Source organism: Chryseobacterium sp. 14P4.3.2 (assembly GCF_057799275.1).
Map to the genome: position 1 here is coordinate 1 of NZ_JBYOKO010000021.1, position 57671 is coordinate 57671.

Genomic DNA, 57671 nt, shown 5'->3' on the forward strand with positions numbered 1-57671 from the left:
TGTATGGAGGTTGTTGTGGATTATGTACAGAGCCAAAACTTTACACGTTTGTGTTGACTCTATGATTTAATATCCTGTAAACCAGTTGAATATTTTCTCCAGGGTGTGGTTTTTAACATCATTTTTTGTCAGCTGATGAGACCATTCAGCTCTTTTTGAGGTATTTCCTCCTTGACCTTTACTACCATATTCAGCATAATAAGCGGTTTTTTCTTTATCAGGAAACATTTTGTCTCCTTTCCAGGGATTCCAGCCTTCAGGGACGATGTGTTTTCCCATTTCTGTATTGATGAAAATTGTTTTTGCATAAGGTCTCCATGGTCTTCCCAGATACACTTTGGTGACGCCTTCTTTAGCGATCAGCTTACAGTCTAAAAATACAAAGCCATATTTTCTGTCGGCTTCCGTTGCAGCAGCAGTGATATAAGAATCTGCCAGGCTTTTAATGATACAGTTTTTGAAAACAGCCGTTGCCTGTCCAAAAATAAAGTCTGTAGTTCCTTCTATATAACAATTTTCAAAATATTGTCTGCTGTGATTAGTTGCACAATATATAGTGTCCTGACACCCCAAAATATTGGAATTTGTCATGGTAAAACGGTCTCCTTCTACATGAAGGGAAACTGCCTGAGCTTCATTGCATGAGCTGTTTTGTATGGTCAGATTACTGATTTTAATATCATCACCCATCACCAGAACGGTATATGAGTTGAATGTTGTCATTTTCTCATTGAATGTATTAAGTTTTCCCGAGAAATCATTGTTTGTAATGATCGTGTTGTCTTTATTTTCACCTTCCAATGTGATTTTGTGCTTTGAAGAGGGGATGACTACTTTTTCATGGTAAGTCCCTGATTTAATTATAATCAAAGCTTCTGCAGGTCCCAGATCTCTTACCGAATTGATGGCTTTCTGAATACAATTGAAATCACCACTTCCATCCTGAGCAACCGTAATTTTAATATAGGGATCGCTTTCAGCCAGCAGAAACTGAGCTGTTGAAATGAATAGAAGTAAAAGAAATTTTTTCATGCTGTTTATTCTTAATCGTCTTGTAAATTACTTTAAAATTTTGTTTAAAAATTCAACTGTATAATCCAATGTTTCTGTAAACCATGGCTCGGCCGACCAGAAAGAGTGCGGAGAGTCTTTTATTTCGTGAAACTCCGTGGGGATATTGTACGTTTTCAGTTTTTTCATCATGTCATTTCTACCGGCATGATACTTTGGTTGAGAACTGTTAATGAACAGGGTAGGAGGTGTATTTTTATCAATATATTCCAAAGGGGAAGCTTCTGTCCAGTTTTTTAAATTTGTATCTCTGTCACCACCCAGCCAATAGGACGCGTAAGTGCTTTCTTCAGCTTCAGGATGTGTAAAAGAGACAATTCCGTCTACATTAATGATAGCCTTTATTTTATTTCCGGCTTTAACTCCCACCAATGTTGCCATCTGTGCTCCGGCAGACTCTCCTAAAACTACTATTTTCTTTTTATCTAAAGAGTATTTTGCATGGTTTTTCTTCAGCCACTGAATACCGTTTTCAATATCTTCAATTCCCGCAGGGTATTTTGCTGCATCTGCTAAACGGTAGCCTATAGCAATGGCGACAAATCCTTTGGAAGCCAGTTCCATCGCCATATATTTCTCATTTTCTTTGCTTCCGGAAATCCATCCGCCACCGTGAACCATTGCAATTCCCGGATATTTTTTTGATGAATCAAGAGGGTAATAAACATCTGCTTTTAAGGAAAGTCCATTGATGTTGGAATATTCTACATTCTTATCAATTTTTATATTCTGTGGAACGGGGCGGTCAATAGGGGTAATGAACGGGTATTTTTTCTTTAATTTTTCAAAGGTGGCTTCGTTGGTGTAAGGAGAAGCATTCGGTCTGCTAGTTTGCCCGAATGCCATCATCCCTACAAAGAAAATAGAAATATAAGTATGTCTTTTATTAAAAATCATTCGCTTGAGGAATTGCTTTTTTGTTCTGAAAGTTGTAAAATGGTAAAGATGCAGGGTTTTATTTTACTGCATTTTTAGATATATCAGTGGCTACAGAAAAAGCATTTTTATCTGCAGTGGCTTCTTTGGGTAAGAGCACAGTTCCTGTTTTACTTCCTGAAATTTTGATGTAAGGCTTGTTAGAGGATTCAAATTTTACAGTTGAAAGATTGATATTCTTACTGTTGTAAACTGTGGCTCCTGTTCCTTCGGTGTATTTCAGGGTTACATTTTTCAATTGGATGCCGTCAGCATCTACGATGGTCAAAGCTTTTTTAGTATCAAATTTTGAATCTTCAATGATAATGTTTTTCAAATTCATTTCTGCTAAACCAACTAAGGTAATCGCTTCGTAAGAATTGACTGCATTGATGTTTTTAAAGTAAATATTTCTGAAAATCGGGGTTTCTTCTGTGACTGGGTAAATTTTTTCAGGTGTTTTGTTTCCTTCCTGTTTCTGTCCGTCCTCTAAAACCGGAGAAGCGCCCTCATAAAACATATTGAAACCGATAGTCTGCGTTGGGATATTAATCATATCAATATTTTTAATATAAATATTTTCAACAATTCCTCCTCTTCCACGGGTAGTTTTAAAACGAAGTCCGATATCCGTCCCGATAAATGTACAGTCGGAAACATGAATATTTCTTGCACCACCGGACATTTCACTTCCTACCACAAATCCTCCATGGCCGTGATAGACAATATTATTTTTAATGATCACATTTTCTGTTGGCATTGCTCTTTTTCTTCCGTCTTCATTTTTTCCTGATTTGATGCAGATTGCATCGTCTCCCACATCGAATGTATTCTCGTAGATCAGTACATTTTTACAGGATTCAAGATCCACACCGTCACCGTTTTGGGAAAACCAAGGATTTCTTACGGTAAGATTTCTTAAAATCACATTGGAACACATCAACGGATGAAGATTCCATGCCGGAGAATTCTGGAAAGTAGGACCATCCAGCAATACTTTGTCGCAACTTACCAGGCTTACCATCACCGGACGCAGGAAATCCTTTACAGTGGTCAGTTCATTTTTGGATATTTTGTCCGGAACATTGAAGTTTGAGCTGCTTTCAAATCCTTTTTTATAACTTTCTGATGGATACCAGTTTTTGCCGTCAGAAGATAATATTCCACCAGATTTGATGATTTCTTTCCATTCGGTTTCTGCTACTTTACTTTTCTTGATAGCTCTCCAGGCATCACCGCTTCCATCAATGACCCCTTTTCCCGTGATGGCAATATTAGAAGCATTTTTAGCTGAAATAGGGGACTGGCAGCGAACGGTATTTACTCCTTCAAAACTTACGTCTACCAGGGGATAGTCATCTTTATCTTTACTGAAAATAAGGAATGCACCTTCTTCTACATGGAGATTGATGTTGCTTTTCAGTTCGATGGGGCCGGTTAGCCACATTCCTCTGGGAACAACCAGTTTTCCGCCACCTTTTTTGCTTAGATCATCAATCGCTTTTTTAAAAGCCAGCGTATTTTTCACATTTCCCCCCGCAACCCCTCCAAATTGTGTGATGGATACGGTGTTGGCAGGAAAAGAAGTTTCGGCAACCTGAGGCATGGTAAACTCAATGTTTTTATAAATATCCAGATTCTGGGCAAATAGTTGTCCGGAAAACATCATTGCTGCGGCTAAGCCGATAATGGTAAGAGACTTCTTCATATTATTTTTTTTGAGTTTTAATTAAATTTTTAAATTCTTTATAAACCAGTGATGCAACTACTTTTGCCCCTTCAGGCTGAAAATGAGTATTGTCTTTCTGTCCTTTTGGATAAGCTTCGTAAAGATTTTCAGGAAGATTCATAAAGTAGTTGTTGGTAGTGCAATCCTGTCCTTTTGAGGTGAAATATTCCATCGATAGTTTATTGAGATCAATGTATGGGACATTCATTTCTTTGGCAATATCAATTGGAGCCTGCCAGTATTCTCCATGTGCATTGTTCAGTTTTCCTTCTTTCCAGGGGTAGTTTCTTGCTACAGGTGTTACTATAACGGGATTTCCTCCTTTTTCTCTTGTCTGGGTAACAAATAGCCTTAGAAATTCTTTATATCCCTGAATGTTTACATAACGTTCAGGATGCTTTTCGGAACTGTCATTATGCCCGAATTGCATGATCACATAATCTTTGGGCTGAAGGTGCTCATAAACGTACCGCCATCTTCCTTCCTGAAAAAATGTACGGGTACTTCTTCCGCCATGGGCCCTGTCAATAACTGCTACGGAATCTGTTGTGATAGCAGGTTTCAGAGAAGCTAGGCTATCTTTCACAAAAAAAGGCTGAAAAACCTGCCCCCAACCTGTAATAGGGTATCTTACTTTCATATAGTTTTTTCCGGGATCGTAATCTCCGGTGTAGTCGGCCATGGTAGAATCTCCGATGAGGTAGATGTGGGTTACTTTTTTATTCGGTTTTACTGTGGCTTTTTGGGCTTTGTCTTGTGACTGGCACGCTGATAACAGGGCTATACTGAATAAAATTGAAGCGGTTTTGTATATTGTTTTCTTCATGATTTTTTTGTTGGTTATCGCAAAAGCGTAAGTGCTTTTTATTCTTTGTCCTGTTTTAAGGCTCAAGAAAATCAAAGATTTTCAGCAGTTTTAGTGGTTTTCAATTTTATTGCAGATGAAATTTTTGCACCTTATAATTGTGCGTATTTTAACGGCTTAGGGGGTTAGCGTTTTCCAGCTTAATTTATTTCTTTGTAATCCTGAACCAGTCAAAATCGGCATAGCCTCCTCGTGGTGCTTTTTCTGTGCTTATGCTGTATAATCCTACCTTTGCTCCGATCCATTTTCCGGGTTTGGCCTGAAAAACGTCGCCTGCCTGTATGAAGTTTTTTCCGTTTTCACTGTAACTAAACTGGCATAACCCGTTGGGTTCATTTACATTGACTTTTAAATAGACTTCGTTGTTTTTTAATTTCGTTTCGAATACAATTTTTTCCTCACCTCCTTTATCCGCTTTTTCTGCTTTTCTCAGCTGTAAATAGTAACCATCCTGTTTGTTTGTAATAACTATGGATTGATGATCCAGCCCCATAATCAGCAATCCTGCGGTTTTTCCTTCTTTGGCATCTTCGGGAGTTAGCTTAACTTTCGTTGATGCAGTGAAATTTGGAGCAGGAAACTTTTGGGTTAACAGATTCGGAACATTCCACAGATTTTTTTCACCTTCCGGAACTTTTACAGAAAATAATCTTAAAAATTGCTGTCCGGGAAGTTTGGACGACCATACGATGTTTTGATTGGCGCTCCATTGCCATTGTAATCCTAATTTTTCACCATCAAACTCATCAGTTTCCGGAGGGGCAGTAACGGGATAGGATTGGCCAACGTTAGGCTTTTTATACGTTAACACAGGCTCGCCAACTCCGTTTTTATTATGATCAATTCCCACGACAGGCCAGTCTTTTTCCCATTTCATAGGCTGTAGATGAACAATTCTTCCACCTGCATCTACATCCTGAAAATGATAGAACCAGTCTTCTCCGGAAGGAGTGTCTACCCAGGCACCCTGATGAGGCCCGTTGATATCCGTTGAGCCTTGCTCCAGTACAATCTTTTCTTCATAAGGACCATAGATATTTTTTGACCGTAATACCAGCTGCCATCCTGTTGCTACGCCTCCTGCCGGAGCAAAAATATAATAATAACCGTTTCTTTTATACATTTTAGGGCCTTCTATTGTAGGATGGGAATCGTGGCCATCAAAGACGTGAGTTCCTTTATCCAGGATTTTTGTTCCTTCAGGATTCATTCGGTTAAGAGTCAGAATACTTTTTATTCCTGCGCGGCTTCCGGCCCAGCCATGAATCAGAAAGGCGTTTCCGTCATCATCCCAAAACGGACAGGAGTCAATTAAGCCTTTTCCTTCCATTAGTAATACCGGTTTCTCCCAGGTTCCTAGCAGATCTTTGGTTTTTACCATATAAATTCCGAAATCCGGATCTCCCCAATAAATGTAAAATTCACCTTTGTGGAATCTGATGCTTGGTGCCCAAACTCCACCGCCTCTTTTTGGAGTGGAAAAATGGTCATCAGGAAGGATATCCTGAATAGCGTAATTGACCAGCTTCCAGTTGATCATATCTTTTGAATGAAGAATAGGCAGCCCCGGAGCTTCATTGAAACTTGAAGCGGTCATATAGTAATCATTGCCAACTCTGATAACATCTGGATCGGAATAATCTGCATACAAAATTGGATTTCTGTAGTTCTTCCCCTGATCAGCAGTCCATACTTCGGAAACATAGTTTTTTTCCTGTGCCTGCAGATAAGTGGAAGCTACTGAAAATGCCGTAATGGAAAGGATATTTAAAATACTTTTTGTCTTCATAGAATCTGATTGACGTTTTATTAAGGCCTTTCTTTATTTCTCAAATTCTAAACTGGCCAGAATAAAAGGACCTGTCCCTTTCGGATCGTTGGAACGGACTTCTTCATTCACGTAATATTCATAAGAGCCACTTCTATAGGGAGTTCCGCCTAAGCCTGCTACGGCACAGCATTTATTTAAACTTACCACCCCGTTTTCATCTACTGTAATCAGGTTTTTGATGATGCCTTTGTAGCCTTTATCTGCGTAAGTTTTGTATGATTTGGGTAAATATCCTTTGTTGACAGATTTGATCATGGTGTATACAAACATGGATGAACCTGTTGCTTCCAGATAATTTCCTTTTTCTCCTCCTTTGTCCAAAACCTGATACCAAAGTCCTGTTTTGTTATCCTGAACTTTGATAACAGCGTCGCAGTAAAATTTTAAATATGAAAGTAACCTGGCCCTTCCCGGATGGTTTTGTGGTAAATAATCCAATACATCTACCATCGCCATTCCGTACCAGCCCATCGCTCTTGACCAGAAATTGGGAGAAAGTCCTGTTTCTTTGTTGGCCCACTGTTGTTCTCTGCTTTCATCCCAGGCATGATATAAAAGTCCGGTTTTTTTGTCCAGCAAATGCTTTTGAATTAAGTCAAATTGATTGATAATATCATTAAATGCCTTTTCAGCGGCTTCTCCTTTTGAAAAATATTGGGTGTAGTGGGCGTAGAAAGGTTCGGCCATATACAAACCATCCAGCCACATCTGATTGGGATAGATTTTCTTGTGCCAGAATCCACCTTCTGAGGTTCTTGGCTGGCCGTTGATCTGGGAGCGCAGGGTTTGTAACGCTTTTAAATATTTATCTTTTTTCTCCTGCTGATAAAGGTAAAGAAGTACATTTCCGCAATTCAGCATATCAATATTATACTTGGAAAGGTCGTAGGAAATGATGTTTCCGTCTTCTTTCACCATCGTTTCACCGAAGGTTGTGATATAGTTGTAATAGTCTTTGTTTCCGGTTTTTTCATACAGTTTTTCTGCACCTTCCAGAACGATAGCGGTAGGGTAGCTCCATTTCGGAGCTTTGTTATAATCCAGCATCCAGGCTTGCGGGAAACGTTTCATCTCGGAAAGAAGCATTCTTTGCGACCAAGGAAGCTGGGCCGAAATTTTACCTTTTACTTCGGACTCTACATTTAGTGAGGCGGTTTGTAAAGTTTTTTGTGCACAGGATAAAAAGAATCCCGAACATACTGCAGCCAATGCATATACTTTGATAGTGTTATTGATAAAGTTCATGATTTTAAACTTTAAAGTTGGTTGTTTTTATCCAGAATATCCAGTTTTTTATCCAGATCCTGATAGAAAGATTCCTCGGTTGTTAAACCATTGGGTTCCTGAGACCAGGCTCCTAAAAAGTAATAGGATACATTCTTTGTCTTTTTGAAAACGATGGTGTGAGTGGATTTCGTTTTGGCATATTTATCGAAATTTTCAAGGGGGTAGAAGACTGCCATTCCCAGGTTGTCTTCTTTTTGGGCAAGGGTCTGCTGTCCATAAGTTGCAATATAGCCCCATTTTTTATTTTTGCTGATTCCCTGTTTTACCGGAATATCTTTAACAGCAACAATTCCGGTGCACAAACCTGAAAGGGTATTGCTCAGATTCAGGTCTACTTTTACAAAACGGTCTTTTGGAAAAATGGTCAGTTTTGACTGTAAATCTATTGCATCGCCCCAGGTTTTCCAACCTTTATAATCGATGACAGCATAAGACTGATCTTTTTCATTGATTACTTTCGCAGTGGTATTTTTTACGATTTTAAAGGTTTCCACATAATCATTCTGTTCATCATATCTGCCGTAAGAGCCGATTCCTATGCTGCGCCCGGATTTTAAAATATCCTGCCCCCACGGTGCATCATGATGATAGGATTCAAAGCCGTCTTGTCCTACTTCCGGCAATACCAAAGCTGTCACTTTTTTTCCGAAAATATCCGTTGCATTTCTCCAGTCCAGATAGAGCCTGTAGCCAATCTGGTTGTTTTCCAGACCGATTCCCTCATACCTGATGTAAGAAGAATGGTCGGTGTGAGAATCGGGGAGAGTAAGTTCCTGAACGTTTTGGAAAGTTCCGCCAACGTATTGATTTCCTTCCCATTTTCCGCCTTTTTTAATGGAAAGTTCTGTGTAGGAAAAGGGAGCTTTAGGATTTCTCTTAATGGTTTCAATCACAGAGGTCTGTGCTGAAAGGGTAGAACTGATAAAAGCTCCTGCAATGACTATTTTAAACAAACTGAATTTCATACTATTTTTTATTATGGGGCGTGCCGATTTTTAATAATGAGTTTTCATGGTTATTAGCTTTGTTCATCGGTTATTTTTTTACAATATCATTCAGATAGACTTTAATATTGTTTTCGTTTTTATCCAATTTCCGTCTATGGCAACTGTAGCTGTTCTTTGGCTGTGTGGATCAGGTTTTCATTATGGTAAGCTCTTTTTTACATTCCAGTTGTCTTTTCCTTTAAGGATGTTGACTGTTGTATATTTTTTTCTTTCTTCTTTGCTTAACTGATGTGACCATGGAACTCTTTGGCTGTTATCAGCACCAGCTCCTCTTGAATTGCTTTCTGCATAGAATGTTGTCTTTTCTGCATCAGGCTTATTCCAATTGTGCCATCCTTCGGGTTTTATTGTTGAATTGATTTCACAATCAATATAAATGGTCTTTGCAAAGGGTCTCCAGGGTCTTCCCAGATATACCGAATGGTCTTTGGCATTACCTGTAATTTTTGAATTGATAAAAATAAATCCAAATTCATGGTCCTTTGGAGTAGAAGCTGCCGTAATATAGCTTGCCGTTTCTTTCGAATAAATAATACAGTTTTCAAAAACAGCGGTTCCTGCCCCGAAGATATAATCGGTAGTTCCTTCTATATAACAGTTTCTAAAATAATTCCTTGAAGGTTTCGTTTTGTCCTGCATATCCTGAACTCCTTTTAGGTATAAAGTGTCCTGATTACCTAGAAATCTGCAGTTTTCAAAGGCGATCCGGTCACCGGAGGTAAGAACGGCAACAGCCTGGCCTACTTTTCCGGAACTGTTTTCAAAAGAGATGTTCTTCGCTGTAAAATCATTGGAGTAGATAAAAACTGTAGATGAGCCCGTTGTTCCGATTTCTTTTCCCTCTGCATTCTTTTTAGAAGCAAAATCATCATAGGTGATCATGGTTTTCTCAGGATTTTCTCCTTCCAGAAAAACAGCACCTTTTGTTTCGGGAATAATGATCTTTTCTTTATAAATTCCGGCTTTTATAAAAATTTTCGTCCTTACGGAAGAACCATTTTCAATAGCATCAACCGCTTGCTGAATCGTTGTGAAATTACCTTTTCCGTCTTTCGAAACTATGATGGTCCTATCATTGGTTTTGAAAGAAAGGAGGCTGAACAGAGCGACCAGAACGATGAGAAACAGATGATTATTTTTTAAGAATAAGGAGGTTTTCATAGAATGACTTTTTGGGTAAAATACAGACTGATCCGCTACAGAGACAGTCTGTATTTTCATATGAATGTTAAACTATCTAATATCCGTAATCCTGAGTAAGGTTATAATTTGAATTGATCACATCCAGTGCAATAGGAAGAAGCTCCTTTTTGTTAGGCTGGAAATAGTAAGCATAACTTTTCACAGGATCTCCACTGATGTAAGGCTGTGTCATGGCCAGTCTCCAGCTGATTTTGGTGTATCCTGAAGGAGTGGCTACACTTTGGTTGGGGCTGTAGAATACATCCGCCTTGCTGATTCCGTTGACATACAGATCCATATCCAGAACATTTTGCTGGGCTGTTCTTGAAGGAACGTAATTTACAACTGTTGAAGCTGGTTTTTTATAGAAAATATACTCGGGAACATTGGCATAAGCTCCGGTTCCGTTCATAAAATCGGTTAGCTTTTGTCTGGTTTCATTAATTTTTGTTTCCAGAAGATTCCAGCGGATCAGGTCATATTTTCTTAATCCTTCCCCTCCGAATTCCAGCAGTCTTTCCTGTACTACATAATTAAAGAAGGCATTTTTTGAAGTGGGAATAGTTCCAACCTGACCTAAGTTTCCTGCATAAGCTCTCTGTCTTACCGCCATTACAGCGTCAATAGCTTCCTGTGAAGGAGAACTGTGCAGTTCATTATCTGCTTCAGCAAACATTAATAAAATATCGGCATATCTTAGTAAAGGCCAGTCGATCCCTAAATTCTGCGAAGTTCCCGTAATGGCGGTCCATGATTTTCTGAACTTTCCGTCATTCCAGTTGATTGAAGTCTGAAGATCCTCCTGCTTTGTGGTACTTACCCTGAAAATAGCCACATTTACATCTCTTCTCAGATCATATTTGCTGAATTCATAGAAATAAGTAGGAATAGCACTGATTCCTCCGGCTGATTTCCAGTCTGTATCGTCATGTCTTAATCCGTTATAATATCCTATTTTAGAATCTGTTCTGGAATTTCCTCCGAACGCACCTACCGCGAAAATAACCTCGTTCGTTGTATCCTGGCTGTTGGTATGCAGTGATCTGAAAAGCCCTTCATAACTAGGATTCAGTTTGTGCTGTCCGGAATTGATGATGTCTTTACATTCATCGTAAGCGATCTGGTAATATTTCTGAGGGTTAGATCCCTGTGCCATCATTTGCGGACTTCTGCGAAGAGAATATCCTGCTCTTGCCAATGCAATTCTTGCTCTTAACCCTTTTACTGCTGCTTTTGACAGTCTTTGAGCAGTTGTTCCTCCCTCGGATTTCCATGGAACTAAGGTTGATGCCTGGGCCAGGTCTTCCAATAATTGATCATAGATGACATCACGGTCTGTTTTAGGAAGATATACAGAAGGCAGGTCGGCAGAAGGAACATCCTGAAAAGGAATATCCCCCCAGTTTTTGATTAAATCATAATAAAAAAGGGCTCTAAGGGTTAAAGCTTCACCCAGATATCGGTCCATCAGCTTTTTATCAGCCGCTGATCCGGTTTGATAAACAGGTGAGATTGGGATGTTCTTGATAATAAGATTGGCTCTTTCAATCCCTGTATAAGTATCAAGGAAAGGCCTCAGTAATTCCGTGTTGGTAGGTACTGCTCCGAAGCAGCTGATTCCTCTTCTGTCATTGGCATTATAATCTCCGGATGTTCTGAAATCGTCTCCCGACTGTGAAAGAATAAGATTCATTCTCTGTCCGTAGGTATTGTCACCCATGGCGCTGTTGTAAACTCCCACGAGTGCAGCAAAAGTATCCGGTGCTGAGTCAAACTGTTGTTTCTCTGTGGTATTGGAAAGATTTTCCACCTCTAAATAATCACTGCAGGAATTTAGCGTGACCACGCAGGCAAGAGATAAGAAAAGGCTTGAAAATTTATTTTTGTTCATAACGTTTGTTTTTAGAAAGTGATGTCTATTCCTGATAAAATAAATCTGCTTCTCGGATAGGCGGAATAATCAACTCCCGGTGTAAGTGGGTTTCTTCTGGTATTGGCTTCCGGATCAAATCCCGAATATCCTGTAATGGTAAATACATTATTAACGGTAGCGTACAATCTCAGGTTTTTAACGCCCATTGCTTCTAAAGATCCTTTTGGTAAGGTGAATCCAATAGTTAGGTTGTTCAGTCTTAAGAAAGAACCGTCTTCAATAGCATAGGAATGCAGGAAGTAAGCTCCGGAAGGCGGAGTCCACATCGTAGTATTGGCATTAAGTGCTGCAAGGGCAGTTGGGTCTGTTACTTTTTGTCCCGCATCATTAAACCATCTCCAGCGGTCTGCCACTTCCGCAAGCATATTATTGTCTTTATACAGATATTGAGTAGAATATTCTACTTTATTGGCATTATATACCTTATTTCCTACGGAGAAATTAAAAAGAAGGCTCATATCCCAGTTCTTATAACGGAAGGTTTGGGTAAATCCACCATAGAATTTAGGCTGTGCATTTCCAAGATCAGTCATATCTTTGCTGTCGATCACACCGTCACCGTTAAGATCTTTAAGCTTTAAATCTCCCGGCTGTACGGCTTTTGCTCCATTAGCTACTGCGGCAGAACTTGCTATTCCGGCCTTTAAAGTATAAGCTTGGGTGGTAACATCATAATTGAAATCGCTCACTTCGTATCTTCCGGCTGTCTCGTAGCCCCAAAAAGTGCCCACCGGTTTTCCCACCTGTACAAGGAAGTCAAATAAGTTATTTTGCCATCCGGAAGGGTAGTAGTAATAGTTCGAACTTGCCGATGCATTACTTCCTAAGCTTTTGATCGTGTTTTTGTTGGAGGAGATATTCGCATCCATCTTCCATGAGAAGTTTTCTTTGCTGATGATAGTGGTCCCTAAAGAGAATTCTATTCCTTTATTTTCACTGCTTCCGGAGTTCTGGTATTGATATTCATAACCTGAAGTCTGAGGGATTTTAGCCAATAATAAAAGGTCTTTCGTATGGGTTTTATAGACATCAAGAGTACCATAAACCCTTCCTTTGAAAAAGCCGAAATCTAAACCTGCATTATAAGAACTTGCTGTTTCCCAGGTTACATTAGGATTAGCCATAATATTCCCTGTAGTAGCACCAGGGGTTACACTGGTCCCGAACGCATATCCGTAATCCGAAGAAGAAGTAAAGAAGGTATCGTATAAAAATGCCCCAATTCTGTTATTTCCGGATTTTCCGTATCCTAAACGAAGCTTAAGCTCATTCACATAATTGTTTTCTTTCAGGAAATTTTCTTCCTTGATCTTCCATGCTAATGAGGCTGCCGGAAAATATCCCCACTGATTGGTTCCTGGTTTAAAAACACTGGAACCATCCGCTCTCATAGATACCGTTGCAATATATTTGTTCTTATAAATATAATTGGCTCTTCCAAAAAACGAAGCCAGACGGTCCACTTCTCTTGCCGTTTTAGGCGCATCCTGAATCATTCCTGATGGAGGAGAAGCCAGCTGTACGTTAGCAAATGCTTCCTGAGCCGAAGCTGATTTCGGGAACCATTTGATATTGAAAGAAGTAGATTCTCCATCCGTTCTTACCGTTTCCTGGCCTGCCAATAAATCTAATTTATGATTTCCCAAAGTTTTTCTGTAGTTCAGGGTATTCGTATTTGTGATTCTTCTTGTTTGGGAATTACTTAAAAATACCACAGGCTGATCATTGTTCTGTCTGGCCAGACTGGTAACAGGACCTGAAAACTGGTTAACGATCTGATCCCTTTGCACGTATCCGATGACACTTCGGAAAGTGAAATCTTTGCTGATCTTATAATCAATCGTTCCGTTAAGCAATAAGTCGTTTCTTCCGCTTTCTTTGATCTCATCATTAGCGAGCAAGACAGGGTTTACAAGATTCGTCTGATCGGCAAATAAAGGATCAAAATCATCCACATCCACAGAAGAACCCCCTTCAAAAGGCTGATATCTTATCGCATTTCTCAAACGGTTGGTGGTCTGCGAACCTGAAGCAGAAGTTCCTGCTCCGTAAATCATCTGACGGCTGTAACGGGCATTTACTCCAATGCTTAGTTTTTTAGACACATCATAATCATACCGGAAATTTGCCATATTCCTTTTAAATCCTGAACCTATCATCACGCCATCCTCTTCTACATTATTTAACGTTAGCGCAAAAGCAGAATTTTCAGATCCTCCGGACATAGAGACATTATGGGTGAAGTTAAAAGCTTCTCTTCCAAAAAGTTTATCCTGCCAGTTAACCTTTTTAACCGATTTATATTTGTCCAGCTGATCAAAAGTACCATAACGGGTGTTAAACGTTTCAATATCTTTTACATCGCCGTTCTTATAGTATTGTTCATATTGATAAAGCACATATTGATAAGGATCCAGTACATCAATTTTGTTCTGAATGCTTCTTACCCCTACAAAACCATTGTAATTGATCGTTGCTTTTCCCTTTTTACGTCCGCCTTTCGTGGTGATCAGCACTACACCGTTCGCGCCCCTCGAGCCGAAAATAGAAGTAGAAGAAGCATCTTTCAGCACTTCAATGGATTCTATTTCCTTTGGAGAAAGTATGCTCAGGGCATTATCCATTTGTATACCGTCTACAATATAGAGGGGGGCATTACTTTGCGTGATGGAGTTTCCTCCGCGTATCACAATATCCACATCTGCGCCGGGAGATCCTTCGCTGAGAGAAACCTGTACTCCGGCAAGCCTTCCCTGGATGGCTTCAGCAGCATTTGTAGAGGGCATATCTCTCAGAGCTTCCCCTTTCACAGAAGAAACAGCATTCGTAACATCTTTTTTAGAAACCTTTGTATAGCCTACCAGAACCACATCATCCAGCTTGGTTTCTTTATCTTTTTTTGTTTCTTTTTCTTGAGCCATGGCAAGGACAGGAAGCAGAAAAACAGTTAAATATAACCACTTTATTGATTGTACTCTTTTATCCATTTTTGTATCCTTATAGTTTTAATTCTTGGTTGAAAGTTTTTTCAATCGTTTTTTGTTGAGGACTGTCAAGTATTCTGCTGATTTTAGTGGCTGCTATGTTTTCAATATTTTTTACGCTTTAGTGCAATCGATTGCGTAATTTTTTGTAAAACATTATTCTGGCTCCTAAACTAATATTATTTTTCAATACACAAAGAAAAAAATATTATTTTTTTATTAATTTACCTGTTTTAATCGGTTTTATTAACAAAATAAATGTTGATAATTATATTGTAAATACTTGTTTTATAGTATTTTGTGTATTTGTTTGCAAGCCTTAAAAAGGTTTTTAAATTAAGAAATTTTTTAATGATTAAGAATTTAAAAACTTAAAAATTACTTAAAATCATCGCAGATTTTACCTCTTAAAAACCCCGAAATTTTGATGTTGGGAGAAATTTTAAATGCTTTTTCTGATTTTTGTCAGCTTTTAAGACGGTCTTTGAATGGTGTATTTTTTCATTTTTAATAATATCCATTAATGGGTATTATTTATTGTGTAAATTGGTTATATTTTTATCAATTCAATACTGATTATTAGATTCATTTTTTTGGCACGATTTTATATTTAAAGATAGGTTTCGTTCAGTTTTTGGTTAAAATAGAATCGCTTTTTTTACAGTTTTTCCAAATAAATCATTTAGTTTTTAAAATTTATTAGTCTGAAAATCAATTACTTTAAAATTTAAATTAATTTTTTGTTAACTAATTAGAGAATAATTATATATTTATCCCACAAGTATTTCTGCAAATTTTAGTGTGATTTTATGCAATCGATTACACTATGTTTAACAGGTTTGAGAAAACCGCAAAAAAGAAAAAGTAAAAAGCAGTATGGCACAATCAGAATTTCGTTACGCCCATCATCCCGAAGATGTGAAAAAGTATACTACAGAAGATCTTAGGAGGGAGTTTCTTATCGATGATTTATTCAATGAAGATCAGGTGAAATTAGTCTATTCTATGTATGACAGGCTTATAGTGGGTGGTATAATGCCTTCGTCCAGAGCTTTGAAGCTGGAGCCTACTGATGATTTGAAAGCTGAAAACTTTCTGGATAGGAGAGAGCTGGGAATTATCAATGTAGGAGGTGTTGGAAAAGTAAATGTAGATGGTAAAGTTTATGAACTTGGAAATAAAGAAGCTTTATACATTGGAAAAGGCGCAAAAGAGCTGATTTTTGAAAGATCCGGTGATGAACAGCCGTATTTCTATATCAATTCTGCCCCTGCACATCATACCTATCCTACGAAAAAGATCACAAAGAACGAAGCTGAAATTGTAGAGCTGGGTGACGAAAAATACGCCAATAAAAGGGTGATCAATAAACTGATTGTAAATTCTGTTCTTGAAACCTGCCAGCTTCAGATGGGAATGACAGAACTTCAGCCTGGAAGTGTCTGGAATACAATGCCTGCCCATACTCATACCCGAAGAATGGAAGCTTATTTCTATTTTGATCTGGAAGAAGGGCAGACAGTAAGCCACTTCATGGGGCAGCCTGATGAAACCCGCCACATTTTTATGACCAACAGACAGGCGGTGCTTTCTCCCGAATGGTCTATTCATTCCGGTGTAGGAACTTCCAATTATACTTTTATCTGGGGGATGGCCGGAGAAAATATGGACTACGGTGATATGGACGGCATCAAAACAAACGAACTAAAGTAATTTTTTCCAATGAATTTATTTGATTTATCCGGCAAAGTAGCCGTTGTTACAGGCGGTACCCATGGATTAGGAATGGCTATGGCTGAAGGTCTTGCTGCTGCAGGAGCTGAATTGGCAATCACCAGTACGACCCCGTCAAAACTAGACCAGGCTTTACAATATTATCATGAAAAAGGATATAATGCAACCGGTTATCTTTTTGATGTAACAGACGAGCTTGAAGCTGCTCAGAAAGTAGCTTTGATGGAAGCTACCCATGGAAAAATAGATATCCTTGTCAATAATGCAGGTATCATCAAACGTGTTCCCGCTATTGATATGGAGGTGGAAGACTTCAGAAAAGTAATCGATGTAGATCTTACCGGACCTTTTATCATGTCGAAATTAGTCGGCAAATATATGATCAAAAGAAAATCGGGAAAGATCATCAATATCTGCTCGATGATGAGTGAGCTGGGTCGTGATAATGTAGTAGCCTACGCTTCTGCAAAAGGCGGTCTTAAAATGCTTACCAAAAATCTGGCAACAGAATGGGCCAAACACAATATCCAGGTGAACGGAATCGGTCCCGGATATTTTGCAACCTCTCAGACAGAACCTATTCGCGTGGATGGGAACCCTTTCAATGATTTTATCATCAGCAGAACTCCGGAAGGAAGATGGGGAAACCCCGAAGACCTTGCTGGAACAGCTATTTTCCTGGCTTCTGAGGCCAGTCAGTTTATCAACGGACAAATTATTTACGTTGATGGCGGAATCCTGGCAACAATCGGAAGACCGGCTAATGAATAACAACAGAATTAGACTAGAATGAAACCTTTTATAACAGATCAATTTTTATTACAAAATAAATACGCTGAAGAACTCTACTTCAGATTCGCAGAAAAACAACCAATCATTGATTATCATAATCATCTGATTCCTAAAGATATTGCAGAAGACACTGTTTTTGAGAATATTTCAAAAGTGTGGATTGCAGGCGACCACTATAAATGGCGGGCCATGCGTACGATGGGAGTAAATGAAAAATTCATCACAGGAGATGCTTCAGACAAAGAAAAATTTGAAGCATGGGCAAAAACAGTTCCTTATACTTTGAGAAATCCTTTGTATCACTGGACTCATTTGGAATTAAAAAGATACTTCGGAATTGATGAACTTTTGTGTGGGGATAATGCATCTGAAATTTATGACAACATCACTGCTCAGCTTCAGACTCCTGAAAAATCAACAAGAGGTCTTCTGAAAATGATGAATGTAGAATCTCTGTGTACAACGGAAGACCCTACAGATGTGTTGAATTACCATCAGGACCTTGCAAAAAGTGACTTCAGCATCAAAGTAAGCACCGCTTTCCGTCCTGACAAAGCTATTTTAATTGAAAATCATAATTTCCCTGATTATATTTCTAAACTGGGCGAATCCGCGGGAATTGAAATCAATTCTTACCAGACGTTATGTGATGCTTTACTTAAAAGAATCGACTATTTCCATGAAAACGGATGCAGACTTTGTGACCACGGTCTGAACAATATTTCTTTCGAAGAGGCTACAGAAGCCGAAGTGAATGCTATTTTCAATGATAAACTGGCAGGAAAAGTAATTGCCGAAAAACAGGTGAATCAGTTCAAAACAGCTATTTTATTATTCCTGGGTGAAGCATATCATCAGTATGGGTGGGTTCAGCAGTTTCATCTGGGTGCATTGAGGAATAACAATGAAAGAATGCACCGAATTCTGGGTCCGGATACAGGCTGGGATTCTATCGGAAACTTTGTTCAGGCTGAAACGTTGTCTAAATTATTAAATACTTTAGATGGAAAAGACAGATTGACGAAAACCATTTTATACAATTTAAACCCTGCCGATAACGAAATTTTTGCCACCATGATCGGGAATTTCAACGACGGCAGCATCAAAGGAAAAGTACAGTTCGGCTCAGGATGGTGGTTTCTCGATCAAAAAGATGGAATGATCAAGCAGATGAATGCTCTTTCCAATATGGGATTAATAAGCTGCTTTGTAGGAATGCTTACCGACTCCAGAAGCTTTCTTTCTTATCCGAGACACGAATATTTCAGAAGAGTATTGTGTAACCTTTTCGGAGAAGAGATGAAAAACGGAGAACTTCCGGATGATATAGAGCTGATCGGGAAAACGATCTCAGACATCTGTTATCACAACGCTAAAAATTATTTTGATTTTTAAAATTCAAATACAATCATTGAATCTGTACATTTAATACATTATGACAGGTAAAATAGTCACATTCGGTGAAGTGATCATGCGTCTTTCCCCACCCGGAAACAGAACCATGAAACAAAGCCACGAAATGGAGTTCTTTTTCGGAGGAACAGAGCTTAATGTAGCGTCTTCATTAGCAGCAATGGGCTGCGAAGTGAAACATATCAGCTGTGTTTCCAATGATTTTGTGGGAGAATCTGCTGTTTCTTTCATCAAAGGCTTTGGAATTGACACGACTTTCATCAGTAAAAATGAACATCCGTTAGGGCTGTATTTTCTGGAAGTGGGTTCATCTGTCCGTGCCAGCAGAATAGCATATAACAGGCTTAACGGATCGTTTGCCAATATTCAGGCTGGCCATGTAGACTGGGAAAAGGTCCTTGAAGATTGCGAATATTTCCACTGGACTGGTATCAGCCCCGGAATTTCTGAAACGGCCTATGAAACATTAAAGCAAGGTCTGAAAACCGCTCAAAAAAAAGGAATTCAGATTACAACAGATCCGGCCTACCGTTCCAACCTTTGGAAATACGGCAGAAATGGGAACGAAGTTTTGAAAGAACTGGTCTCTTACTCTACGATTTTCATGGGTGGAGTGAATGAAATCAATGAAATTCTCGGAACTCAGTTTTCTTCAGATAAAGAAGGTTTCATTGAAGCCTGTAAAGAATTAAAACAACAGATCCCCTCCATTCATAAAATTTTCGATAAAATAAGAATAGGTGTTACAGCGAGTTCTCAGCAGACGCAGGGAAGAGCTTTAGTGGACGGGAATTATTTTGAAACTGAGCTTCTGGAGGTTAACCCTGTAGTCGACAGAATCGGGACCGGAGACGCTTTTGCAGCAGGTCTTATTTATGGTTTGATTCACTTTGATGAGCAAAAGGCATTGAAATTTGCCAATGCAGCCTGCGCTATTAAGCATACCATTCCCGGAGATATCAATTACTCTGGTGTTGAAGATATTATGGAAGTTATGAACGGAAATTCAGGAGGAAGAATAAAAAGATAATTATGGCAAGATTTACCCGTATAGAAGTAGCATTAAAAGCAAAGGAGACAGGAATTGTTCCTGTATTTTACCATGCAGATGCTGAAATAGGCAAGAATATCATAAAGGCTTGTTATGAGGGCGGTGCCCGCGTTTTTGAATTTACCAACAGGGGCGACCTTGCTCATGAAGTTTTCACTGAACTGATAAAATATACCGCAGAAGAACTGCCTGAAATGATTGTAGGAATAGGCTCGGTTGTCGATGCCGGAACCGCTTCACTGTACATTCAGAATGGTGCAAACTTTATTGTAGCTCCGTTATTAAATCCCGAAGTGGCTAAGGTGTGCAACAGAAGAAAAGTAGCATGGATGCCAGGCTGTGGTTCTGTTTCTGAAATTTCTTATGCAGAAGAGCTGGGTGCTGAAATAGTTAAAATATTCCCTGCAACACAGGTTGGAGGACCAGAGTTCATCAAAGCAGTGAAAGGGCCAATGCCATGGACGAATATTATGCCGACAGGCGGGGTGCTTCCCACAAAAGAAAATATTACACAATGGATCTCCGCAGGTGCCTACTGTGTCGGTTTAGGCTCACAGTTATTTGTGAAAAATGAAGAAAGCCAATATGATTACAGAAAAATTACAGAGACAGTTGCCGGTTCCATTCAGATCATTAAAGAATTAAGATAAAGATCCTTACAATTTTAATAAAACCATTAAAGGAATTTGAAAAGGAAGATTCATTGATCTTAAAGCAAAGCTTAACTTCATTATTCCAAATTCCCTAATCAAATCATAATGGTTTAAGAAAATAATAATTCCTGTACTGAAATCAGTATGGATAGGGAGTTTTTTGCTCCTTTTTGTTGTCAAAATCAATAAAAATCAATACTATTAACGATTGATATGAAAAAAGAAATATCCTCGAAACCGAGTAACTTCAGATGGACGATCTGTGTACTTCTTTTCATTGCAACGACCATCAATTATATGGATCGCCAGGTGCTGTCTCTTACCTGGAAAGACTTCATTGCTCCGGAATTTCACTGGAACAATAATGATTATGGAAATATCACCGCATTATTCTCTATTTTCTATGCGGTAAGTATGCTTTTTGCAGGGAAGTTTGTGGACTGGATGGATACCAAAAAAGGATTTCTATGGGCTATCGGAATATGGTCTGTAGGAGCGGTTATTCATGCATTCTGCGGAATCGCGACTTCAGGAGTTCTTACCGGAAACTGGCTGGTAAGTTTTGAAGAGTCCAAAGAAATCATCGGTACGGTAGATAACGCCGGAGCCATTATCAGTACAAGTGTTACCCTCTTTATCTTTGCCCGTTTTGTTCTGGCTGTAGGTGAAGCAGGAAATTTTCCGGCAGCCATCAAAACAACAGCAGAATATTTCCCTAAAAAAGACAGAGCATTGGCAACGAGTATTTTCAATGCCGGAGCAACGGTAGGAGCTTTGGCTGCACCGGTTAGTATTCCTTTTATTGCAAAATCTATGGGCTGGGAGTGGGCATTTATCATCATCGGAGCTTTAGGTTTTGTGTGGATGGGGCTTTGGGTGTTTTATTACAAGAAACCTCATGAACATCACAAAGTGAATGAAAACGAACTGATCTACATTCAGCAGGATCAGGATGATTTCCCGGCTGAAAATGGATCAGGTGCAGAAAAGAGATTTTCTTTCAAAGAATGTTTCAGCTACAGACAGACGTGGGCTTTTGCTTTCGGAAAGTTTATGACAGACGGGATCTGGTGGTTTTTCCTTTTTTGGACACCTGCTTATCTGAGTTCCGTTTATAAAATGGATTCTACTCAAAGTGCATTACCGCTGTTCGTGCTTTACATGATTACTTTACTGTCCATTATCGGAGGCTGGCTTCCTAAATATTTCGTAGAAAAGAAAGGTATGAATGCCTATTCAGGAAGAATGAAAGCAATGCTGATTTTTGCATTTTTCCCGTTACTGGCTTTGTTTGCACAGCCTTTAGGTTCTGTTACCTATTGGATTCCCGTATTGATTATCGGAATTGCAGGAGCAGCTCATCAGGCGTGGTCAGCCAATATTTTCTCCACCGTTGGCGATATGTTTCCTAAAAAAGCGATTGCAACCATTACCGGAATTGGAGGAATGGCAGGAGGAGTAGGTTCTTTTCTTATCAATAAGTCATCCGGGGTATTGTTTGACCATGCCCATAAAGCATGGACAACTGTTGACGGAACACCATTGCTTGAAAAATACCCGCAGTACATCAATGAGCGTCTGCCTGAGAACTTTTTATACAACCTGGAAAAATCCGGTGTGATCATTTCAGATGGAATAGACAAAGGATATATGATCATTTTTTCCATCTGTGCCGTTGCTTACCTGATTGCATGGAGTGTAATGAAAACATTAGTCCCAAAATACAAAGCGATACAATAACTCAATATTCCTTTAACATCACAATAAAAATAGCTGACTGAAATGGCTTTGTGAACTTAAAATCAATAAAAAATCTTTGCAGTCTTTGCGTTAAAGTCAAAAAGGATATTCAAAATAATAAAGATGGAAAATCAGATAAAACAAAAATTAAATCGTGAATTCAATGATTCTCAGGAGAAACTGCCTATTAAAATTGTGCAGTTTGGAGGGGGTAATTTCATGAGGGGTTTCACAGATTATGTGATTGATTTGCTTAACAAAAAAACAGGATTCAATGCCGGAATTGTGAATGTGCAGCCTACTCAGGGCGGTTCCGTTCACAAGCTTGAAGAACAGGATAATCTGTACACTCTTTTTACAAGAGGGATTAAAAAAGGAGAGATCATTGATGAAAAACAGATTATCTCCGCTATTCAAAAATCAGTCAATCCCTATACACACTATGATGAGTTCCTTGCATTAGCCAAAGAAGAGGCCTTGGAATTTGTTTTTTCCAATACCACAGAAACGGGAATTGCTTATGATGAACTTGAAAATACTTATCAGGGTCCGCACAAAAACTTTCCTGCGAAAGTAACTGTTTTACTATATGAAAGGTTTAAACATTTCAATGGAGCTCCTGAAAAAGGATTGAGAATTATCCCGTGTGAACTGATTGAAGACAATGCTTTAGCTTTAAAACAAATCATCCTTCAATATGCAAAACTGTGGAATTTAGACGATCGTTTCGCACAATGGATCGAACAGAATAATTATTTTCATAATACGCTGGTAGATAGGATTGTACCGGGGTATCCTAAAGATGATGCTGAATCTTACGAAGAACAGCTTGATTATGAAGACCGGATGATGGTGGTTTCGGAAGCATTTTTACTTTTTGTAATTCAGGATGTTAATAATCTGAAAGGGAGGATACCTTTTGATCAGATTAATGAGCAGATCCTTGTGGTGGATGATATTCAGCCTTACCGTCTCAGAAAAGTACGGATTTTGAATGGCGGGCACACTTTGATGCTGGCTCCTGCTATTTTATCAGGAATGGAAACAGTGAAGGAATCTATTGAGAATCCCTTTATCGGTAATTTTTTAAGTGAAACCATTTTCAATGAAGTGAACCCGACTTTGGGATTGGATGAAAATGAATTGAAAAACTTTGCAGAAGATGTTTTTGACAGGTTCAAAAACCCTTTTATCAAACACTATTTGTCAAGTATCGCTTTGTATTCTGTATCCAAATTTAAAGTAAGAATCCTTCCAAGCCTTTTAGGGTATGTTGACATCAATCAGAAATTACCGCTTAACCTGACTTTCTCTCTGGCAAGTTTAATCCGTTTTTATCAGGGAAGTTATGGTGAGAAATTGCTTCCTTTGAATGATGAAAGCTCTGTGGTTGAGAAATTCAAAGAGATCTGGACTCATTATAATGATTATGAAACCGTTGCGGAGCTGGCATTAAGCGAAGCATCTTTCTGGGATACGGACCTCACTAAGGTTAAAGGCTTGAAATCTGCCGTAGCAAAAGCATTATGGGAAATTGATCATCACGACACAGAAACGGCTTATCACAATTTCGTTCAATTTTATTCTTAAAAATCATGCAAAAGAAAGTACTGAAAGTAAATCCCAAAGATAATGTAGCAGTTGCACTGGTTGATTTGAGGCAAGGGGAGACTGTTACTTTGGGTCATCTTACTTATGACATCATAAAAGATACTAAGGCTAAGCATAAATTTGTAACGGAAGATCTTTCAGAGGGAGATTCTATCATTATGTACGGTGTCTTGGTGGGAAAAGCAAGCCAGCCGATCCAAAAAGGAGAAGTAATCACTACCCTGAATGTGAAACACCAAAGTGCAAAAGTACAAAAGAAAACAGAAACCACTTCCTGGACAGCCCCGAATGTTGACCAATGGAGAGACAAGACCTTCATGGGCTACCACAGAGAAGACGGACAGGTAGGAACAGAAAATGTATGGCTGTTCTTTCCGCTGGTTTTTTGTGAAAACAGAAATGTAGAGATCTTAAAAGATGTTTTTGAAAAAGAGCTTTTATTTGAGAAAACAACCAAACACCAGTTATTATTAAGATCTTTAATCCATAATTCAGAGGCGGAAGCAGTTGCTGAAGAAGATCAGGATTCAAGAATTTTTAAAAATGTAGAAGTTAAATTTATCACTCATCAGGGTGGTTGTGGCGGAATTCGTCAGGATGCAGAAGCGTTGGGAAGACTTCTGGCAGGATACGTCAACAATCCGAATGTTGCCGGAGCAACGGTTTTGAGTCTTGGATGCCAGAATCTTCAAGTACAGATTTTTAAGGATGCCTTAGAAAAGATTAGTCCGCAAAATCATAAACCAATCATCGTTTACGAACAGCAAAAGTCCGGAACGGTGGATGAAATGCTCAGCGGAATCATTAAAGATTCTTACGAAGCCATCAAAAAAGCTAATGATATCCAAAGGAAACCGGCTCCGCTTTCAAAGCTTGTATTAGGGCTGGAATGCGGCGGTTCAGACGGATTTTCAGGGATTTCTGCCAATCCGGTATTAGGACATCTGTCGGATTTAATGGCCGGAATAGGAGGTGCTACCATTCTTTCAGAATTTCCGGAACTGTGCGGAGTGGAGCAGGAGCTGGTCAACCGTTGTGTAAACGAAAAAGATGCAGAAAGGTTTTTACAGTTGATGAAAGACTTTGAAGCATCAGTAGTTGCGGCAGGTTCAGGCTTTGATATGAATCCATCGCCGGGAAACATTAAAGATGGATTGATCACCGATGCTATGAAATCTGCAGGTGCCGCTAAAAAAGGAGGTTCATCCCCAATCAATGACGTTCTTGATTTTACTGAATATATCAAAGAACCCGGCTTGAATTTGCTTTGTACACCGGGAAATGATGTAGAATGTACGACGGCTTTGGTAGGCTCGGGCTCCAATATTGTGCTATTTACAACCGGTCTGGGAACTCCTACCGGAAATCCTGTGGTTCCCGTGGTGAAAATATCTTCCAACACTTCTCTTTCCGAGAGAATGCCGGATATCATCGATTTTAATACCGGAGATGTGATTACCGGAGAAAAAACTATTGATGAAAAAGCAGAAGAACTGCTGGAATTTATCATCAAAGTAGCCAGCGGAGAAGTGAAAACCAAAGCTGCTATTTTAAACCAAAACGATTTTATTCCCTGGAGAAGGGGAGTGAGTTTGTAAAAACTGTTTTTCGATTATATAAATATTAGGATTGAAAATGCTTTCTATGTAATGTAGAGGGCATTTTCTTTTATCAGAGGTAAAAACAATGTATATTTGAACGGCATTCAAGGCTACAATGATGGAGTATTAAAAATGGAACGATCATTTGCATACACCACTGAAAAGATAATAGAATGGATGTATACAACGGAATAAAAACTTTACATCTAAGATGTACAAAATAATATGGAAAATCCTTTAGAGCTTTATGAGACCATTTTCTTATCTAAAAGACTTAAAATATCAATCTTTCAGTACAAAGACGGAAAAGTCTATACAGCTGATGAGTATAATAATATAGAGGAACTTAAGGTGTCAAAAATCGTTGATTATTCAAATGGAATGGTTCGATTTTATAATATGATTGAAGGAGAGAAAAAATGGGGTGTTATGCTAATTAATGGCTTCCAGATTATACCTCCTGTTTATGATTATATATCTCCTTTGATCGATCAAAAATATTTTAAGATTTTTATAGGTGACTATCATTGGAAATATGATGATGAGTCTAATGAGCTTTTTTACGAATTTTTATGGGATAACAAGTCGTGGAATGGTGACGAATATAAGGGAAGGCTAGGACAGGGAAAGTGGGGGCTGATCAATACAGAAAACCAGATCCTGATTCCTGTAGAATATCAGTGGATAGATATCCTGGATCAGCATACTGTATGCTGTAATATAGGAGATACTCCCATTATAAAATGGTATCATGGAGATAACAAAAAAGACGTACTCTCAATAGGCGGTGGTTTATGGAAAGTGATTTACCTCAGTCGCTTCCAGAATATAGAGACCGAATTGGGGATGTACTATGACGTTATTGAAAAGTTTCCCGAAGAATATAAAAAACATACCAATCTTGATTATCACCCCTTTTCCTATGAATTTCAAAAGATTCATCAGTTTTGATCTTACACCCTCGAGCCTGCATGAAGATTGGGAACAGAATGAAAAAACGACAATCTCATTCAATAGGAACGGGTTATTATCCTGAGCGTAATGAAAAGGAGCCCGTTTTAAAAAAAGAGAAATTATCATTGGCTTAAGCCAAAACTTACCTATTGATTATAAATTGAGATTCTTCCTTCGTCAGAATAACAAACAGGCTGTTGATAGCTTATGTAAACAATCAATCTCAGAAGAAAAACTATTTTTTCTTAGACGATTTTCGGATATAAAGCTGCGGGGTAAGCACAACCTTTTTCTCAATGGAAACTCCGGATCCATTCTCTTTTACACTTTCCAAAAATACCTGCCCAGCCATTTTTCCCATTAATACCGGAGTCTGATCAACTGAACTGATCGGAAGCTCCATAAATTGAGTGAAAGGCTCGTTGGAAAAACCAATAACAGCAACTTCCTGAGGAATCTTTATGTTGCGTTTTTTCAATTCCTGGCAAGCGCCTAAGGCTGCAAAATCACTGGACGAAAATATAGCATCGGGAACAGATTTTTTATTCCAAAGCTTTTTAATAGCTTCAATTCCGCCATCTATTGAACTCTCTGTAGAAATTATATTGTCTTCTTTTACAGGTAAATGGTGATCCGTAAGAGCCTGCTTATACCCGTTAAGACGATTCTGATAAATTTCAAGGTTAAGGTCTCCTGCAAAATGACAGATATTTTTATAACCTTCTTTGATCAGGTGTTCGGTGGCCATATACCCCCCGCGATAATCATCAATGGTCACGGTGCTGATGCCTGCGATATCTTTTTTACGGTCAAAAAAGATAATCGGTGTATTGGAGGTGTCTAAAATGTTTTGGATATGGGTGGTATCTGTTGTCGTTTTGGATACAGACATGAAAATGCCGTCTACCTGAGCATTAAGCAAGGTATTAAGCTGTCTTTTTTCAATATTGGCATCTTCGTGGCTCTGGCAGATAATCACATGATACCCAAGCGGAGAAAGCTCCTCCTCAATTCCCCGTATCACAGATGAAAAGAAGTTGGTGTTGATGTAAGGAACAATGATGCCGACATTTTTGGTTTCACCACTTTTTAAGGCTTTGGCAAGGTTATTTTGCTTATAGTTCATTTCCTTGGCCGTTTGGCGTACCAGTTCTTTCGTGGCCTGGCTTATTCTCGGATGGTCGTTCAATGCTCTTGAAACAGTTGCCACACTCACGTTAAGCTTCTTTGAAATATCATAGATGGTGGCACTTTTCTTATTCATACAGAGATTTTTCTACGTGTTTTTATACCTACATTATAAAGGTTAAATTTAATCAAATTATAGCTATTTAAAAGGAAAACCAGCGTATTTTATGTTGCCAGGTATGATATTGAATACCTATTGCCTTTTCTGTTGTTTTAAATGGTTGATTATGTTTGCGTTAGAATTGTTATTTATTGGCGGGAATTTATAATTGATCGAAAAAGAGGGAAGAATCCGGAATCATCATTCACGATCTGGAAGAAACATTTAAAGATTTACTATTTCGACCGAACGATTTCAGATTTTTATTTAAAAAGAATGTTTTCGGATTATAGGATCGATGATTAGGGCTTTAATACGTTTTATCTGTAGTTATCGTTCAAAATAAAAAACACCTATGAAACCGGTTAAAATGAATTAAAAAACTTCCCTCATGGGGAAGCTAAAAGATTTTGGTGTGATAGTGATATCACTAAGATTATCATTTTCAAAAGTAAGTGATATCAAGATATTTTATTATGATTACGATCATAATACAGCTTTTCATGAAAATTTTATCGCAGGAATTAACCATTTGGAATAGGGAAGTGATAGCATTTTTAAGTTTAAATTCTTAAATTACACGCTTTCTATCATTCTGAAACGAACTCAATGCGAAACTTTATAATCACTTCTATAGTTACTTTATCCTCTGTTATGGTATTTTCCCAAAAAGAAGAGACCTCTGTAACAGCACAGAAAGGAAAAGAATTTCCTAAGATCACCCCCGAAGGCAAAGCTCAGTTTAAAGTTTATTTTCCCGAGGCAAAATCTGTTACTTTAGAAGGGGGAGACGGGATGCAGAATTTGAAAACTACTGTTAACAAAGACAAAGATGGTTTTTGGAGAATTTCTGCTTCACCCATGGAAATAGGATTTCATTATTACTGGTTCAATGTGGATGGTAAACGAACCAATGATCCCAATACCGAGCTTTATTTTGGCTATGGCCAGCCGACGAGTGCTATTGAAGTAGATTCACGAGAAGATTTCTTCTTTGAGAAAAAGGTAAAGCACGGGAAAATTGTTGATGATTCTTTGAACTCGATCATTACTCATGGAAAGAGAAATTTTAAAGTTTACCTTCCTCCAGGTTACGGAACTGAAAGACTTCCTGTTTTATATCTTTATCATGGAACTGGTGAGGATATTACCGGATGGGAAAAACAAGGATATATCAGAAATATTCTGGACAATCTTTTTGCAGAGAAAAAGGCGAAAGAAATGATCGTGGTGATGGATTACGGAGTTGCTCTTAACCCTGAAGAAGAAAAAATGCCGGACAATTATCCGAGAACTGTACTTTCTGCTCAAAACCTTGACAGGATTGTGGTTCAGGAACTGATTCCTTACATTGAAAAGAAATATAAAACTACAAGTAAAAGGGCTATTGCAGGACTTTCCCGTGGAAGTTATCAGGCTATGCTGATTGGATCCCGTCATCCTGAGTTATTTTCTGCTATTGGATCATTTAGTCCTGTCATTTATGAGGGAACCAAAATAGAACCTTTTAAGGAACTTCCTATCGGTAATCTCTTAAAGTCAAGACAGAAGCCTTTCTTCTTTATCGGAATTGGAGAGAAAGAGGACCATAGATTCCTTGAATTTAACGAAGCTATCGTTACTTATTTTAAACAAAATAAGTATCCGTATTCTCAGTACAAATCTCCACAAACCTACCATGAATGGCTGACCTGGAGAAGATGCCTTTACCGGTTTGCACAAAAAATATTCAAATAATTTAGAGTGGATTTTTACTGTATTTATTTTTATAAAAAACAACAGGCTGCCTCACTTTGGAGACAGCCTGTTGTTTTTTTACTAGCTTTTTATCTGGAAGAGCATTTACTTTTTTGCGGTAGATATGCTTAAACACTTCTGCCCATTATAATCTATAATGTCAGTATTTTCAATCATTTCACTATAAATTCTGGTATCCGGCCCTTCAATCTTATAGCCATCAATAAATACCGGGCTGTTTTTCGGTACGTTGTTCTGACTGTTAAGAAGTTCAAGAGATATACTGTCGGGATAGGCCCCATTTTTTTTCAGTTTCACTTCTGCCAAACCATTATCAGCAAGGTATTCAAACTTTTTCAGATGGGAAGGAAGGTTTGCTTTAGTCTTAAAAACATTTATCTTTTCAATACTGCTTTTGTAGTTGTCAAACATTTTAGCTGTTCCTATTACATCATTGTAAACGGCAAATTTTACAGTATTGCTTTTTTGCGCGAGTACCATTCCTGAAGCAAAAATTAGAAATGTATATAAAAGCTTTTTCATAATAAAAATAGATATTTAAATAGTAAGTAAATTATTTTTTTGTGATCGGATCCGTGGCTCTTTTCAATCTTTAGGATCAGTTAGTCTCTGTTTTTTACCATAACCCATCCTGTGAATTTTATTGGAGTCTGCTTGGTGTTGGACTCATTCCAGCCAAGATCAAACCAATAAGTCCCTGTGGCTACTTTTTTTCCTGCAATAGTTCCGTCCCATTTGTATCCGCTTTGCTTATTTCCTTCATGGATCTTACTTCCATATCTGTCATAAATGTTAAATGTTAAATTGGATTTTCCGGCTAAAGCAGAATAGTCAAGTACATCATTTACTCCATCGCCATTAGGGGTGATTACGTTAATCAGATTAGGTACGGTAATATCTACCTGCAAAGGAACACAGTTGTAAGAATCTTTTACATAGAAGGTAGTAACCCCTCTAGGTACGTTGGTAAATACATTGTCATCCTGCCAGTTGATATTATCCATTGAATACTGGTAAGGTGGTGTTCCGGCAATAACAGTTATTGTAACAGTATTGTTTGTAATATTAACATCGGAAATAACAGGATTTTCGGAAGGGTAGATTTTAACCGTCTGTCTGGTTGTACATTCTCTGGTTTTAAGATCAACCCAATAAACACCCACTCCTAAGTTGTTGACAACCTGGGTGGTTGCTCCCGTACTCCATAAATACCCTGTGAAACCAGGTCCGGCATCTAATGTTGTGGTATTTTCCATACAGATTATTTTATCTTTTAAAACATCTGAGTACATTGGAGGGATCACAACAAGAGTTACTTCTGCAATTTTAAAACATCCGTTGGCATTGCTTACTTTGATATAAACTACACCGTTTGGAGCAATGTAATTGGCCGGGGTAAGGATTTCGTTTGTTCCGTTCTGTGCATCGGTAGGGGATGGATAATATTTTCTGGTAGTTCCCGGCTGCACATTAACTCCTGCGGATGTTAAATCAAATAATCCCAATACAGGGTTAGCAGGTGTAAAACATGATTTTAAAGTAACATCTTTTACGATTGGGCTTTCAGAAACAGTTAATGTTAAAGTTACCTGTTCACAATCTGTAAAGTCCGGGTTGTTTCCGCAGAATTTATAAACAATAGTATCCATTCCCATATACCCAAAGTTTGGAACATAATTAACAACTCCTGCCGGATCTACAGTTGCCGTACCGTTTGCCGGAGGCGTAATGATGGTTACCGTACTCGGTACATAAGTTTGGGTAGAATTTGTAAATTCGGGAACAATAGACTGGTAGCCTTCACAAACAGTCATTGCTTTGGTGGTCTCATTCAGACAGGTATATACTTTATAAACCGGAGTGGTTGCCGGAGTACATGAGCCTACTGAGATTTTTACCGTATAGTTTCCTGAAGCTACAGGAGTATAGCTGTTGGAGTTGGCCCCGGGAATAGGATTTCCGTTCAGATACCACTGGTAGGTATCGTAGCTGTCATCAACCTCCAGAACAAGACCTGGAATACAGTCTCCTGTCTGCTTGGCAATTAATGGAATAGAGGAGAACCCCGAGAAGTATCCACCGTAACCTGATGTACTGTACCCTCCGTTAATACCTGCAGTTACGGCTTTATCAGAAATAATGGTCACATTTCCGGTGATAGGTGACAATGCATAAGTAACCCAGTTAGAATTTCCTGTTAAAGGGAAAGGTCCTTGTGCCGCTGTAGGAGTAATACCGTTTACGGTTACATTAGCTCCTGCTTCTGTTAAAATATTCAATTTTACAACGGTTCCGCTTGGAACAGTACTGCTTGTTCCGGTTCCGGTTGGCATCTCGTTGATTTTTCCTATTTCATCAATTTTTCTGGGTAAGAAACAGTTTAATGGCGGGATATAGTTGAAACCACAGGTTGCACTGCTGTTATCCACTGAAACCAATTGATACAGATATACATTTTTTGAAGTGGTAATGAACATATTGAAATGCCCGGAAGTTCCCTGCTGAACATAATTGCTTCCCTGGATCCTGTAATATTCACCACTGTTGATTGTAGCGATAGGCGTATTGGCTCCGTTAATGAATATTTGGGTATTGTCTTCAGTTCCAATAACAATACCTCCTTCCAGATCCGGATTGCTTGATCGGGTTCTTACCATGGCAAAAGTACTTCCAAGTCTTTCTGTAGGTACGGCCTGATCAAGGATTCCATCTGATCCTGAAGATGTATTATTTCCAAAATTTCCATTGATATTGCCGTTGGTAAGAGTGATGGGTTTATCAGCAACAATCTTGGCTCCTATAAAAGCAGATTGGTTAAGTCCATTAGTTCCAGTACCTCCTGCAAAAATAAAAGACTGTCCTTTATTTAAGGTAACAGTATGGGTATTGGCTGGCGGCGTAGCACCAAAGAATGTTACATTTCCACTCCAGGTAGTAGTCACAACCGTATTGTTTTCTGTTGCCATCACCCCTGCGGTAAAGTTAAAACCTGAAGATGATGCGGTAGTAGGCGTTCCTGCAACATAAAACTCTTTACCAATTCCGGCTTTACCTTTACTGGTTACAATTTCAGCATGCGTAGTGCTGCTTACCATTCTTAATGAGCAGTAGAATGGTTTGGTTCCCTGTACATATAGTCCTTTATTGATAACATTGAACGCATCTGATGTTACTGTAGCAGCTATATTAGGTATGGGTACAACAAAAGTCTGAGGGGCTCCTTTACTAATGGTAACAGTACCGATAGGTGCATTATTACTGTTAATAGTAACAACAAAAGGAGCTACTGAATCTGTGGATAAATATAATGCCTGGGTATAGCTTGTAGAGGCATAATAAGGCGCAAACCAATGGTCGGTATCCCTTTGAGCCGAGACATTGATGCCTAAGATAATTAATAATAAAATGAGTAGATAGTTTTTCATATAATGTAAAGTTTGTTCACTGAATAATAGAAAATTGTTTATTAGGTTAAATTTTTGTTAAATTTAATGAACCACGATGAATAATCGTAGTTCATTAAGCTGTTATTTTGAAAATTATTCAATATTTTTCACTAAAATCCATCCTGTATACTTAATTGGGGTCTTTTCTTTGTTGGATTCGTTCCAGTTAATATGATACCAATAAGTGTCAGTTGTTATTTTTTTATCGAAATGCTTTCCGTCCCACCTGTAGTTATTAAACTTATTTCCGGTGAAAATCTTGTTTCCATACCTGTCATACACTACGAATGAAAGATTCTCCTTATAAGCCAATTCACTATAGTCAATAAAATCATTTTTATGATCTCCGTTTGGCGTGATCGCATTAATAAGGTTAGGTACTGTTACTTCTACAGAAACCGGCGTACAGTTATATGCATCTTTTACATAGAATGTATGCTGGCCTCTTGTAAGTCCTGTGAAAACGTTAGAGTCCTGCCAGTTAGAAGGAGTGTCTACCGCATATTGATAAGATGCTTTTCCTCCTGATATATGAACGGTTGCAGTATTATTGGAAATTTCAACTTCCTGAATCACCGGATCCTGAGATTTTTTAACATTGACGGGCTGTTTAACAAAGCATCCGTTATCTTCAAGAATGACCCAGTATGTTCCCACCATGACATCCTGTATTGTTTGCGTAGTTGCTCCGGTACTCCATTGGTAAGAAGCATATCCGGGGCCTGCATCTAACGTAGTTTTGGCATCTATACAAATGATTCTATCTGTAAGTACTGCAGATCTTTTCGGAGGAATTACCTTAAGAATAATTTTTGCAATGGAATAACATCCGTCTGCGTTGTAAACTCTTGCATAAACAGTGGCATTTGCAGAGATATAAGCTGTCGGATTCTGGATTTCATTGGTATCATTGCCGGCATCCGTTAATGTTGTATAAAAACTCTTTGTGACAGGTGTTTCATTTGTGATGTTGGCCGCTGTCAGATCAAATTTTGACTGATTTTCTGCTTCCGGAAGAAAACATTCACTTAACAAACCATCATGTACTACAGGAGAAGGAAAGAAAGCTAACGTAATTTTAGCAGTGCCCGTACATCCTTCACTGGTCGTTACCTTTACATACACAACTCCGGCGGCAGAGTTATAATTTGTAGGATCTGTAATTGGATTGGAGTCAGAAGTAAGATCTGCCATACTAAGGTAGAACTTTTTCACTACAGGACTGTAAGAAGTAACAGCAGCTTTTGTTAAGTCAAAAAATCCTTTTCCGTTATACTGACATGCTTTAACGGTGGCATCATCCAGAATGAATGGTACAACATTTAAATGTAAAGTTACTTTTTCACAATCAATAAATTCCGGTGCATTACTGCAAAACTGGTATACAATAAGGTCCGGGCCTATATATCCTGTATTGGGAACATATGTAAATGCCCCTGTAGTAGGGTTGGGTGAGGTAACAGTTCCGTGAGCGGGAGGAGTACTTATGGTGACTGTACTTCCCAGTGGCGTCTGGGCAGAATTGGAGAATGCTGGGGTAATAACCTTTGAAGCACATGAATTAACCGTTGAAGTAGAGTCATATAAACAAGGGAAGACTTTATAAATAGGAGTCGTAACCGGTGGACAGCTTCCCATTGTTACTTTTACGGTGTAATTTCCTGCCTGAGTAGGAGTGTAGGTATGGGATGTGGCTCCCGGTATGGCAGCTCCATTTAAGAACCATTGATAAGAATCATATCCGTCATCTACTTCCAGCACAATACCCGGAACACAGTCTCCTGTTTTTTTTGCAATTACAGGGATTGATGAAAATCCTGCAAAATACCCTCCATATCCGGAAGTGTTGTATCCTCCATTGATACCGGCAGTGACTGCTTTGTCAGAAATAATAGTTACGTTACCTGTAATTCCTTCTATCGCATAAGTTACCCATGATGCATTTCCGGTCAGCGGATAAGGCCCCTGAGTAGCATTAGGGAAATTTCCGTTGACTGTTACCGTTGCGCCGGCTTCAGTTAGGATATTTAACTTAATGACCATATCGCTTGGGGTAGGATTAGGAAGTGGCATTTCATTGATTTTGCCGATCTCGTCTATTTTTCTCGGTAGAAAACAGTTTAATGGAGGAATATAATTGAACCCGCAAGTCGCACTACTGTTATTAACAGCTACCAGCTGATACAAATAGACATTTTTTGAGGTGGTTATAAACATATTGGCATGTCCGGAAGTCCCCTGAAGTACATAAGCATCCCCTGAAATTCTATACCATTCTCCCTGATTGATTGTAGCAGCGGGCGTGGTAGAGCCATTTAAAAATATATCCGTATTATTTTCAGTAGCGATCACAATGCCACCCTCTAAGTCTGCTGCGGTAGATCTTGTTCTTACCATTGCAAATGTACTTCCCAACCTTTCTACAGGAACAGCCTGATCCAAAATGGCATCCGATCCTGAATTGGTTGTAGTTCCAAAATTTCCGTTAACGTTTCCGTTGGTAAGAGTAACCGGCTTGTCAGAAACTACTTTTGCTCCAATGAATGATCCTATATTCGAGGAATTGGCTCCATTACCTGCGAAGATAAAAGACTCTCCTTTATTCAGGATAAAAGTATGCGTTGTACCTGCTGGGGCAGTGCCCAGAAAATTGACACCCGCATTCCACGTTACCGTTACTGAGGTCGCATTCTCTGTAGCCAAAATACCGGCAGTGAAATTATTTCCCGTACTTGAAAAAGGAGACGGAGTTGCAGCTACATAAAACTCCTTCCCAATTCCTGCCTTACCTTTGCTCGTAACAATTTCTGCGTGAGTAGTGTTGCTCACCATTCTAAGCGTGCAGTAGAAAGGTTTGGCACCGTTAAGATATAAGCCTTTATTGATCACTGTGAAAGCTTCAGCAGGAACTGTGGCGGCTATATTAGTGACAGGAACCGTATAAATCTGTGGACTGCCTTTACTGATGGTGACAGTTCCCAGGGCAATATTATTGCTATACACTGTAACATCAAAAGGAATCAGAGAATCTGTAGATAAATACAAAGCCTCGGTGTAGCTTGTTGAAGCATAGTAAGGAGCTATCCAATGTTCAGTATCTCTTTGTCCGAATAAAGAGCCGAACGTCAGAAAGAGGCTTAATAGACTAAATATAAAGTTTTTCATGCGCGATAGAATTATAATTTCTGAAAAATAAGGTTGAGTTCATTACTAATAAAAGCTGTTATGGTTCTTTTATGAATTTCTTTTGTATGGTTCCTCGAACATCTTCTATTTCTATTACATAAACCCCATTGATAAGGTTACTTACATTAATAGAGTTATTCAGGGTGATACCAATTGATACTAGTCTTCCTGCAGCACTATAAAGCTTATATTTAGCTTTTGAGCTTATATTCGTGACGTACCAATACGGCCCTGGAAATTTCGTTTAGAAATCCAGAGATATTGATTCATTATCAAAAATTTGGGCGCTAAGTGGGAAGGGGAGGATCCTGTTATTTCACCTGATCACCTATTTTGAGATACGCGATCTGAATCGGAAGAATAATAGAATTATTTCTTTTTAATTACGTTCAACATTCGAAGCAAAAAAGATTTGTATAATTATTTTGAATGATATCCGTGATTATTTTATAAACAAAATATTAAATTCATTACAAAATACTCACCTGCAAATCAGAAATTACTTAATGTTTTTTTATTATCAAAATTCTTAACTTTACGATAGCTTAGCTACCGGCAAGTCTGTGATTATTTTTGGATGTTCTTTCATTTTATTAGAAGGGTTATTAGATTTTTTTACTTTATAATTATGATTTGGGTAAAAATAATTTAATAAAAATTTAATATTACTATACTTTCGTATAGTTTTAATTCCTTTAGTGATGAATTAAAATGATGATGAATAATCATGAGGCTCTTTTGTAATAAAGGATATGTGAATTTTGTCTTATTAAAAAAGACTTTCCTGAAACCTTATTGTCTTTGATCTTTTCATTTATTTTCTAATTTGTACCCCAAAAAATCTGAAAACATTTTTAACAGATATGGAAATAATCAATAAAATGGGGAATTATAGATTTTTTTAATGTTGAAATAAAAGATTTTCAGTTTTATGTTTAATTATAATTAAGTTTTAATAGATTTTTTATTTAGCTTAATTATGGATATGTTTGTAAAAATAATCTAATAAAATAGTTTTGTGTCCACTAATATCATGTCAAAAATATGAGTGATATAATAAATTCAGTTTGTAGCGATAATTCGTCGGTTTTACCAAAATCAGATGAAAAAAATGTATCAAACAAATACTTTAATACACTTAAAGCTGTAGCAGAAACCAATTTTGGCTGTATTTACATTGCAGATCTGAAAACTGGGAAAATGGAGCTTATTTCCGAGAACCGTTTTCTTTTTTCAGGGCTGGGCTCTGTTGAAGTAGAGAAAATGGGATTCAATTTTTTTCGTAAATATACAAGATCAGAAGATCTTGACATATTGAAAAAAGTGAAGATCTATGGATTCAAATTCTTTGAATGTCTTTCACCGGAAGAGAAAAAACGGCATACTATTACTTATGATTTTCATGTTAAATACGCCAATAGTGTTGATGTACTTATCAATCATAAAATTACACCCATAGAATTGTGCGAAAAAGGAGACATTTCTAAAATAGTATGTGTGGTTTCATACTCACTCAACCGTGCTGCTGGTAATATTCGCGTACTATCAAATACTTCCGATACCTACTGGAAATATAATCTCTCTACAGGAAAATGGTCAGAAGAAGCCAAAATAACCTTAAAAATAAGGGAAATTGAAATCATCAGACTTTATCTTCAGGGATTGAAAATAGAAGAGATTGCAGAACAGCTCTTTGTGGCTCCAAGTACCATCAAGTTTCACAGAAGCAAATTATTTGAGAGAATAGGAGTCAAAAATATTATTGAAGCCATTTCTTATGTGATCACCAATAATCTGATTTAGAAAAATTTAAATAAAGCCAGGCAGCCGGATATTTTGATTTTTTTATCCTTGAAATGTATTGATTATAGTACCATCAAAAGAAAACCCCAACATCTGCTGGGATTTTTGAGGATTGAAAAATCTATTTTTAATCTTTCTGTCTTTGCTTTAGAACTTCCATCTGCTTATTGGAAATCATGACATTCTAAGAAACATCAGGATGAGTTGATCTATTTTCACAAAGTACAAAACGGTATCGATAAAATTCCCAGCATACAGAGTACTCCGACCATGTCCATAACATAGAATTGAAGTATTGGATTACTACAATTTTTTTTTGAACAAAAGATGGGTGTTGAGCCTGCCAGCAGGGGATTAAAATACTAAGGACAGATTAATTTAATTGATAGTTAGCGATCACTAAACTCAAAATGAAATGAACATAATTCTGTTCAACATCTTTTCTGTTGACCAATCTGTTCTTGTACTCGTAAGAGTTCAGATCTCTGCTTAATCTGTGGTAGACTTCAAAATCATCACCTTTAATCTTTACTCTGGTATTACCATCCCTTCTTTCAATCATTGTATCGTCTAAAGTTCTGACTTTAAATAAAGCTTCACATAATGTTGGACGAGCCTTCATAGAACCGATATATCTTTCAACTATATTAACCTTGAACGAATCAAATATGACCGTATTAAAAACAATTTTAGAGTTAGGCTCCTGAGTGTTGAGCTCAAGCTTATAATTCATTAATTTAAATTTTTTGGTAAATATAGGCTTAATTATACCAAATCACAGCCCATTTTTGATAGATTATTCCCATAATTTAATTATGTCCTATCATTCAATTGCTGTAGATACTAAATTGAACATTATGTTTTTGAAGATAAATACCCGAAATGTGTAGATAATCAATTAAATAGATGAATAGATTTTATATAATATTGATTAAATAAGCATGGATAGGCAAAATCTTTTAGAGTAAGCAATCAGTCAGAAATAAAAGAAAGCCAGAAATAGCTATCGGAATATAATATGTTATGCTACTCAAAAGTAACATTAGAACTTCATGTTTTGTAGAAGCTGTTTTTATGATTTTTAGAGAACTGACAGTAATCAATAGCTTTGCTGGCTGCTGTTAATAAAGTGAATTTTTTTTATACAAAAATAAAACAGCAGCATTAGAATTCTATTGCTGCTGACTAAGTTTTGTGTTCTTACCTTAGTGGTTTTTTCTCGAAATTCTTTTTAGTTTTTCAACCTGGATCGTGTTTAATATATAAAATGGTTATTAGTTTGGTGCAAATATACAAAATAAGACACTGTAAAGTGTCTAATATTTGTTTTTTTTTACCTTCTCTCTTATTATTTTATGATAATGGAAAGAAAATGGGTGATAGAAGTCGCTCAGGGGAATAATTAGTAAGAAAAAAATATCCGATGTAGTCTAATCCATCAAAAACAGCAGTTGGCAGAATGCCTTTCCTGAAAATGAAAAAGTACCATTAGATTTCTAATGATACTCTTGGGTAAATGATCTTACCTTAGTTGTTTAATATTCGAAACTATCTTTAAGTTGAGGGACGTAATGACGACCTGAATTTCTAACTTAAATAGTGATTTAAAATATAAAACGGTTATTAGTTTGATGCAAATATATGAAATAAGACACTATAAAGTGTTTAAAATTTATTTTTTTTTAATTTATTTTACGATAATTAATGTAATGTTCTTTATATGAGGGTTTTATACGGTTTATTTGAGGAGGGAAAAGTTGTAGTTAAACCCTATCAGCTTGCAAATATGTCGGATAAAGGTGGAAAACAGCAGGCGGAGTAATCTTTTCCTGAAAACAAAAAACACCATTAGATTTCTAATGATGTCTTTGTGTAAGTGTTTTTACCTTAGTTGTTTAATATTCGAAACTATCTTTAAATTGAGGGAACATAATTACGGTCTGAATTTTTCTTCTTTTTCAACTTAGATAGTGTTTTAAAATACAAAACGGTTATTAGTTTGATGCAAATATATGAAATAAGACACTATAAAGTGTTTAAAATTTGATTTTTTTTGCCTTTTTTCTAGTTTATTTTACAATAATGACTTTAAAGTATTGTTTTTGAGTTGATTAAATTATGAATAAAAAGCAGGAAATGTATTAATTCAGATTTAATTTTAAAAAAAAGGAGATCGTGAAGAAATCTTTGTGCCTACTCTTTAAACTCAAAAAAAGATCATCGAATTTCTAACGACATTTTTGTGTAAATATTTTCCATTGGTTGCTTAATATTTTAAACTATTTTTAAAAGGAACGAGCATAATTACACTCTCAATTGTTTCTAATTCTCCCACTTTAACGGTACTTTCTTATTTAGAATGGTTTTAGTTTCTGCAAATATACAAAATTAGACACTCGACAGTGTCTAAAGTAGAGAGAATTTCCTTAAACTTGTATCATCTAATATTTACCATGGAAAGAAAGTCAGTAGGAGGTAGTATCCGCAATAAAGAACGAAGTAAAAAGAAATTTTTAGATGCCGTTGGAAAGATCCTTAAAACTAAAGGATATGCCGCGTTAAAGATTAATGATATTGCAACTATCGCCGGAGTAGATAAAAAGATGATTTACAATTATTTCGGAGGAATGGATGGTCTGATGGATGAATATATTCGCTCACAGGATTATTGGAGTAAAGTAACAGTGGAGGAAATTGAAAAAATAAAACCGAAGATAGATGATGGAGGTAGAATATTTATGGAAGAAATGCTGTTGTCTCAGTTTGATTATGTATACAACAATAAAGAAGCGCAGAAATTATTGTTGTGGCGCTTATCCGAACCTCGAAAATCACTGGCAAAACTGACTGCCAACCAGGAACAAAATGGAGAATATATCTTTAAACTGATGATGGATTCTCATTTCGGGGAAAATGCACAGGAGCTTCGTTCGATTATGGCAATTTTGGTTTCAGGACTCTATTACCTTAATATGTATTCTTCTGTAAATGGGAGTATCTTTTGTGGAATAGACGTTAATACCACTGAAGGGCGAAATAAAATAAAAAAAGCAGTGTCTTTTTTACTAGATCAATCCTATAAAACTCTGAAATCTCCAGAATAAAAGAGATCTTGCATTGATCTTTATAGATATGCAAACAGCACCATAAGAAAATCCTATAGTGCTGTTTTGTAGTTTTTTACCTTAGTTGGTGTTTCTTCATTCTCTTGAATGGATGAAACTGAGTAATACAATCTGAATTGTTTTGGTTTTTCAACTTAGATAGTTTTTAATATATAGAATGGTTGTTAGTTAGACACAAATATACACATTAAGACACTATAAAGTGTCTAGTAAATATTTTTTTTTGAATTTTATGATTAAAGACTGAAACTGATGGACGTCCTGAGTATTAATTCAACCCTTTATTTTATTTTATTTTATTTTATTTTCACACAAATCAATAAATCCGGATATATTGTTCCCGAGAACATAGATGTTTGAGATGAAATGTGCTCTAAAAATTAAAATCCCTGATGTGCTTAATTTTCAGATTTTAGATTAATGCTTATTAAACAGAATAGTAACTGAATTTATAAGACATGGGATAAATTTTATCAATAATTTTATCAACAGAAAAAATAGAAAAATAAAACAGCATCATTACAACTTCAATGATGCTGTTTGTGTGAGTGTTTTCCCTTAGCCGTCTAATATTCGCCTTATTCTAAGCTAAGGGAGAACTATGGTACAATCTGAATAGTTTTGATGCATTCAATTTTGACAGCGATTTTCTGTATATAGAATGGTTAAATTTTTGCAAATATATATAATAAGACACTAGCTAGTGTTTAAAATGATAAAAAAAATTCATAAACTTGTATCTTTGAATGTTTAGTCATGGAAAGAAAACCAGCAGCAGGAAGTATTAGAAATAAAGAACGCAGTAAAAAGAAATTTTTGGATGCCGTTGGAAAGATCCTTAAAACAAAGGGATATGCGGGTCTGAAAATAAACGATATTGCAGCCACAGCCGGAGTAGATAAGAAAATGATCTATACCTATTTTGGCGGCTTAGATGGTCTGATAGATGAATATATCCGTTTGCAGGATTATTGGAGTAAAGCGACCGCTAAAGAAGTTGAAAAAATACTCCCAAAAACAGATGATGGATGGGAATCATTTACCAAAGGAATGCTGCTGTCGCAATTTGATTATGTGTATGGCAATGAAGAGGCTCAAAAATTGCTGCTCTGGCGATTATCAGAATCCCGTAAATCACTGGCAAAACTTACTGCTACACAGGAAGAAAACGGAGAGCATCTTTTTAAACTCATGGACACTCAGTTCAAAGAGCACGAGCAGGAATTTCGTTCAATCATGGCCATTATGGTTTCCGGGCTTTATTACCTTAATATGTTTTCCTCTGTGAATGGCAGTGTTTTCTGTGGCATAGATGTCAATACACCGGAAGGGCGTGATAAAATCAAAGAAGCCGTATCATTTTTAGTTGAACAATCCTATAAAAAACTATAATATCCGGATCAGAACACCGGCTCAGCCTGAATGCAATATGAGCTTTGCTTGATAAGGATATATTTTATAATGAGAGATTATTATATTGTAAAAAGACATTTTTGCCTTTATCTGGTGTAGAAATACCTGTAATCTGGTGCGTTTGGCCTTACTAAAGGAAGAGGAATTATCAAAAAAAAGACTTAATTTTGAAGAAAATAGAAAACAGCATCATTAGTTTTCTAGTAATGCTGTTTTACATTGAGTGCTTTTACCTTAGCTTTTTGTGTTCGAAATTCTCTTTAATTTCTTCAGTTTAAATTGTGTTTAATAATGAAAATGGTTATTAGTTTTGTGCAAATATACATAATAAGACACTATAAAGTGTTTAAAATTAAAAAATAAGTTGAATTTAATATATAAATTATTTGAACAAGGTAATAAAAACCCTTCCAGATGTTGATTGGAGCAGGTTTTTTTAGTTTTTTTTTGAAAAAGAATAAAAATACAAGATTTAGAATATAAAGAAATAAAGTGTTGTTATTTCCCTGATATTGGAAGAAGTTCCAGCTAGAGTGGCCCGATTGTCTGCTTATTTGGATTAGAATAATACTTTTTTGAATACCTTATAGTTGAGTTAATAAAAATATTTAAAATAAAACACCATATAGTGATTAATAATTATAAAAAAATCCTTAAACTTGTATCATTGAATTTTTAGTCATGGAAAGAAAATCAGCAGCGGGAAGTATCAGAAATAAAGAGCGCAGCAAAAAGAAATTTTTGGATGCGGTTGGGAAAATTCTGAAAACAAAAGGACATGCCGGATTAAAAATAAACGATATTGCTGCTACAGCCGGAGTAGACAAGAAAATGATCTACACTTATTTTGGCGGGATGGATGGTTTGATGGATGAATATCTTCGCTCACAGGATTATTGGGTCCAGGTAACCAAAGAGGAAGTAGAAAAGATGAAACCGAATATAGAAGACGGTGGAAGAACATTTATCGAGGCAATGTTACTGTCGCAATTTGATTACGTATACACCAATAAAGAAGCTCAAAAGCTGTTATTATGGACCATATCCGAACCCCGAACATCACTGAAAAAACTAATTGATACCCAGGAACAAAACGGAGAATATATTTTTGAACTGATGATGACCCCTCATTTCAAAGAGAAAATGGATATCTATCGCTCAATAATGGCAATAATGGTTTCAGGTCTTTATTACCTGAATATGTATTCTTCTTTGAACGGAAGTGTCTTTTGCGGAGTTGACATGAATTCGCCGGAAGGACGCGCATCTGTAAAAAGAGCAATATCTTTCTTAGTTGAGCAGACTTACAACAATCTGATTCCTGAAGGAGATTCATAAGATCAATTTTAAACTAAATTTCAATTAAAATACAAAAAAGAGGCATTGATTTGCCTCTTTTTTTTGATGAGTAATTAAGTATTATTCTTTAATTATTATCAATTTTTGTTTATCAGAAATTAATTAAATCTCAGAAAATGAGGTTCAGTTTTCGATGTAATTTATAGTGCTGTTTTTTTGAACTATGATCGGGAATCCTTTGTATCAGGGTGTTTTGGATGCTTTTTTTTTAATTAATCGTCAATTAATTGAAAAATCATTTTCGTTAAGATCAATAAAAAGTCGGATTATTACGATGACTATTAAGCAAGTGATAATATATAATATCGATATTAGTTTTATATAAAATAAATAGACAGACTTGTCTATTTATGTGTAGCTTTGTCTCATGAAACATAGAGGACAGGTTGTTATAGACAAAATATTGGATACTGCTGAGCATTTGTTTTATACTCAGGGCTACAGCAATACAGGTATCAATCAGATTATAGATGAAGCAGACGTGGCAAAGGCATCCTTATATAAGCACTTTGAAACAAAGACAGACTTATTGGTTGCTTATGTTCAGCGTACTCATGAACGTTGGTTCAGCAGGTTGGAAAATTCCGTAACCAAAGTGAAAGATCCTCAGAAAAAGCTTCTGGCAATTTTTGACTATCATATAGAACGGCAAGAAATCAGGCAATTCGGAGGATGTCCTTTTATAAAAGTAAATGATGAAGCTGGTACGGACGATCCCCGTGTTCTGGCCCAGATCCGGCTTATGAAGCAGCACAGCAAAGAATTCATTAAAGGCTTAGTGGCTGATTCCGGTCATAAAAAAGAATTGACAGATGAAGAACTGACGGAAACAATTTATACCATGCTGGAAGGGGCTATTGTGACTGCCTCTGTTTTTAAAAGCGCCAGTCCCATACAATCTGCAAAGCATATTATCCAAAAACTGATCTGAGATGAAAGAGGTAACAAATAAATGGCTGGAACTGGTGATTGTATTGGCAGCCCCTTTACTTTCTGTAATAGACGTATTTATCATCAATGTTGCGATTCCTACCATTAAGAAAGGGGTACATGGGACAGATGCTGAAATGCAGCTTGTTATTGCCGGATACCTTCTGGGATATGCAGCTTTCCTTATTACCGGAGGAAGAGCAGGAGACCACTTCGGGAGGAAAAAGGTTTTCTTCTGGGGAATGTTTGCCTTTACAGTCGCTTCATGTTTATGTGGATTGTCAAACTCTGCTTTACAACTTAATGTCACCCGGTTTTTTCAGGGATTGAGTGCTTCATTTATGGTACCTCAGACTATTGCCTTCATTCAGGTTCTCTTTACAGATACAAAAGAACGAGCAAAAGCATTTGGGCTGTATGGGATTACTTTAGGAACGGCAGCAGCAATAGGGCAGATTTTAGGAGGATATTTATCAGATACTCATTGGGTAATAGAAGGCTGGAGGCTCATCTTTTTTATTAATCTTCCCATAGGAATTATCACCCTCTGGGCTACCCATAAATATGTAACGGAAACACAGAAACATCAGAATACAAAATTTGATTATATAGGTATATCGATTTTGACACTGGCTCTATTTTCTCTTATTTATCCTTTAATTCAGGGGAGAGAGGCAGGCTGGCCATTATGGAGCTTGGGATTGATTGTTTCATCGGGGTGTCTTTTTCTATTCTTTATTTACAATCAGAAAAATAAACTCAGCAGAAATGAAAACCCTTTGATTGATGTACGATTATTTCAGATTAAAGATTTTAATATTGGATTGGTAGCTGTCTTATTCCATTTTATGCTGCATACAGCCTATCTTTTGCTGAGTGCGGTTTATCTGCAGAACGGTCTCGGTGTTTCGGCACTGGATTGCGGACTGTATTTTATAGCACCGGGGATATTATTTATTGCCTCTTCTGTAATTGCCTCGCGAATGATCATTATATTTGGAAAGCGGGTTTTACAGTTTGGCGTTACTATTCTGGCATTGGCATTTTATTTACAGATGGAATTGTGGAAACCCGGAATCAGTACGGGGTTAATTATTGGATTGATGGCACTATGGGGCTTTGGAAACGGACTGGTACTTCCTTCATTGCTTAATATTGCCCTCAAAAATGTTCCTCAGCAATATGCCGGAGCAGCAGCGGGAATTTATTCAACATTTCAGCAGACCGCTTCTGCACTCGGAGTAAGTATTATTGGTGGTGTGTTTTTCTATTTTTCTAAAAATGGATGGCAGGCTGCCTATCAGGCCGGGATCATAGGAATATTGACTTGTGTAGTACTGGTGGGAATAATGCTATATCTGCTTCCCGGTAAAAAAGCAGTAAGTGGAGATCAATAATTAAAAAAAAGAAAGATGGAAAACTCTGAACAGCTAGTATATAAAGAGGTACAGTCACCAGTAGGAAATATAAGACTTATTGCTTCTGACAAAGGTCTTGCTGCCATATTGTGGGAAGGCGAAGATTATAAAAGAACAAAACTTTCCGTTCCTGTCCGTCAGGATGAATCACCTGTCCTTTTGCAGACTGAACAACAGCTGACAGAATATTTTGAAAATAAAAGGAAAGTCTTTGAGGTTCCTCTTGATTTGAAAGGCACTGAATTTCAAATGAAAGTATGGGAAGCTTTGTTAAAAATACCATATGGCATCACAAAAACATATGGCGATCTGGCCAGAATTCTTGGAGATATAAAAGCTGTTCGTGCTGTAGGAGGAGCTTTAAATAAAAATCCAGTATCTATTATTGTTCCCTGCCACAGAATTGTGGGAGCATCCGGAAAGCTGGTCGGTTTTGCAGGAGGTATAGAAAATAAATCCGTTCTGCTTGATCTTGAGAGAGGTTTTACCATACCTACTTTATTTTAATCTTAAGCATCGTACTATGAAAAACAGAAACCCTGCCATTCCAATAGTTGAAACGGAAACATTCAGTACAGATAATTTTCAGAAATTATGTGAATATCTGGCTGATCAGGATAAAGATTTGAAGTGGATTTTAGATACACATGGTTATCCCCCGATGTGGACCCGCGAAAATACTTTTGAAACAGTTGTTCATATTATTCTGGAACAGCAGGTTTCTCTGGCATCTGCTTTGGCAGCCCTAAACAAGCTTAAAGAAAAAACAAATAAAATAACTCCGGAAGCCATTCTTAGGCTTAATGATGAAGAGATGAGAGCGTGTTATGTCAGCCGGCAGAAAACGATTTACATCAGAGGGCTGGCACAGGCTATTGTAAACAGTGATATCGACCTTGAAAGCTTACCGCAAATGTCAGATGAAGAGGTTCGAAGGATTTTAGTAAGTCTGAAAGGGATCGGAAACTGGACTGCCGATGTCTATCTGATGTTTACCCTTCAGAGAACGGATATTTTTCCTATTGGAGATTTGGCGGCAGTGAATGCCTTAAAACGCCTCAAACAGCTTTCATCCTCAACTACAAAAGAAGAGATTCTGGAAATAAGTGAACAGTGGAAACCTTTCCGCTCAGTGGCTTCGATGATGCTTTGGCATTATTACCTTTCTGATCCGGTAAAAAAGAAAACTTAGATACCCATTTAAAAACCATTCATCAACTTAAAAGAAAAAAGTGATCCCAAAAGTCAGACAATTAAACTTTTGAGACCACTTTTTAAGTTTCTATTCTACTACAATGCTTTCAATCCCTTTTTGTAAAGCCATTTCCTGAATTACCGGAACGGATAAACCTTCCGCACGGACAACAGAAATATCTGTCATTCCCAAAAAGCCAAGCGTTTTCTGAAGGTAAGGTACTACAAAATCATAGGCCTGTCTTTCTCCTTCGGAATAAATACCGCCGCTTGAAAAAGCGACATATACTTTCTTGTTTTTAATCATTCCTTCCGGACCATTTTCATTATAACGGAAAGTAACCCCTGCTCTTGCAATATGGTCAAGCCAGGATTTCAAGGTAGAAGTAATACTGAAATTATACAGCGGAGCTTCAATGATGATGATATCTGCTTCCTGTAATTCAGCAATTACCGTATCCGAAAGCTTTACAGATTCCAATTGCTCGGAAGTACGGTTTTCAGCCGGAGTAAAAAATGCATTGATATGATTTTCTTCCAGATGAGGAAAAAGAGGATTTGTTAAGTCACGTTTTTTAAAAACACTGTCAGGGTATTTTGCGGTAATTTTTTCTACAACAGCATTTCCCAGTTTTTTGCTGACTGATGATTCACTTCTTGGACTTGAAATAATATGAAGTACTTGTTTCATTTTTTTATCTTTTTTAAAATTGACAGGTCAAAATTATTTATATTTACTAATAAAAAGATAGCAGTTACCAAAAGGTTAGTAATAACATTTAGGTTAGCTGCAATAGAAATAAACAATATGGAAGACGAAAAAATAGTGTATTCACGGCCGCAATGCAGCACTCATCTCGCTGCTACTGAAGATGCTTTGTATGTTCTGGGAGGACGGTGGACCATAAGAGTGATGATTGCAATTTTGGGCGGACATACAAGGTTCAATGAACTACAGCGCACCATTAATGGTATCTCAGCAAGAGTACTGTCCAGCGAACTGAAAAAATTAGAAGTTAACCACCTGGTTGAAAGAACCGTTCTTACCGATCAGAAACCTGTACTGGTAGAATATGTTCCTACCGTATATAGTGAATCATTAAAAGATGTTATTGCTGCCCTGGCAGAATGGGGAGTAAAGCATAAGAAGAAAATCACAGCCTGATAAGGCAAACTTCTGAGCATATAAACTCCGGAATTACCCCCCGAAAAGAATAATGATATTTGCTAAACTATAATATTCATCATACTTTCAGTATTTTTACCCAAATTAAGAATGACAAGATGATCATAAATGAAGACCTGTTATTGTCGCATGGAGCCAAACTTGAAAAATATAATGCAGCAGATTATATTTTTGAGGAAGGAACGGCTGCTAAATACTATTTTCAGATAAAGTATGGTACTGTGAAACTGAATACTTTCCTGGAAGATGGAAAAGAGTTTGTACACGGTATTCCCTTTGACGGACACTGCATTGGGGAAAGCTACTTATTTACCGGCCACAATTATGCTGTTAATGCTATTGCAGTCACTTCCTGTGAAATTATCAAAATTCCTAAAGACAAATTGCTGCAGATACTGCTGGAAAATCCTTTATTAATGCTGGAACTGAATAAATATACAGCAGAAAGGCTGCATTTCAGATATATGATTTCCAGTTTTCTGGTGATTTCAGATCCTATTGTAAAACTTGAAAAATTATTTGATCACATCAAGGGTTATTTCGGATTTGAGGAAGCCTATTCTTTTCTTGTTCCTTATACCAGACAGCAGATAGCTACTTTAACAGGTCTTCGGGTAGAAACTGTCATCAGGTATATCAAAAAAATGAACGAGCTGAAACTTGTCAAACTGGACAGCACCAAGATCTATTATTAAGATCTGAAATGAAAGAATAAACTTCCTTAAGTTAAAAAGATTGAAAACCCTTGTATTATTTTAAGATTAAAACCGGCTGGTTGGTGTTTTGGTAAATTCCTTCAGAAATACTTCTGCTGGCCAGGTAATACAGGAAGCTGTGTTTGCCCGGTAAAGCAATGATAAGGTCAGTGTCATTTGAAGACGCAAAAGTAAGAATTCCGTTGATGATGTCTTTATCATGAGAATAATGAATAGTGCTCGGAATTTCTGTTAAATGCTGTTGAATATATTCTTCCAGTTCTCTTTTCTTATCATCACTGATATCTTCTTTTTCACTGGTATTGATATTTAGAAACAATAAACGGACATCCTTCTGATGAATAATAGGCTTATGATGAAACAACCTTTCCAGTCTTTTGACACCCTTCAGATCACAGGGAATAAATATATTTTTTACGGCACTGTATCTATAGCTGTTAGGAACAATCAACGTTTTTACAGGGCTTGTTCTTGCAATGCTGATAATGTTATCAGAAACAAAACTCTCCGTAGAAGAAGTACTGTCATCACTTCCCAGAATAATCAGTTCTACAGATGGCTGATTCTTTAGAACCTCATTGATGCTTCGGGTAAGAGCCCAGTCGCTTAATACTCTGGAAACTTTTATATCAGGTGATTTTTCTGTGATAATTGCATGGAGCTGATCAAATAATTGCTCCGTTTTTTCAAGTAAATTGTTGACACTTTCTTCATTCACAAATGAATGCCCTTCAGCAATGTGCAGATAATCAAATTCAGATTCTCCGGCTGTTTTTAAAAGAATAATATTTTGGTATTCATATTGTTTTGCCCAATCTGCAGCTGTTCTTACCGCATTTTCTGTAGTTGATGTAAAATCAATGGGTACAAGGATTGTTCTCATATTATATTAAGTTTTAATCCTGGTTTTCCAGGTTTGCTGTCATTTTTTTTACAAGGAGAAGTGCCTGGCCTATTTCATCTTCACAGAGGTCGCCGGCTGCCTTTTTATAAAGGTCTAATGCCCAGGGATAAATCGTCTCCACAGCATTTTTTCCTTTTGGAGTAAGAAAAATCTGATTATTCCTCCTGTCATTTTTGTAAGCTACCCTTTCAACAAGATCTCTTTTTACCAGACTGTTGATAAGGTAGGTGATGCTTGATTTATCTTTGCTTACCTTGTTTCCTATTTCCTGCTGATTGATGCCGTTATTGCGGGAAAGCAGTCCCAGAATTTCAATAAGTTCAAAAGAAAGATCGGGATCATAATCATTAATAGTCGCCTGAATCTTTTGTCTCAAACGGCTTTTCATTTCACTCATTGCCATCCCCAGCTCAAGAGCAAGTTCAGAAATATTGTTTTGCTTTACAGGCATACTTTTAAAAATAATGATAAACCAAACTGCATTCAAATCTGAAAAAGATTTTATGTCTCCATCCCATTATAACAAATATAAGAAAAATTAGTTTTAATTAAAACTAATTAATCATAAAATATTATATGACAGTGGGTAGGGTTTATTCACGACTCAGATTTAGAATAGCAGCACAAAAAAAACAGAGATTAATTCTCTGCTTTTTCTTTTTTTACAACTTGATTCATAATCAGTATGATTCCGAAAAGTAAACCGGCAATAATCAGATAGCGCCAGGATAACCCTTTCTGCTCGGTGACCGTTCCCGTTACGGAAATAATAAAACTGGTAACAGACGTAATAACATATACCAGTCCTCCCATCAGTCCACCTGCTGTTCCTGCATTTTTAGGGAAATAAAGCATACTTGACGTAAAAAACGAAGTAAACAAAATTCCGGAACATATATGGATGAAAAAGGCAAAAGGAATCAGAATGAAAAGGCTTTCTGCGAAGTAGCTGATGCCAATTAAACACGCAATCAGGAACATCTGCAATAGAATAGGCTGTAGAATTCTGGGCTGAAAGTCTAATGTAAGCCTCCTTTTTCCTATAAAACCGCCTATCATCCATGAAAATCCTAAGATAAGAGTACAGTATCCGATAACTACCGGCGTAAAATGAAATGTATTTTCAATGATAAAAGGCCCGGTAATATTAAATAACATCACAATAGAATAACTTAACCCCAAAATGAAAATACCCAGCATAAAAATCTTGTTTTTAAGCATCATCTTATACAGGCTGATATTTTCTGAAAGATTAAGCTTCTTTTTCTCCGGCAGACTTTCACCACTGAAAAACCACTCAAACAAAAACAGGAATCCGGCATAGAAAGCAAGGAAATAAAAATTCGCATGCCAGTTGAAAAGCTTTTCAAGATAACCTCCGAGAAAAGGAGCAAGGATAGGACCACAGGACCATACGATAGTGAAATAACTCAGATAATGTTTTACCCTTTCCGAATCATAAATATCTACAAAAATAGCACGGGTGGCAACCACCAGTACAGAAACCGCAGCTCCCTGAAGAATACGGAGCAGACAGATCAGCAGAATACTATTCGTCATCGTGATTAAAAGGCTGCTGATGACGAGCAGGAATAAGGCAATTAATTTGGGACGGTAACGTCCTATACTGTCCAGAATACCTCCTACAAAAAGCTGGGAAATTCCATAACTCAGCAGATAAGAAGTAAGCGTGATCTGAATGTCTTTTTCCGATACCGAAAGCTCTCTGGCCATAGACGGAAAGGATGGCAGGTAAATATCTGTCACAAACCCGGAAAGCGGGATGGAAACAAACGCCATAATGGTTATTAATCTGATGCGCTGCTCAGATGCTTCTCTCAACATATTCATTCTTTTTTACCCTGCAAAAATAAGATAAGAAATACTGAAATCAGTTTTAAAAGACAAAGTAAAAATTACAAAATTCAAATATTTGAATTTTAAAAGGAATTTTTGAATTTCAGAGGTGAAGTCTGTGCGTGTTTTTTAAAAAAATTATTAAAATGGGAGGGCTGCTCAAAGCCTAAAGTATATCCTATTTCTGAAATATCCCAGTTGGTATACTTCAGGAGATTTTTAGACTCTTCAAACATCCTTTCTTTAATGATTTGTGTTGTGGTAAGATTAGTCACTGACTTCACTGATGAGTTCAGATGGTTCACATGCACATTAAGCTGCTGTGCAAAATCAGACGGTGTTCTTAAGGACAGCGGATAAGCAGGAGAATCCAGCGGAAACTGCTTATTCAGCAGCTCATCAAAAACTTTGTACAATCTTACATTGGCAGGAAGCTCATTCGGGTTAATGTCATCTACCCGGTTTTCCAAAGCCAGGTGTAAAACAGATGCCAGGTGGTTTTTGATACTGCTGCAACGGAAAGGATAGGTAGAATTATTCAGTTTATACATCTGCTCAAAATATAAAGTAGCCAGTAAAGTCTGCTCGTCGGTAAGGAAAACAATAGGTTTGCTCCATTCCTTAAACAAAGAGGTTTTTTTAAACAAATTGAATTCAGAATTTCCATGGAAAAACTCCTGGTTGAATAAGCAAAAATAGCCTTCCTGCTCACCTTCGCATTCCCAGGAATAAGGAATGTTGGGGGAAGGGAAAAAGAGAACCGGACGGTCAATATACAATCGGTGCGGACCATACTGAAAGGTGCCTTTTCCGATAATGAAACTCACTTTATAGTAATCCCGGCGGTTGTAGGGGCTCTTGAAGCTGCAGTACTTCCGCATAGAAATGTTAAAATGAGACTTACCTGTTTCAAAATCATCAGAATCAAATACTCTGATCTGATTCTTACGGATACGGTTGTAATAATCCTCTATCGTTTCCAGCTGATCACTCATTGTGAATAAATTATAAAAATCAAAGATAGGTAAATCTTTTGTATTCAGATTTACCTGATCCGTTTTTATATCAATCTGCCCTGATCTGCTGATGAACCCTTTTAATTTTTACTGATCTCCATTTCCATGATGTGGGAAGGCAGTTGAAAAGGTCCTGCATTAACCTCTGCAGCTGCTTTGAAACCTGATTCTTTTAAAAACTCCAGAAGTGGATCATGAGCCAGCATATTGATCCAGATAACATCTGCGAAACTCACTGCAGACCTGCACTTTTTCCAAAGAGACTGTCTTGTTTCCGGAGAATCAAACTCAGGAAGAATCACGAAACTGATTTCTGTAGACCTTTTACCTCCCGCTAAACCGGGGTATACAGAACCACTTTTAACAATACTGTAACCAATTGGCTTCTGATCTGCATAGGTCATAATTAGCTGGTTGGAAAGATCATTCAGTTCATTGATCATCTTTCTTGGATCAATTTCTTTATGGATGTAATTTTTAATGTTTTCTTCAGAAACATAATCTTTATGAAGGGCATACACTGAAGAATCAATGATGGCTATAAGATCAGAAATTCCCTCTTCAGACCCAATTGTAAATTTTGAAATGATATCCATTATTTTTTTTATTCAAAATTATAAGATTAAACCATTCAAAAAGGGTACAGTTTATTAAAATATAATCGGTACAGATATTTGTTTTTGTAAATTTGTCCGGTACAGTTTGACTAATTATGATGAAGACCTATAAATATGAAATTTTCACAACGGCTATTGAAGAGGAGATCCGCAACGGAATTTTGCAGAGAAAAGACCGGCTTCCTTCGATCCGGGAAATTAAAAAAAAGTATAAACTGAGCACCAGTTCGGTTCAGAGCGGCTTTGAGTATCTCATGATTAAAGGTTTGATTGTAAGCATTCCGCGTTCCGGGTATTTTGTTGCAGATACAGGAGAAGAATACATCCCCGAGACCAGAGTCAAACTTCCGCCGGCAGTAAGAGACGAGGTGTTTATGAAAAATATAGCACTGACTTCAAGAAGGGCTTCAGAATCAAGTTCTTTCAATAATGCAGTGCCGGCGGACTTATTAATTCCTCAAAAGCTCATTCTGAGGACAATGCAGGAAGTAATCCGTGAAAAAGGGGCAGCACTTCTCCGGTATTATCCTTCCAGTGGGCTCGAACTTTTAAGACAGGATATTGCAAAACAAATGGGGGAGTATGGATGTCTGTTTAATCCTGATGAGCTTATTATTACTGATGGAGCGCTTCAGGCACTTACCATTGCATTAAAGTCTGTAACCAAAGCCGGAGATATAGTTGCTGTAGACAGTCCCTGTGTTTTTTCTGTGCTGGAAGTGATCACCAATCTGGATCTTAAAGTGATTGAAATTCCGGTACATTACAGAGAGGGTTTCGATACGGAATATTTCAGGAATGCTTGTGCTGAAAATGATATCCGCGCATTGATTGTCACTCCGAATTTTCATAATCCTACCGGTATAATGATGAGCGATGAGGTTAAAAAAGAAATACTGCATATTGCAGAAAGGTATCAGATGTGTATTATAGAAAATGATATGTATTCCGACCTTTATTTTGGGGAGAAAAGGCCGCGTTGTATAAAAAGTTTTGATAGGGAAGGACTGGTAATGACGTATTCATCATTTTCAAAGACACTGGCACCCGGTATCCGGCTGGGATGGTTGTATGCAGGCAGGTTTTATTCGAAAGCCGAAAGAGCGAGATTTGCTTTAGGAAGATCCGTTTCTCCAATCTATCAGGAGCTGGTTCTTAAACTTTTGGAGGGTAGCAGCTATGAACGTCACTTGCGTTCGTTCCGCAGGAAGCTAAATGAGCAGGCCGTTCTGGTTTTGGAAACCCTGAGAAAATCCTTTCCGGAAGGTTCCTATTTTCATAAGCCACAGGGTGGGTACAGCATTTGGGGACAAATGCCGGAGAGTGTGGAGATGAAGAAATTTTATGAATATTGTAAAAATAACAGAATACTTTTTACCCCGGGAGAGACATTCTCTTTTACCAACAGATACAGCCATCATTTCCGGATTGTTTTCGCTGAGAGAATTACCTCAGAAAGCTTGCTCTTATTGGAAAGTGCTGGCAGTCTATTCTTTGAAGATGAAAATTAATAAGCCATCAAGAACAGACTGTAAAGAACCTTATTTTTTAATCAATACTATATTTTATATTCTTGCATTCATCAATTTCCAGCTGTGGAATACCATCCATCATTTTAAATTCAAAACCATCGATCCATTTTTCCTTAAGAAGATCAATGTTTTCTCCACTAATGATGTGTTTCTGAAAGAAATAAGAGATATCCATGCTCAGATATTTTTGAGCAAGATCCAAAAATAATTCATCCGTAAATTTTACATTCTTTTCTGTACATACCTTTAGGAGTTCTCTCATGAGATCGTCTAATGACTTTTTCGAATGTGTTTTCAGCATGATCTGATTATCCAGCCAAAAAGCAAAAATAGCTCCCCGGCGGTAGGGAATCTTCTCCACATCACCGCTTTTCCAGAAATCGTCTTTTATCCTGTAATTTGGCATATTTCGCTGTGGATTGTTCCAGTAATTTTTAATGACTTCACTGTTGAACAATTTCAGCCATTCGTCCATAGAAATATCCTTTATTCGGAGCCTGTTTTTATAGGTGTAATAATCTGTAAAACCTTCACTGAACCAATAATTCAGTTCTTCATGTTTATTTTGAATTTTATTGCCAATCCACTCATGCATCAGTTCATGATGCATCAGATAGAGAAAAGAATTCTTACTGTTAAAAGGATTATTGGTGCCCTGAATCATAAATGCATTTTTAAGAGCAGAACCTTTAGTGCTATATCCCTTGAATAGGGTATCTTTCTGTGAAACGGTAGGTGTCATCATTACTGTAAAATAATCCTGGTCGTAATCTTCCCAGAAGTCCCTCTGAGATTGTATGGCTTTTTTGAGATTTAAAAATAAAAAATCATCAGTAAATCCATTTTGCCATTGGTCTCTTAGTACAAAATAAACCGGCTTATTTTTGATCTTAAAAGAATGGAATCTGTAATCACCGCCGATGAATAGTGAATTATAAAATCCTTCCCAAAGGGAAGTTTTAATTCTCTGCTTCCGGATCTGGGTAACAAAGTTATTATGAAGTTTAAACTTCGGAGGGAAATCAACCCACTCAATAAAGAATTCAAACTCCCGATCTTCAGGTATTCTGGTAAATGATCTTGGAACGATAAAAAGATTTTTTCCTAAGACATGAAAGAAGGTATTATTGATTCTAGGGCGGTTGAATGTTTTATAGCCTGGATCCTTAAAGTCCTGTTTGATATGGTAAATAAGAGAGATTTTCTCTCCTTTGTTCATGTTAACCTTTATTTTATTTTTTTCCGGCAGAATCTCAAAAGTAATATTAGGATTATCTTCTTTAGATATGGACAAGGCATTGAATAGGTTATTTTCCCCCCAATTTTTATTAGCATAGAAGAAGGAAAGAGTATCTGATGGTTTCTGAAGAGTGTAATCCACCTGAACTTTTAAGCCGTTTTGTTCAAGATCTTTATTATAAAAAACTTTATAACTAATCTTATCTTGCGAGTAAACAAATAGAGGCCATATAAAGGCAAAGATGAATAATTTTCTGAACATAGGTTATGCGTTTTTTCAAATATAAAATAAAAAATCAATAGTACAGATCTATCAGTTTATTTTGGCGTTATAAATATAGTATTTCAGTGATTTCTGATTTCTTTTTAATTTGAAAAAATGAAGTTCATATCTTTAAAGATAGGTGTTAAAACGTTTTGTTTAAGCGGTTTTAACCAGTAAAACTTGTAAAAACGTGCTTGTATGTTCGTGAAAGTGAAAAAAATAGTGATTTTGCACAATTTTTTTTCACTGCGGTTAGGCTGGAATCGCCATAAAACCTATATTTGCAGCCTAAATTTTTAAATAAATGAAAGAACTAATTGAAAAAATCAACGCAGAATTTGAAGCGTTCTCAACTGAGGCAAACCAGCAAGCAGAAAAAGGAAACAAAGCAGCAGGTACAAGAGCTCGTAAAGCAGCTTTAGAACTTAGCAAATTGTTCAAAGAATTTAGAAAAGTTTCTGTAGACGAAGCTAAAAAATAATTCGTTCCCTCGCCGGCTTTCATGAGCCGGCTTTTTTATTCCCTGAATTTCCTTTCTGATGGGGAATTAGAAAAAGCTTCCAGCGCCTGTAAGTGGTTTTCTTCCTTTATTCATAACCTTTCCCTTTTCAGGTTATTCTAAAATACAGCTTTAAAAGAAATTGTTCTGAGAGAAAAATATTTGATTCCGGTGTTTTTACCACAATTAGACTCAGTGAGTATTGTTAATTGCTGTTAAAAGAACAAAAAAGACTCAGAATATCTTTGTACAGGAACTTTTTCATACTCATTTCTTCATCATTTCCCTAAATTCCTTTATCTTTAAAGCAATCAATATATACTATGAGGATAAATAGATTTTTTGCAGTGCCTGCAGTAATGCTGGCTGCTCAGTTTTCATGGGCTCAGGTAAAAGTAGACCCAAAAGAAAAACTTGACCCAATCGTGAAAAGTTTTGTAGATGAGGTAAATAACAATTCGCAACTGGAAAACATGGCTTATGAACTGCTGGACGGTATAGGCCCGCGCCTTGTGGGAACACCGGAAATGCTGGCTGCCAATGAGTGGAGTGCAGGAAAGCTGCGTT

The 57671-nt window shown here is 37.2% G+C and carries 46 protein-coding genes and 1 pseudogene (1 of these 47 running past the window's edge); 24 read left to right on the forward strand and 23 right to left on the reverse strand.

Annotated features, from left to right (window positions below):
• Window positions 1-66 precede the first annotated feature (66 nt).
• From AC27VX_RS21600 to AC27VX_RS21645, 10 genes are all read right to left on the reverse strand, one after another.
• Window positions 67-1032 carry a pectinesterase family protein gene (locus AC27VX_RS21600; protein WP_488697882.1) on the reverse strand — a complete coding sequence of 322 codons (966 nt, stop codon included), beginning with the start codon at window positions 1030-1032 and terminating at the stop codon, window positions 67-69.
• A gap of 27 nt (window positions 1033-1059) precedes the next feature.
• Complete coding sequence (locus tag AC27VX_RS21605; protein WP_488697884.1) at window positions 1060-1968, reverse strand: alpha/beta hydrolase; 909 nt, start codon at window positions 1966-1968, stop codon at window positions 1060-1062.
• 58 nt (window positions 1969-2026) lie between these two features.
• Complete coding sequence (locus tag AC27VX_RS21610; RefSeq protein WP_488697886.1) at window positions 2027-3694, reverse strand: glycoside hydrolase family 28 protein; 1668 nt, start codon at window positions 3692-3694, stop codon at window positions 2027-2029.
• Between the two features lies 1 nt (window position 3695).
• Window positions 3696-4541 carry a rhamnogalacturonan acetylesterase gene (locus tag AC27VX_RS21615; RefSeq protein ID WP_488697888.1) on the reverse strand — a complete coding sequence of 282 codons (846 nt, stop codon included), beginning with the start codon at window positions 4539-4541 and terminating at the stop codon, window positions 3696-3698.
• Between the two features lie 184 nt (window positions 4542-4725).
• Window positions 4726-6369: a glycoside hydrolase family 43 protein gene (locus AC27VX_RS21620; RefSeq protein WP_488697890.1), complete on the reverse strand. Its 1644-nt coding sequence runs from the start codon at window positions 6367-6369 to the stop codon at window positions 4726-4728.
• Window positions 6370-6402: 33 nt separating this feature from the next.
• Window positions 6403-7656 (reverse strand): glycoside hydrolase family 88/105 protein, encoded by a 1254-nt coding sequence (locus AC27VX_RS21625; protein WP_488697892.1) that lies wholly within the window; start codon window positions 7654-7656, stop codon window positions 6403-6405.
• 11 nt (window positions 7657-7667) lie between these two features.
• Window positions 7668-8663 (reverse strand): DUF4861 family protein, encoded by a 996-nt coding sequence (locus AC27VX_RS21630; protein ID WP_488697894.1) that lies wholly within the window; start codon window positions 8661-8663, stop codon window positions 7668-7670.
• 180 nt (window positions 8664-8843) lie between these two features.
• Complete coding sequence (locus tag AC27VX_RS21635) at window positions 8844-9866, reverse strand: pectinesterase family protein (protein WP_300686482.1); 1023 nt, start codon at window positions 9864-9866, stop codon at window positions 8844-8846.
• A 76-nt stretch (window positions 9867-9942) separates the two neighbouring features.
• Entirely contained in the window at window positions 9943-11778 is a 1836-nt protein-coding gene (locus AC27VX_RS21640) for a RagB/SusD family nutrient uptake outer membrane protein (protein WP_300686480.1), read from the reverse strand.
• Window positions 11779-11789: 11 nt separating this feature from the next.
• On the reverse strand, window positions 11790-14807 hold the full coding sequence (locus tag AC27VX_RS21645; protein ID WP_488697897.1) for a SusC/RagA family TonB-linked outer membrane protein: 3018 nt from the start codon (window positions 14805-14807) through the stop codon (window positions 11790-11792).
• Window positions 14808-15680: 873 nt separating this feature from the next.
• On the opposite strand from AC27VX_RS21645, the gene kduI reads away from it, so the two are divergent.
• The 9 genes from kduI to AC27VX_RS21690 all read left to right on the forward strand — a co-directional run bounded on the left by kduI (window position 15681) and on the right by AC27VX_RS21690 (window position 26350).
• Window positions 15681-16517 (forward strand): 5-dehydro-4-deoxy-D-glucuronate isomerase, encoded by an 837-nt coding sequence (gene kduI / locus AC27VX_RS21650; RefSeq protein WP_488697899.1) that lies wholly within the window; start codon window positions 15681-15683, stop codon window positions 16515-16517.
• Between the two features lie 9 nt (window positions 16518-16526).
• On the forward strand, window positions 16527-17309 hold the full coding sequence (locus AC27VX_RS21655; protein ID WP_488697901.1) for a gluconate 5-dehydrogenase: 783 nt from the start codon (window positions 16527-16529) through the stop codon (window positions 17307-17309).
• Between the two features lie 18 nt (window positions 17310-17327).
• A complete protein-coding gene (gene uxaC, locus AC27VX_RS21660; protein WP_488697903.1) occupies window positions 17328-18725 on the forward strand; it encodes a glucuronate isomerase in 1398 nt (465 codons plus the stop codon).
• A 40-nt stretch (window positions 18726-18765) separates the two neighbouring features.
• The gene (locus AC27VX_RS21665; RefSeq protein WP_488697905.1) at window positions 18766-19773 is read left to right on the forward strand and encodes a sugar kinase; all 1008 of its coding nucleotides are present in this window, start codon (window positions 18766-18768) and stop codon (window positions 19771-19773) included.
• Between the two features lie 2 nt (window positions 19774-19775).
• Complete coding sequence (locus AC27VX_RS21670) at window positions 19776-20444, forward strand: bifunctional 4-hydroxy-2-oxoglutarate aldolase/2-dehydro-3-deoxy-phosphogluconate aldolase (RefSeq protein ID WP_488697907.1); 669 nt, start codon at window positions 19776-19778, stop codon at window positions 20442-20444.
• Between the two features lie 216 nt (window positions 20445-20660).
• Window positions 20661-22187 (forward strand): MFS transporter, encoded by a 1527-nt coding sequence (locus tag AC27VX_RS21675; RefSeq protein WP_300690470.1) that lies wholly within the window; start codon window positions 20661-20663, stop codon window positions 22185-22187.
• 123 nt (window positions 22188-22310) lie between these two features.
• The gene (locus tag AC27VX_RS21680) at window positions 22311-23777 is read left to right on the forward strand and encodes a tagaturonate reductase (protein ID WP_300690472.1); all 1467 of its coding nucleotides are present in this window, start codon (window positions 22311-22313) and stop codon (window positions 23775-23777) included.
• 5 nt (window positions 23778-23782) lie between these two features.
• Window positions 23783-25396: a UxaA family hydrolase gene (locus AC27VX_RS21685; protein WP_488697909.1), complete on the forward strand. Its 1614-nt coding sequence runs from the start codon at window positions 23783-23785 to the stop codon at window positions 25394-25396.
• Between the two features lie 228 nt (window positions 25397-25624).
• A complete protein-coding gene (locus AC27VX_RS21690) occupies window positions 25625-26350 on the forward strand; it encodes a WG repeat-containing protein (RefSeq protein ID WP_488697911.1) in 726 nt (241 codons plus the stop codon).
• Between the two features lie 238 nt (window positions 26351-26588).
• Here the strand turns inward: AC27VX_RS21690 and AC27VX_RS21695 are convergent, their stop codons facing one another.
• The gene (locus AC27VX_RS21695) at window positions 26589-27617 is read right to left on the reverse strand and encodes a LacI family DNA-binding transcriptional regulator (RefSeq protein WP_236854718.1); all 1029 of its coding nucleotides are present in this window, start codon (window positions 27615-27617) and stop codon (window positions 26589-26591) included.
• A gap of 415 nt (window positions 27618-28032) precedes the next feature.
• Between AC27VX_RS21695 and AC27VX_RS21700 the strand changes: the two genes are divergently transcribed.
• On the forward strand, window positions 28033-28182 hold the full coding sequence (locus AC27VX_RS21700; RefSeq protein WP_236854717.1) for a hypothetical protein: 150 nt from the start codon (window positions 28033-28035) through the stop codon (window positions 28180-28182).
• Window positions 28183-28250: 68 nt separating this feature from the next.
• Window positions 28251-29378, forward strand: coding sequence for an alpha/beta hydrolase-fold protein (locus AC27VX_RS21705; RefSeq protein WP_300690481.1), 1128 nt, complete (start codon window positions 28251-28253; stop codon window positions 29376-29378).
• A 105-nt stretch (window positions 29379-29483) separates the two neighbouring features.
• Here the strand turns inward: AC27VX_RS21705 and AC27VX_RS21710 are convergent, their stop codons facing one another.
• The 4 genes and pseudogenes from AC27VX_RS21710 to AC27VX_RS21725 all read right to left on the reverse strand — a co-directional run.
• Complete coding sequence (locus AC27VX_RS21710) at window positions 29484-29921, reverse strand: hypothetical protein (RefSeq protein ID WP_236854715.1); 438 nt, start codon at window positions 29919-29921, stop codon at window positions 29484-29486.
• Window positions 29922-30001: 80 nt separating this feature from the next.
• Window positions 30002-32824 (reverse strand): T9SS type B sorting domain-containing protein, encoded by a 2823-nt coding sequence (locus AC27VX_RS21715; protein WP_236854714.1) that lies wholly within the window; start codon window positions 32822-32824, stop codon window positions 30002-30004.
• A gap of 114 nt (window positions 32825-32938) precedes the next feature.
• On the reverse strand, window positions 32939-36010 hold the full coding sequence (locus AC27VX_RS21720) for a T9SS type B sorting domain-containing protein (RefSeq protein WP_488697915.1): 3072 nt from the start codon (window positions 36008-36010) through the stop codon (window positions 32939-32941).
• A gap of 58 nt (window positions 36011-36068) precedes the next feature.
• Window positions 36069-36245, reverse strand: a pseudogene (locus tag AC27VX_RS21725) (T9SS type A sorting domain-containing protein); the annotation flags it as partial.
• 830 nt (window positions 36246-37075) lie between these two features.
• Here AC27VX_RS21725 and AC27VX_RS21730 point away from each other — a divergent pair.
• Window positions 37076-37834 carry a response regulator transcription factor gene (locus AC27VX_RS21730; protein WP_488697917.1) on the forward strand — a complete coding sequence of 253 codons (759 nt, stop codon included), beginning with the start codon at window positions 37076-37078 and terminating at the stop codon, window positions 37832-37834.
• Between the two features lie 373 nt (window positions 37835-38207).
• Here the strand turns inward: AC27VX_RS21730 and AC27VX_RS21735 are convergent, their stop codons facing one another.
• The gene (locus AC27VX_RS21735; protein ID WP_488697919.1) at window positions 38208-38567 is read right to left on the reverse strand and encodes a prevent-host-death protein; all 360 of its coding nucleotides are present in this window, start codon (window positions 38565-38567) and stop codon (window positions 38208-38210) included.
• A gap of 1720 nt (window positions 38568-40287) precedes the next feature.
• Between AC27VX_RS21735 and AC27VX_RS21740 the strand changes: the two genes are divergently transcribed.
• The 7 genes from AC27VX_RS21740 to AC27VX_RS21770 all read left to right on the forward strand — a co-directional run bounded on the left by AC27VX_RS21740 (window position 40288) and on the right by AC27VX_RS21770 (window position 47271).
• On the forward strand, window positions 40288-40938 hold the full coding sequence (locus tag AC27VX_RS21740; protein ID WP_488697921.1) for a TetR/AcrR family transcriptional regulator: 651 nt from the start codon (window positions 40288-40290) through the stop codon (window positions 40936-40938).
• A gap of 777 nt (window positions 40939-41715) precedes the next feature.
• Window positions 41716-42351, forward strand: coding sequence for a TetR/AcrR family transcriptional regulator (locus tag AC27VX_RS21745; protein WP_488697923.1), 636 nt, complete (start codon window positions 41716-41718; stop codon window positions 42349-42351).
• Window positions 42352-43053: 702 nt separating this feature from the next.
• Window positions 43054-43710: a TetR/AcrR family transcriptional regulator gene (locus tag AC27VX_RS21750; protein ID WP_488697925.1), complete on the forward strand. Its 657-nt coding sequence runs from the start codon at window positions 43054-43056 to the stop codon at window positions 43708-43710.
• Between the two features lie 388 nt (window positions 43711-44098).
• Window positions 44099-44662 (forward strand): TetR/AcrR family transcriptional regulator, encoded by a 564-nt coding sequence (locus AC27VX_RS21755; protein WP_488697927.1) that lies wholly within the window; start codon window positions 44099-44101, stop codon window positions 44660-44662.
• A 1-nt stretch (window position 44663) separates the two neighbouring features.
• On the forward strand, window positions 44664-46058 hold the full coding sequence (locus AC27VX_RS21760; protein ID WP_236854706.1) for an MFS transporter: 1395 nt from the start codon (window positions 44664-44666) through the stop codon (window positions 46056-46058).
• Window positions 46059-46073: 15 nt separating this feature from the next.
• Complete coding sequence (locus tag AC27VX_RS21765) at window positions 46074-46586, forward strand: methylated-DNA--[protein]-cysteine S-methyltransferase (protein WP_488697929.1); 513 nt, start codon at window positions 46074-46076, stop codon at window positions 46584-46586.
• 16 nt (window positions 46587-46602) lie between these two features.
• The gene (locus AC27VX_RS21770; RefSeq protein WP_488697931.1) at window positions 46603-47271 is read left to right on the forward strand and encodes a DNA-3-methyladenine glycosylase family protein; all 669 of its coding nucleotides are present in this window, start codon (window positions 46603-46605) and stop codon (window positions 47269-47271) included.
• Window positions 47272-47361: 90 nt separating this feature from the next.
• Here the strand turns inward: AC27VX_RS21770 and AC27VX_RS21775 are convergent, their stop codons facing one another.
• On the reverse strand, window positions 47362-47964 hold the full coding sequence (locus AC27VX_RS21775; protein ID WP_488697933.1) for an FMN-dependent NADH-azoreductase: 603 nt from the start codon (window positions 47962-47964) through the stop codon (window positions 47362-47364).
• 117 nt (window positions 47965-48081) lie between these two features.
• Between AC27VX_RS21775 and AC27VX_RS21780 the strand changes: the two genes are divergently transcribed.
• Both AC27VX_RS21780 and AC27VX_RS21785 read left to right on the forward strand, forming a co-directional pair.
• On the forward strand, window positions 48082-48438 hold the full coding sequence (locus AC27VX_RS21780) for a winged helix-turn-helix transcriptional regulator (protein WP_488697935.1): 357 nt from the start codon (window positions 48082-48084) through the stop codon (window positions 48436-48438).
• 119 nt (window positions 48439-48557) lie between these two features.
• Complete coding sequence (locus AC27VX_RS21785; protein WP_236854701.1) at window positions 48558-49154, forward strand: Crp/Fnr family transcriptional regulator; 597 nt, start codon at window positions 48558-48560, stop codon at window positions 49152-49154.
• A gap of 55 nt (window positions 49155-49209) precedes the next feature.
• Here the strand turns inward: AC27VX_RS21785 and AC27VX_RS21790 are convergent, their stop codons facing one another.
• The 5 genes from AC27VX_RS21790 to AC27VX_RS21810 form a co-directional block, all read right to left on the reverse strand.
• Window positions 49210-50058 (reverse strand): universal stress protein, encoded by an 849-nt coding sequence (locus AC27VX_RS21790; protein WP_488697937.1) that lies wholly within the window; start codon window positions 50056-50058, stop codon window positions 49210-49212.
• Window positions 50059-50071: 13 nt separating this feature from the next.
• Entirely contained in the window at window positions 50072-50530 is a 459-nt protein-coding gene (locus AC27VX_RS21795) for a MarR family winged helix-turn-helix transcriptional regulator (protein WP_300690504.1), read from the reverse strand.
• Window positions 50531-50718: 188 nt separating this feature from the next.
• Entirely contained in the window at window positions 50719-51924 is a 1206-nt protein-coding gene (locus tag AC27VX_RS21800) for an MFS transporter (RefSeq protein ID WP_488697939.1), read from the reverse strand.
• A gap of 95 nt (window positions 51925-52019) precedes the next feature.
• The gene (locus AC27VX_RS21805) at window positions 52020-52931 is read right to left on the reverse strand and encodes a helix-turn-helix domain-containing protein (RefSeq protein ID WP_236854697.1); all 912 of its coding nucleotides are present in this window, start codon (window positions 52929-52931) and stop codon (window positions 52020-52022) included.
• Between the two features lie 101 nt (window positions 52932-53032).
• Complete coding sequence (locus AC27VX_RS21810; protein WP_236854696.1) at window positions 53033-53548, reverse strand: hypothetical protein; 516 nt, start codon at window positions 53546-53548, stop codon at window positions 53033-53035.
• A 116-nt stretch (window positions 53549-53664) separates the two neighbouring features.
• Between AC27VX_RS21810 and AC27VX_RS21815 the strand changes: the two genes are divergently transcribed.
• Window positions 53665-55080, forward strand: coding sequence for an aminotransferase-like domain-containing protein (locus tag AC27VX_RS21815; protein WP_236854695.1), 1416 nt, complete (start codon window positions 53665-53667; stop codon window positions 55078-55080).
• Between the two features lie 37 nt (window positions 55081-55117).
• Here AC27VX_RS21815 and AC27VX_RS21820 read toward each other — a convergent pair whose 3' ends face one another.
• Complete coding sequence (locus AC27VX_RS21820; RefSeq protein WP_488697942.1) at window positions 55118-56602, reverse strand: M1 family aminopeptidase; 1485 nt, start codon at window positions 56600-56602, stop codon at window positions 55118-55120.
• Between the two features lie 307 nt (window positions 56603-56909).
• Between AC27VX_RS21820 and AC27VX_RS21825 the strand changes: the two genes are divergently transcribed.
• Together AC27VX_RS21825 and AC27VX_RS21830 are read left to right on the forward strand one after the other, a co-directional pair.
• The gene (locus AC27VX_RS21825) at window positions 56910-57086 is read left to right on the forward strand and encodes a histone H1 (protein ID WP_236854693.1); all 177 of its coding nucleotides are present in this window, start codon (window positions 56910-56912) and stop codon (window positions 57084-57086) included.
• 341 nt (window positions 57087-57427) lie between these two features.
• Window positions 57428-57671, forward strand: the start of a protein-coding gene (locus tag AC27VX_RS21830) for a M20/M25/M40 family metallo-hydrolase (protein ID WP_236854692.1). Its footprint extends 1328 nt past the window's final position; 244 of the gene's 1572 nt are visible here — the first part of the coding sequence; it begins with the start codon at window positions 57428-57430; the stop codon falls past the right edge of the window.

Coding starts and splice junctions, on each gene's coding strand:
- AC27VX_RS21600 (WP_488697882.1), bottom strand. CDS start 1,032: ATGAAAAAATTTCTTTTACTTCTATTCATTTCAACAGCTCAGTTTCTG.
- AC27VX_RS21605 (WP_488697884.1), bottom strand. CDS start 1,968: ATGATTTTTAATAAAAGACATACTTATATTTCTATTTTCTTTGTAGGG.
- AC27VX_RS21610 (WP_488697886.1), bottom strand. CDS start 3,694: ATGAAGAAGTCTCTTACCATTATCGGCTTAGCCGCAGCAATGATGTTT.
- AC27VX_RS21615 (WP_488697888.1), bottom strand. CDS start 4,541: ATGAAGAAAACAATATACAAAACCGCTTCAATTTTATTCAGTATAGCC.
- AC27VX_RS21620 (WP_488697890.1), bottom strand. CDS start 6,369: ATGAAGACAAAAAGTATTTTAAATATCCTTTCCATTACGGCATTTTCA.
- AC27VX_RS21625 (WP_488697892.1), bottom strand. CDS start 7,656: ATGAACTTTATCAATAACACTATCAAAGTATATGCATTGGCTGCAGTA.
- AC27VX_RS21630 (WP_488697894.1), bottom strand. CDS start 8,663: ATGAAATTCAGTTTGTTTAAAATAGTCATTGCAGGAGCTTTTATCAGT.
- AC27VX_RS21635 (WP_300686482.1), bottom strand. CDS start 9,866: ATGAAAACCTCCTTATTCTTAAAAAATAATCATCTGTTTCTCATCGTT.
- AC27VX_RS21640 (WP_300686480.1), bottom strand. CDS start 11,778: ATGAACAAAAATAAATTTTCAAGCCTTTTCTTATCTCTTGCCTGCGTG.
- AC27VX_RS21645 (WP_488697897.1), bottom strand. CDS start 14,807: ATGGATAAAAGAGTACAATCAATAAAGTGGTTATATTTAACTGTTTTT.
- kduI (WP_488697899.1), top strand. CDS start 15,681: ATGGCACAATCAGAATTTCGTTACGCCCATCATCCCGAAGATGTGAAA.
- AC27VX_RS21655 (WP_488697901.1), top strand. CDS start 16,527: ATGAATTTATTTGATTTATCCGGCAAAGTAGCCGTTGTTACAGGCGGT.
- uxaC (WP_488697903.1), top strand. CDS start 17,328: ATGAAACCTTTTATAACAGATCAATTTTTATTACAAAATAAATACGCT.
- AC27VX_RS21665 (WP_488697905.1), top strand. CDS start 18,766: ATGACAGGTAAAATAGTCACATTCGGTGAAGTGATCATGCGTCTTTCC.
- AC27VX_RS21670 (WP_488697907.1), top strand. CDS start 19,776: ATGGCAAGATTTACCCGTATAGAAGTAGCATTAAAAGCAAAGGAGACA.
- AC27VX_RS21675 (WP_300690470.1), top strand. CDS start 20,661: ATGAAAAAAGAAATATCCTCGAAACCGAGTAACTTCAGATGGACGATC.
- AC27VX_RS21680 (WP_300690472.1), top strand. CDS start 22,311: ATGGAAAATCAGATAAAACAAAAATTAAATCGTGAATTCAATGATTCT.
- AC27VX_RS21685 (WP_488697909.1), top strand. CDS start 23,783: ATGCAAAAGAAAGTACTGAAAGTAAATCCCAAAGATAATGTAGCAGTT.
- AC27VX_RS21690 (WP_488697911.1), top strand. CDS start 25,625: ATGGAAAATCCTTTAGAGCTTTATGAGACCATTTTCTTATCTAAAAGA.
- AC27VX_RS21695 (WP_236854718.1), bottom strand. CDS start 27,617: ATGAATAAGAAAAGTGCCACCATCTATGATATTTCAAAGAAGCTTAAC.
- AC27VX_RS21700 (WP_236854717.1), top strand. CDS start 28,033: ATGGGGAAGCTAAAAGATTTTGGTGTGATAGTGATATCACTAAGATTA.
- AC27VX_RS21705 (WP_300690481.1), top strand. CDS start 28,251: ATGCGAAACTTTATAATCACTTCTATAGTTACTTTATCCTCTGTTATG.
- AC27VX_RS21710 (WP_236854715.1), bottom strand. CDS start 29,921: ATGAAAAAGCTTTTATATACATTTCTAATTTTTGCTTCAGGAATGGTA.
- AC27VX_RS21715 (WP_236854714.1), bottom strand. CDS start 32,824: ATGAAAAACTATCTACTCATTTTATTATTAATTATCTTAGGCATCAAT.
- AC27VX_RS21720 (WP_488697915.1), bottom strand. CDS start 36,010: ATGAAAAACTTTATATTTAGTCTATTAAGCCTCTTTCTGACGTTCGGC.
- AC27VX_RS21730 (WP_488697917.1), top strand. CDS start 37,076: ATGAGTGATATAATAAATTCAGTTTGTAGCGATAATTCGTCGGTTTTA.
- AC27VX_RS21735 (WP_488697919.1), bottom strand. CDS start 38,567: ATGAATTATAAGCTTGAGCTCAACACTCAGGAGCCTAACTCTAAAATT.
- AC27VX_RS21740 (WP_488697921.1), top strand. CDS start 40,288: ATGGAAAGAAAGTCAGTAGGAGGTAGTATCCGCAATAAAGAACGAAGT.
- AC27VX_RS21745 (WP_488697923.1), top strand. CDS start 41,716: ATGGAAAGAAAACCAGCAGCAGGAAGTATTAGAAATAAAGAACGCAGT.
- AC27VX_RS21750 (WP_488697925.1), top strand. CDS start 43,054: ATGGAAAGAAAATCAGCAGCGGGAAGTATCAGAAATAAAGAGCGCAGC.
- AC27VX_RS21755 (WP_488697927.1), top strand. CDS start 44,099: ATGAAACATAGAGGACAGGTTGTTATAGACAAAATATTGGATACTGCT.
- AC27VX_RS21760 (WP_236854706.1), top strand. CDS start 44,664: ATGAAAGAGGTAACAAATAAATGGCTGGAACTGGTGATTGTATTGGCA.
- AC27VX_RS21765 (WP_488697929.1), top strand. CDS start 46,074: ATGGAAAACTCTGAACAGCTAGTATATAAAGAGGTACAGTCACCAGTA.
- AC27VX_RS21770 (WP_488697931.1), top strand. CDS start 46,603: ATGAAAAACAGAAACCCTGCCATTCCAATAGTTGAAACGGAAACATTC.
- AC27VX_RS21775 (WP_488697933.1), bottom strand. CDS start 47,964: ATGAAACAAGTACTTCATATTATTTCAAGTCCAAGAAGTGAATCATCA.
- AC27VX_RS21780 (WP_488697935.1), top strand. CDS start 48,082: ATGGAAGACGAAAAAATAGTGTATTCACGGCCGCAATGCAGCACTCAT.
- AC27VX_RS21785 (WP_236854701.1), top strand. CDS start 48,558: ATGATCATAAATGAAGACCTGTTATTGTCGCATGGAGCCAAACTTGAA.
- AC27VX_RS21790 (WP_488697937.1), bottom strand. CDS start 50,058: ATGAGAACAATCCTTGTACCCATTGATTTTACATCAACTACAGAAAAT.
- AC27VX_RS21795 (WP_300690504.1), bottom strand. CDS start 50,530: ATGCCTGTAAAGCAAAACAATATTTCTGAACTTGCTCTTGAGCTGGGG.
- AC27VX_RS21800 (WP_488697939.1), bottom strand. CDS start 51,924: ATGTTGAGAGAAGCATCTGAGCAGCGCATCAGATTAATAACCATTATG.
- AC27VX_RS21805 (WP_236854697.1), bottom strand. CDS start 52,931: ATGAGTGATCAGCTGGAAACGATAGAGGATTATTACAACCGTATCCGT.
- AC27VX_RS21810 (WP_236854696.1), bottom strand. CDS start 53,548: ATGGATATCATTTCAAAATTTACAATTGGGTCTGAAGAGGGAATTTCT.
- AC27VX_RS21815 (WP_236854695.1), top strand. CDS start 53,665: ATGATGAAGACCTATAAATATGAAATTTTCACAACGGCTATTGAAGAG.
- AC27VX_RS21820 (WP_488697942.1), bottom strand. CDS start 56,602: ATGTTCAGAAAATTATTCATCTTTGCCTTTATATGGCCTCTATTTGTT.
- AC27VX_RS21825 (WP_236854693.1), top strand. CDS start 56,910: ATGAAAGAACTAATTGAAAAAATCAACGCAGAATTTGAAGCGTTCTCA.